Origin of the sequence: Methanoculleus sp. (assembly GCF_020696975.1) — an archaeon.
Lineage (GTDB): Archaea > Halobacteriota > Methanomicrobia > Methanomicrobiales > Methanoculleaceae > Methanoculleus.
Map to the genome: position 1 here is coordinate 109,592 of NZ_JAJGBK010000014.1, position 46,645 is coordinate 156,236.

41 protein-coding genes and 2 tRNA genes (1 of these 43 only partly in view) are annotated in these 46,645 nt (G+C 62.5%); 27 read left to right on the top strand and 16 right to left on the bottom strand.

The genetic code is table 11. From position 1 onward, the window contains the following. Together QZ650_RS03715 and QZ650_RS03720 are read right to left on the bottom strand one after the other, a co-directional pair. On the bottom strand, positions 1 to 186 hold the start of the coding sequence (locus QZ650_RS03715) for a type II/IV secretion system ATPase subunit (protein WP_292517286.1). Its footprint begins 2,199 nt before the window's first position; the window shows 186 of its 2,385 coding nt (coding positions 1–186); its start codon is at positions 184 to 186; its stop codon lies beyond the left edge, outside the window. After that, complete coding sequence (locus QZ650_RS03720; protein ID WP_292517289.1) at positions 173 to 811, bottom strand: hypothetical protein; 639 nt, start codon at positions 809 to 811, stop codon at positions 173 to 175. The genes QZ650_RS03715 and QZ650_RS03720 overlap by 14 nt, the downstream gene beginning before the upstream one ends. 357 nt (positions 812 to 1,168) lie before the next feature. On the opposite strand from QZ650_RS03720, the gene QZ650_RS03725 reads away from it, so the two are divergent. Genes QZ650_RS03725 through leuS form a run of 4 tightly spaced genes read left to right on the top strand, consistent with a single transcriptional unit; the run spans position 1,169 to position 7,071 of the window. Continuing rightward, complete coding sequence (locus QZ650_RS03725; RefSeq protein WP_292517291.1) at positions 1,169 to 1,972, top strand: A24 family peptidase C-terminal domain-containing protein; 804 nt, start codon at positions 1,169 to 1,171, stop codon at positions 1,970 to 1,972. A 6-nt stretch (positions 1,973 to 1,978) separates the two neighbouring features. Continuing rightward, positions 1,979 to 2,344 carry a phosphoribosyl-AMP cyclohydrolase gene (gene hisI / locus QZ650_RS03730; protein ID WP_292517294.1) on the top strand — a complete coding sequence of 122 codons (366 nt, stop codon included), beginning with the start codon at positions 1,979 to 1,981 and terminating at the stop codon, positions 2,342 to 2,344. Between the two features lie 23 nt (positions 2,345 to 2,367). Beyond that, a complete protein-coding gene (locus tag QZ650_RS03735; protein ID WP_292517297.1) occupies positions 2,368 to 4,254 on the top strand; it encodes a PINc/VapC family ATPase in 1,887 nt (628 codons plus the stop codon). A 54-nt stretch (positions 4,255 to 4,308) separates the two neighbouring features. Then, positions 4,309 to 7,071 carry a leucine--tRNA ligase gene (leuS, locus tag QZ650_RS03740; RefSeq protein WP_292517300.1) on the top strand — a complete coding sequence of 921 codons (2,763 nt, stop codon included), beginning with the start codon at positions 4,309 to 4,311 and terminating at the stop codon, positions 7,069 to 7,071. 494 nt (positions 7,072 to 7,565) lie between these two features. On the opposite strand, the gene QZ650_RS03745 is transcribed toward leuS, so the two are convergent. Beyond that, positions 7,566 to 7,892, bottom strand: coding sequence for a DUF5611 family protein (locus QZ650_RS03745; RefSeq protein WP_292517303.1), 327 nt, complete (start codon positions 7,890 to 7,892; stop codon positions 7,566 to 7,568). A gap of 59 nt (positions 7,893 to 7,951) precedes the next feature. On the opposite strand from QZ650_RS03745, the gene QZ650_RS03750 reads away from it, so the two are divergent. The 4 genes from QZ650_RS03750 to QZ650_RS03765 all read left to right on the top strand — a co-directional run bounded on the left by QZ650_RS03750 (position 7,952) and on the right by QZ650_RS03765 (position 9,820). Then, positions 7,952 to 8,665 (top strand): proteasome assembly chaperone family protein, encoded by a 714-nt coding sequence (locus tag QZ650_RS03750; protein WP_292517306.1) that lies wholly within the window; start codon positions 7,952 to 7,954, stop codon positions 8,663 to 8,665. A 5-nt stretch (positions 8,666 to 8,670) separates the two neighbouring features. Then, positions 8,671 to 9,060, top strand: a complete 390-nt coding sequence (locus QZ650_RS03755) for a DUF473 domain-containing protein (RefSeq protein ID WP_292517309.1) — start codon at positions 8,671 to 8,673, stop codon at positions 9,058 to 9,060. 89 nt (positions 9,061 to 9,149) lie between these two features. Continuing rightward, a tRNA-Arg gene (locus QZ650_RS03760) sits at positions 9,150 to 9,224 on the top strand. Positions 9,225 to 9,289: 65 nt separating this feature from the next. Beyond that, entirely contained in the window at positions 9,290 to 9,820 is a 531-nt protein-coding gene (locus QZ650_RS03765; protein WP_292517312.1) for a hypothetical protein, read from the top strand. Here the strand turns inward: QZ650_RS03765 and metG are convergent. Then, positions 9,795 to 11,789: a methionine--tRNA ligase gene (metG, locus tag QZ650_RS03770; protein WP_292517314.1), complete on the bottom strand. Its 1,995-nt coding sequence runs from the start codon at positions 11,787 to 11,789 to the stop codon at positions 9,795 to 9,797. The genes QZ650_RS03765 and metG overlap by 26 nt on opposite strands. Before the next feature lie 42 nt (positions 11,790 to 11,831). On the opposite strand from metG, the gene QZ650_RS03775 reads away from it, so the two are divergent. Continuing rightward, entirely contained in the window at positions 11,832 to 12,617 is a 786-nt protein-coding gene (locus QZ650_RS03775) for a hypothetical protein (RefSeq protein WP_292517319.1), read from the top strand. Here QZ650_RS03775 and QZ650_RS03780 read toward each other — a convergent pair. Next, positions 12,589 to 13,578, bottom strand: a complete 990-nt coding sequence (locus tag QZ650_RS03780; RefSeq protein WP_292517322.1) for a phosphoesterase — start codon at positions 13,576 to 13,578, stop codon at positions 12,589 to 12,591. The genes QZ650_RS03775 and QZ650_RS03780 overlap by 29 nt on opposite strands. Positions 13,579 to 13,693: 115 nt before the next feature. Between QZ650_RS03780 and QZ650_RS03785 the strand changes: the two genes are divergently transcribed. The 3 genes from QZ650_RS03785 (at position 13,694) to QZ650_RS03795 (ending at position 16,975) form a co-directional block, all read left to right on the top strand. Further along, positions 13,694 to 13,767: transfer RNA gene (locus QZ650_RS03785), tRNA-Phe, on the top strand. A 142-nt stretch (positions 13,768 to 13,909) separates the two neighbouring features. Continuing rightward, positions 13,910 to 14,563 carry a phosphoribosylanthranilate isomerase gene (locus tag QZ650_RS03790; protein WP_292517325.1) on the top strand — a complete coding sequence of 218 codons (654 nt, stop codon included), beginning with the start codon at positions 13,910 to 13,912 and terminating at the stop codon, positions 14,561 to 14,563. Positions 14,564 to 14,680: 117 nt separating this feature from the next. Next, positions 14,681 to 16,975 (top strand): PAS domain S-box protein, encoded by a 2,295-nt coding sequence (locus QZ650_RS03795; RefSeq protein WP_292517328.1) that lies wholly within the window; start codon positions 14,681 to 14,683, stop codon positions 16,973 to 16,975. Positions 16,976 to 17,114: 139 nt separating this feature from the next. On the opposite strand, the gene QZ650_RS03800 is transcribed toward QZ650_RS03795, so the two are convergent. Continuing rightward, positions 17,115 to 18,374, bottom strand: coding sequence for a ferritin-like domain-containing protein (locus tag QZ650_RS03800; RefSeq protein ID WP_292517331.1), 1,260 nt, complete (start codon positions 18,372 to 18,374; stop codon positions 17,115 to 17,117). Positions 18,375 to 18,650: 276 nt separating this feature from the next. Beyond that, positions 18,651 to 20,618, bottom strand: a complete 1,968-nt coding sequence (locus QZ650_RS03805) for a PAS domain-containing sensor histidine kinase (protein ID WP_292517334.1) — start codon at positions 20,616 to 20,618, stop codon at positions 18,651 to 18,653. Positions 20,619 to 21,154: 536 nt separating this feature from the next. Between QZ650_RS03805 and QZ650_RS03810 the strand changes: the two genes are divergently transcribed. Then, positions 21,155 to 21,631, top strand: coding sequence for an Hsp20/alpha crystallin family protein (locus tag QZ650_RS03810; protein WP_292517338.1), 477 nt, complete (start codon positions 21,155 to 21,157; stop codon positions 21,629 to 21,631). 89 nt (positions 21,632 to 21,720) lie between these two features. Here the strand turns inward: QZ650_RS03810 and QZ650_RS03815 are convergent, their stop codons facing one another. From QZ650_RS03815 to QZ650_RS03825, 3 genes are all read right to left on the bottom strand, one after another. Beyond that, a complete protein-coding gene (locus tag QZ650_RS03815; protein ID WP_292517341.1) occupies positions 21,721 to 23,046 on the bottom strand; it encodes a glycosyltransferase in 1,326 nt (441 codons plus the stop codon). 188 nt (positions 23,047 to 23,234) lie between these two features. Then, a complete protein-coding gene (locus QZ650_RS03820; protein ID WP_292517344.1) occupies positions 23,235 to 23,660 on the bottom strand; it encodes a response regulator in 426 nt (141 codons plus the stop codon). Between the two features lie 3 nt (positions 23,661 to 23,663). Then, entirely contained in the window at positions 23,664 to 25,460 is a 1,797-nt protein-coding gene (locus tag QZ650_RS03825; protein ID WP_292517347.1) for a PAS domain-containing sensor histidine kinase, read from the bottom strand. A 215-nt stretch (positions 25,461 to 25,675) separates the two neighbouring features. Here QZ650_RS03825 and QZ650_RS03830 point away from each other — a divergent pair, with 215 nt between their 5' ends. Then, on the top strand, positions 25,676 to 26,356 hold the full coding sequence (locus QZ650_RS03830) for a 2,5-diamino-6-(ribosylamino)-4(3H)-pyrimidinone 5'-phosphate reductase (protein WP_292517429.1): 681 nt from the start codon (positions 25,676 to 25,678) through the stop codon (positions 26,354 to 26,356). A gap of 49 nt (positions 26,357 to 26,405) precedes the next feature. Here QZ650_RS03830 and QZ650_RS03835 read toward each other — a convergent pair whose 3' ends face one another. Next, complete coding sequence (locus QZ650_RS03835) at positions 26,406 to 26,870, bottom strand: hypothetical protein (protein ID WP_292517350.1); 465 nt, start codon at positions 26,868 to 26,870, stop codon at positions 26,406 to 26,408. A gap of 211 nt (positions 26,871 to 27,081) precedes the next feature. On the opposite strand from QZ650_RS03835, the gene QZ650_RS03840 reads away from it, so the two are divergent. The 9 genes from QZ650_RS03840 to QZ650_RS03880 all read left to right on the top strand — a co-directional run bounded on the left by QZ650_RS03840 (position 27,082) and on the right by QZ650_RS03880 (position 37,517). Beyond that, entirely contained in the window at positions 27,082 to 28,671 is a 1,590-nt protein-coding gene (locus QZ650_RS03840; RefSeq protein WP_292517353.1) for a glutamate synthase-related protein, read from the top strand. Between the two features lie 189 nt (positions 28,672 to 28,860). Next, on the top strand, positions 28,861 to 29,994 hold the full coding sequence (locus QZ650_RS03845; RefSeq protein ID WP_292517356.1) for an NAD(P)-dependent oxidoreductase: 1,134 nt from the start codon (positions 28,861 to 28,863) through the stop codon (positions 29,992 to 29,994). Positions 29,995 to 30,048: 54 nt separating this feature from the next. Beyond that, positions 30,049 to 30,795, top strand: coding sequence for a hypothetical protein (locus QZ650_RS03850; protein ID WP_292517359.1), 747 nt, complete (start codon positions 30,049 to 30,051; stop codon positions 30,793 to 30,795). A 104-nt stretch (positions 30,796 to 30,899) separates the two neighbouring features. Then, entirely contained in the window at positions 30,900 to 32,558 is a 1,659-nt protein-coding gene (locus QZ650_RS03855; RefSeq protein ID WP_292517362.1) for a 2-oxoacid:acceptor oxidoreductase subunit alpha, read from the top strand. Continuing rightward, positions 32,555 to 33,436, top strand: coding sequence for a thiamine pyrophosphate-dependent enzyme (locus QZ650_RS03860; RefSeq protein ID WP_292517365.1), 882 nt, complete (start codon positions 32,555 to 32,557; stop codon positions 33,434 to 33,436). The genes QZ650_RS03855 and QZ650_RS03860 overlap by 4 nt, the downstream gene beginning before the upstream one ends. An 86-nt stretch (positions 33,437 to 33,522) precedes the next feature. After that, the gene (locus QZ650_RS03865; RefSeq protein ID WP_292517367.1) at positions 33,523 to 34,335 is read left to right on the top strand and encodes a glucose 1-dehydrogenase; all 813 of its coding nucleotides are present in this window, start codon (positions 33,523 to 33,525) and stop codon (positions 34,333 to 34,335) included. A gap of 258 nt (positions 34,336 to 34,593) precedes the next feature. After that, positions 34,594 to 36,150, top strand: coding sequence for an MFS transporter (locus QZ650_RS03870; protein WP_292517370.1), 1,557 nt, complete (start codon positions 34,594 to 34,596; stop codon positions 36,148 to 36,150). 137 nt (positions 36,151 to 36,287) lie between these two features. After that, positions 36,288 to 36,833, top strand: a complete 546-nt coding sequence (locus tag QZ650_RS03875) for a nitroreductase family protein (RefSeq protein ID WP_292517373.1) — start codon at positions 36,288 to 36,290, stop codon at positions 36,831 to 36,833. A gap of 66 nt (positions 36,834 to 36,899) precedes the next feature. Further along, on the top strand, positions 36,900 to 37,517 hold the full coding sequence (locus tag QZ650_RS03880) for a TMEM175 family protein (RefSeq protein ID WP_292517375.1): 618 nt from the start codon (positions 36,900 to 36,902) through the stop codon (positions 37,515 to 37,517). Here QZ650_RS03880 and QZ650_RS03885 read toward each other — a convergent pair. Then, the gene (locus QZ650_RS03885; RefSeq protein ID WP_292517378.1) at positions 37,477 to 39,414 is read right to left on the bottom strand and encodes an agmatine deiminase family protein; all 1,938 of its coding nucleotides are present in this window, start codon (positions 39,412 to 39,414) and stop codon (positions 37,477 to 37,479) included. The genes QZ650_RS03880 and QZ650_RS03885 overlap by 41 nt on opposite strands. Positions 39,415 to 39,595: 181 nt before the next feature. Between QZ650_RS03885 and QZ650_RS03890 the strand changes: the two genes are divergently transcribed. Then, a complete protein-coding gene (locus tag QZ650_RS03890; protein WP_292517381.1) occupies positions 39,596 to 40,156 on the top strand; it encodes a manganese efflux pump MntP family protein in 561 nt (186 codons plus the stop codon). 3 nt (positions 40,157 to 40,159) lie between these two features. Here the strand turns inward: QZ650_RS03890 and QZ650_RS03895 are convergent, their stop codons facing one another. Beyond that, a complete protein-coding gene (locus QZ650_RS03895; protein WP_292517384.1) occupies positions 40,160 to 41,080 on the bottom strand; it encodes a DUF362 domain-containing protein in 921 nt (306 codons plus the stop codon). 460 nt (positions 41,081 to 41,540) lie between these two features. Between QZ650_RS03895 and QZ650_RS03900 the strand changes: the two genes are divergently transcribed. After that, positions 41,541 to 41,990, top strand: coding sequence for a hypothetical protein (locus QZ650_RS03900; protein WP_366932175.1), 450 nt, complete (start codon positions 41,541 to 41,543; stop codon positions 41,988 to 41,990). Here QZ650_RS03900 and proS read toward each other — a convergent pair. The 3 genes from proS to QZ650_RS03915 are packed head-to-tail and all read right to left on the bottom strand — an operon-like array spanning position 41,984 to position 44,855. Next, positions 41,984 to 43,417 (bottom strand): proline--tRNA ligase, encoded by a 1,434-nt coding sequence (gene proS / locus QZ650_RS03905; protein ID WP_292517391.1) that lies wholly within the window; start codon positions 43,415 to 43,417, stop codon positions 41,984 to 41,986. The two genes, QZ650_RS03900 and proS, sit on opposite strands and share 7 nt — an antisense overlap. A 33-nt stretch (positions 43,418 to 43,450) precedes the next feature. Beyond that, the gene (locus tag QZ650_RS03910) at positions 43,451 to 44,017 is read right to left on the bottom strand and encodes a stage II sporulation protein M (RefSeq protein ID WP_292517394.1); all 567 of its coding nucleotides are present in this window, start codon (positions 44,015 to 44,017) and stop codon (positions 43,451 to 43,453) included. Then, entirely contained in the window at positions 44,010 to 44,855 is an 846-nt protein-coding gene (locus tag QZ650_RS03915; RefSeq protein WP_292517397.1) for a DUF63 family protein, read from the bottom strand. Before QZ650_RS03915 ends, QZ650_RS03910 begins: the two co-directional genes overlap by 8 nt. A gap of 11 nt (positions 44,856 to 44,866) precedes the next feature. Here QZ650_RS03915 and QZ650_RS03920 point away from each other — a divergent pair, with 11 nt between their 5' ends. After that, the gene (locus QZ650_RS03920) at positions 44,867 to 45,949 is read left to right on the top strand and encodes an NAD(P)-dependent glycerol-1-phosphate dehydrogenase (protein WP_292517400.1); all 1,083 of its coding nucleotides are present in this window, start codon (positions 44,867 to 44,869) and stop codon (positions 45,947 to 45,949) included. Between the two features lie 4 nt (positions 45,950 to 45,953). Beyond that, on the top strand, positions 45,954 to 46,406 hold the full coding sequence (locus QZ650_RS03925) for a UPF0179 family protein (protein WP_292517403.1): 453 nt from the start codon (positions 45,954 to 45,956) through the stop codon (positions 46,404 to 46,406). Positions 46,407 to 46,645: the final 239 nt, after the last annotated feature.

A 46,645-nucleotide genomic window follows, 5' to 3' on the forward strand; every position in this document is an offset into this window, starting at 1 on the left:
ATCGATACCCACGGCATCCAGAACCGCCTCCTGCGGCTCCTTTTTATCACCGGGTTTCGACGACGGGGGGGAACCTGACGGCTCCTCCACGGTTGCCCCGCCATCGCTCCGCGGTCTTGCGGATTGTGCAAGAAGATTCCTGACTGACGCTATAAACTCACATTCTTCATCTTCACCTGTTCTCATCCTCTGTGCCCCCAATATCAACAGACGTTTCTACCTGAGGATCATGGAATTCGATGATGCATCGCGTCCGCTCTCCGGTCCGGTCCGAGACCACGCACATGTAGCGCCCGTTCAGCAGCCGGAAGCAGACCTTCCCCGCGGAGTCCGTCACATCACTCGTGATGACAAGTTTGCCCTTCCGGATCGAGACGTGGGCCCCGGCAAGGGGCTCCCGTGCGTCGCGGACGGTCAGGCAGAGCACCCCTATCCGCTGCCGGGTAGGAGCACCGATGGTCGGGATATCGAGACGGCCGTTCTTCTTGATGTGGCTTTTTTCGAATATCCTGCACCGTGCCACCAGTGCATCAGCGATCAACGGCGCTACAAGGAAGAGGTCAAAATCTTCCCCTCCGACCAGGCGCAGGACAGCCGAGTCTCCAAAGAGTGTGCCCTTCTCGTCGACAAAGATGGCGCCGTTCGGTTCGCCCCCGGAGAGAACCAGGAAAAACGTATGCTTCTCCCCTTTGAAGACCCCCATCCCGGTCAGGGAATGAAGACTACTGTAGCGTAGCAGGTCGTCAAGAGTGAAGTGCCCCTCATACGTCGACTGTTCAAGGATCTCGCCCATAAGGTCGTTTATTTCCATGCAAATCTTCAGGTATGGTATTTCTATGCCGGAAAGGGGATTTTACCCCCCTACCACAATATACCACATCACAATACTATTATTAATACCTTGGGGTGGTCCAAACCTGATTCTGGTAGATATACTGAAGAAAGTGCCGGATCCGGGGACTGGAAACCGACAGTTTGTAGACGACGACCCTCGGAGGATCCCGGAGGGCAAAAGCCACGGCCGGAACGCGATCCGGTGATCCGCCTCGACCGGCGGGAGGGGGAGAGGAGGCCTCACGCTCCCAAAGACCGCACCGAAACGATCGAGATCCCCCGGGAAGTGATATCGCCAGAAATAAGAGATAAAAGGTGAATAGGGTACTGTCCCATGACCATTTCACTCGTGATCGCCATCCCGCTCATGGTTGCAGCGGCTGCAATAGGGATCACGCTCATATACGCGTCAGTCCTGGACGCAAGGGAGCGCCGGGTACCCCACAGGACCTGGCGGCCCGCACTCGCGATCGCGATCCCGGCAGCCATCTGGATATACGCGCTGGTCTTCCTTGCAGACTGGCATGCGGCAGCAGGCTACCTCATCCTGGTCGCGGTCTTCTGCGGATTCTTCTACCTCTTCCAGGCTGTGAACCTCTTTGGAGGAGCGGATGCGTACGCTCTCATCATCATCACCGCATGCATCCCGTTCTTCCCGTTCGACCCCTATCTCGGCACCCCGCCACTCGGGTTCTTCCCGTTCACCGTGCTCACGAACGCCGTGCTCATCAACATCGCGGCACCCATTGCAATACTCGCGAAGAATCTGCTTGAGGGGAACCGGGCTCCGCTACCCTGCCTCTTCCTCGGTTTTCCCGTCGACGGAAAGAGAATCCAGAACGAGTTCGGTTTTGTCATGGAAGATATCGAGGAAGAGGACGGCAGGCTTACCCGGCGGTTCATCGGGTTTACCGAGTCGCTTGGACGCATGGTGCGGGGAGAGCGGCGGCTATACACAAAAGATCTCAGGCTGCACCCCGAAGACTACCAGAGGGAGCTTGCACTCTACCGGAAGGCCGGCAGGGTCTGGATATCCTACGGCATTCCGTTCATTATACCGATCACGGCGGGATTCCTGACCGCACTACTCATGGGTGATATCCTCTTTGTGATCATGAAGATCCTCGTAGGAATGTGAACCGATATGGAGATACAGTTCAAGGATGGATTGGTACCTGTCATCGTGCAGGAGAGACGAACCCGTGAGGTCCTGATGCTTGCGTACGCAAACGCCGAAGCGCTGGACCTCACAAGACGCACCGGATACGCGCACTACTACAGCAGGAGCAGGCAGAAGCTCTGGAAGAAAGGAGAGGAGAGCGGGCACACCCAGCGGGTCTCGCGCATACTCGTCGACTGCGACGCGGACGCGATCCTTTATGAGGTCGAACAGTCCGGCGCAGCCTGCCATACCGGCCACGCCTCCTGTTTCTATCGAACGGTCGAAGGTGAGGAGATCGCCGGATTGGTCTTTGATCCGGAGAAGGTATACGCTAATAAGGGTGAATGACTTCATTACTATGGTGATTTTTTATGAAAATTGTACCCGATACCAGCGTCGTAATAGACGGACGCATAACATCGATGATAAAAACCGGGGAATATAAGGGCGCAACAATAATCATACCGGAAGCCGTCGTCGCCGAACTGGAGGCACAGGCAAATCAGGGACGGGAGATAGGGTTTTCCGGTCTGACCGAACTCCAGGAGCTCTTCCGGATGTCGGAGGATAAGGTTGTCGAGCTCCAGTTTGCCGGAGACCGCCCGAGCCTCGACCAGGTGAAACTCTCCAGTGGAGGCGAGATCGACGCCCTGATCCGGAACGTGGCGATCGAGCATGACGCCCGGTTCATCACGAGCGACCTCGTGCAGGCAGAAGTGGCAAAGGCGAAAGGGCTCGACGTCACGTACCTGAAGCCACAGATAGGAGATTTTTCACCGCTCTCGATCGACCAGTTCTTCGATGAGGAGACGATCGCGATCACCTTGAAAGAGCGTGCTCCGCCGGTGGCAAAGATCGGGAAACTCCGCGATATCCGCCTGGTCACCCTCCGGGATGCCCCGATGACCGAGTACGAACTCCGGTCCATGGCGCAGGAACTCCTGGAGCGGGCAAAACGCGACCCGGACGGATTCATCGAACTTGAGAAGCGGGGGATCACGGTCGCTCAGATCGGGTCGCTCCGGATCTCGATCGCCCGCCGGCCCTTCTCCGACGGGATGGAGATCACGGTGGTGCGGCCGCTCGTGGACCTCTCGCTCGACGATTACGACATGGCGCCCGAGATCAAGAAGCGGATCCTCGGGAGCCGCCGCGGCGTCCTGATTGCGGGTCCCCCGGGGTCAGGGAAGACCACGCTCGCCCAGAGCCTTGCGACGTTCCTTGCCGACCACGACTTCATCGTGAAGACGATGGAGGCGCCGCGGGACCTGCAGGTGCCCGACCACATCACCCAGTACACGGCACTGGACGGGAGCATGGTGAACACCGCCGAGGCCCTCCTGCTCGTCCGGCCCGATTATGTGGTCTTTGACGAGATCCGCAAGAGCGAGGACTTCGGCGTCTATGCCGACATGCGCCTTGCCGGGATGGGCATGGTCGGGGTGGTGCATGCCATGGAGGTGCACGACTGCCTCCGGCGGTTCTGCGACCGCGTGGACTACAGCGTCCTGCCGCAGATCATCAACACTGTCATCTACGTCGTCCAGGGCGTGATAACGAAGATCTACGACCTCGAACTGGCGGTCAAGGCGCCGGAGGGCATGCCGGGCGACACGCACATCCGCCCGGTGATCATCGTCCGCGAACACTCCCGGCGGGAGCCCGAGATCGAGATCTTCCGCTACGATGGGGAGACCCTGGTGATGCCAATCATCAAAACGAGCGTCGAGGAGCCACCTGTTGTTGCGGAGACGCCGATCAGCGAACCGGCAGCGGAGCCCGAGGAGAACGTCTCCTGGAAGGTTGCCGAGAAAGAGGTCCAGCGCGAGATCGGGCGCTACACGAGCGGCCCGGTCGAGGTCAGCATCATCAGCGATAACAAAGCCGTCGTCTACATCGACGACAAGGATGTCCCGGCGGCGATCGGGAAGGGCGGCAAGAACGTCTCGGCGATCGTGAACAAACTCGGTATCGGGATCGATATCCGGCCAAGGAGCGAACTCGAGGCAAAACGGCCCGTCGAGGAGGAGATGCACCTTGCCGGCGGCATCAAGATCCGCATCGACAAGAAGCAGCTGACGATCATCTCCCCGGAGAACAAGGGCAAGATCGTCGACGTCTTCGCCGGGAAGGAGTATCTCTTCACGGCCACGGTGAACGATGAGGGCGATATCCTCCTCGCCAAGAACAGCACGATCGCCCAGGAGATGATCAAGCGCTACAACGAGGGCGAGACGATCCGGCTGCGGCCGGTATGAGGCAGGGTAAGGAGAGAGAATCAGTATTGGAGGCATAGCGTGAGTGGATTAGATATGCAAAGCAACGAACGGGAGTGCGTCGCCCGGTGGGAGCACGCGTTCGAGGCTGATCCAGCAGAGAAGGAGAAGTATTACCTGACCGTGGCATACCCGTATCCGAGCGGGGCGATGCACGTCGGGCACGGGCGGACCTACATCGTTCCAGATGTTCTCGCCCGGTACCAGCGGATGAGGGGAAAACAGGTCCTCTTCCCGATGGCGTTCCACGTCACCGGAACCCCGGTCATCGGGATATCAAAGAGGATCGCGAACGGCGACGCAAAGACGATCGGGCTCTACCGCGACCTCTACCGGGTGCCGCAGGACACCCTGGACCGGTTCGTCAACCCGATGGAGATCGTCCGGCACTTCTCGGAGGAGTACCGGCGGGTGATGCAGAAGTGCGGGCTCTCGATCGACTGGCGGCGCCGGTTCATCACCGTCGACCCCCAGTACAGCAAGTTCATCGAGTGGCAGTACGCTCACCTGCACGAGGAGGAGCATGTCGTCAAGGGGGCCCACCCGGTCAAGTACTGTCCCCAGTGCGAGAACCCTGTCGGCGACCACGATCTGCTCGAGGGCGACAAGGCCGAGATCATCAAGTTCACCCTGGTGGTCTTCTCCTGGGGCGATGCGAAGATAGCGTGCGCAACCCTCCGGCCCGAGACGGTCTACGGGGTGACGAACCTCTGGGTGAACCCGGCCGTCACCTACGTGCGGGCGACGATCGACGGCGACGAGTGGATCCTGAGTGCGGAGGCGGCGGCGAAGCTCAGTCTGCAGGACCACGAGGTATGGGTGAAGGAGAACATCCCCGGAACGGCACTCATCGACCAGACGGTCTCCCACCCCTTCTCCGGCGAGGTCCCCGTCCTTCCGGCGACGTTCGTCGACCCGGACATGGGGACCGGGATCGTCATGAGCGTTCCGGCTCACGCGCCCTTCGATTACATCGCACTCCGCGACCTGCAGCAGCAGGGGAAGTACACGTCCATCCAGCCGGTCCCGCTCATATCCGTCGAGGGCTACGGCGAGATCCCGGCAAAGGACGCGGTCGAGCGGGCGGGCATCCGCGACCAGAACGACCCGGGGATGGAGGCGCTCACCCAGGAGATCTACAGCGCGGAGTTCTCCCGCGGAAAGGTCTTTGAGAAGTACGGCGGAAAGCCGGTCAGGGAGGCCCGGGACGACGTCGCGGCGCTGATGCTGGAACGTTACGGCTCGATCCCGATGTACGAGTTCGACAACCGCCAGGTGATCTGCCGGTGCGGTGGGCGGGTCTTTGTGAAGATCCTCCACGACCAGTGGTTCCTGGAGTACAGCGACCCGTGCTGGAAGGAGCAGGTGAAGACCCAGCTCGAGCGGATGGCGCTCGTCCCGCCCGAGGTCAGGACCGAGTTCGACCGGACGGTCGACTGGCTGAAGGACTGGGCCTGCACCCGGCGGGTGGGGCTCGGGACGAAACTGCCCTGGGACCCGACCTGGATCATCGAGCCGCTCTCCGACTCGACGATCTACATGGCCTACTACACGATCGCCCATCACCTGAAAGCCATCCCGCCGGAGAGCCTGACGCCGGATGTCTTCGAGTACATCTTCAAGGGCGAGGGGAACCCGACCACGGTCGACCGCGAGACCCTCGACAGGATCAGGAGCGAGTTCCTCTACTGGTACCCCTACGACTACCGGTTCTCGGCAAAAGACCTCATATCAAACCACCTCACGTTCCAGCTCTTCCACCACCGGGCGATCTTCCCGCAGGACCTGCAGCCGAAGGGCATGGTGGTCTTCGGGATGGGGCTCCTGAACGGGGCGAAGATGTCCTCAAGCAAGGGCAACGTCTTCCTGCTCGAGGATGCCATCGAGGAGTTCGGTGCCGATACCGTCAGGATGTTCCTTGTCGGGAGCGCCGAGCCCTGGCAGGACTTCGACTGGAGGAATGAGTTAGTCTCGTCGACGAGAAAGCAGATCGAGCGGTTCTGGAACACGGTTACGGAGACGAAGGATGCCGAGGGCGCCTATGACATCGACGCCTGGCTCGCGAGCAGGCTCCAGCGCCGCGTCGAGAGCGCCACGAGAGCGCTTGACGGGTTCCAGACCCGGCAGGCGCTGCAGGAGGCGTTCTTCGGTGTGGAGGCCGACCTGAAGTGGTACCGCCGCCGCCTGCCGGAGGGCGCAACCGGCGGGGCCGTGATGCAGGACCTCTGCCGCACCTGGGTCCGGCTGCTCGCCCCGATCGTCCCCTTCACCTGTGAATCGCTCTGGAGCGATATCGGCGGGGAGGGCATGGTCTCGTTCGCCCCCTGGCCGGAGGTGGACGAGGCCCGGATCAACCCCGAGATCGAGCTCGCCGAGGAACTCCTGGCGAGAACGGCCGAGGACATCGAGTCGATCAGGAAACTCATCCCGATGGAGCCCGCGTCCATCAGCCTCTTCGTCGCTCCGGCCTGGAAGCACGAGGCTTTCCGGATCATAGCGGCCTCGACCGACAAGACGAGGGTGATGCGCGAGATCATGCAGGACCAGGATATGCGCAAGCGCGGCCGCGAGGCGACGGACGCCGCAAAGCAGATCACGAAACTCGTCCTGAAACTCCCGCCCGACCTCGTGAAGCAGCTCGCAGGGTCGACGCTTGACGAGCAGGCGGTTCTCGAGGGCGCACGGGCGTTCCTGGAGCGTGAGTTCGGCGTCCCGGTGACGGTCCAGAATGCTGAAGAGAGCACGCACCCGAAGGCGTCGGGAGCCCTGCCCTTCAAGCCGGCGATTGTGATTGAGTAGATATCCTTCTTTTTAGCCCATTTTTGCACGTTTTTTACAGGACTCTGGCCCATTCGCGAGTCGAACTGGGGCAGGAATCTTCGATAGGGATGAAGACCTCGTGTGCAACTGAGACAACCAAATACGCCTGTAACCCCCACCCCACCCGGCCTCCGGCCTCCTCCCCCGCCCCCTAGGGGGCGGGGGCAGTGCGGGGCGATAAGCGGCGTTCCGGTAGGAACGACTGTCCACAGGACAGGAGTTTGAGAAGCCATCAGGCTTCGAGGAACGGAGCTCGAGCACCGTCAGGTGCGCAGCCCGGTAGAAAGCCGTGCACTGGTTCGTGTAATTGACGGGAGAACAGAAGAAAGGCAGACGCAAAGTGATGAACAACCACGTTAGAACGCCGGATACATCCCCTCACACCTACTCCCGTTGCACCAAAAACCGGAATGAAGAGTGCGGTTCTGCCGCCCGCAAAAACGGGCGGTGCCGGACCGAGGAGAAAGATTCGGTTATTCGCTTCCCTTCACTGCCTGCTGGGCCTTCTTCGCCCGCTCTTTCGCCGTATACCCGGTCACCTGCTGGAGGTAGTTCCTGAACCGGCGGTTGGTGTCGATGATCGTCTCGTCGTCGGCATCCTTATTCGCCTCGGTATCGACGATCAGTGTCTTGCCTCCTGCACCGCACCAGACCTCAAGGCGCCGGAGTGCTCCGTAGGTGACGGCATAATGGCCGTCCTCCGACGCTTCGGGTTCGGCCCCGAACTGGTCACGAAGACCCTGAACCATGGATTCTGCAAGTTGTTTCGTGTATCCGCGCTTGATCTGGTATTCCTGCATAATATTTTTAAGGGACACCCAGCTATGTTAAACTAATCCGAGAGTGAGTGATTGATCCCATGGACGATATAAAGGTGATATCCAGAGCGCTTGTCGGCGCCGAAAAGACAGTGCTGATCGGGTTCCCCGGCAGCGGACTCGTCGGGAGTATTGCTCTGCAGTACCTTGTCGAGCAGATGGAGTTCGAACAGATCGGGTCGATCACGAGCAAGTACTTCCCCCCGGTCGCTCTCATGACAAAAGGCGTGATCAACGCGCCCGTGCGCCTCTACGAGAAGGACCACCTCACGGCAATCGTCTCCGACGTCCCCATCCACCCGATGATCTGCTACGAGGTGGCAAACGGCATCATCAACTGGCTCACCCAGTTCGACGTTCGGGAGATCGTCACCATTGCAGGGATCATCACGAACGAGTCGGAGAAGAGAGTCTTCGGGGTCGCAACCAGCAGCCAGACGCTGCAGCGCATTGAGGATCAGACGATCATCCTTCCCATGGGGAGCATATCCGGTATCGCGGCAAGCATCCTCACGGAGTGCAAGACGCGGGGCATCCCCGGGCTCGGACTCCTCGGGGAGACGGTGAACACCCCCGATCCGCGATCCTCCGCAGCCACGATCGATGTCTTGAACAGGATCTACGGCCTCAACCTGGACATCAAACCCCTGCTCGAACAGGCGGTGGAGATCGAGGCGGCGATGTCCCAGATCGCCGAGCAGGTGCAGAAGACCGAGACTGCGCCCCGAAGAGAGCAGCTGCCGATGTACGGGTGATAACCATGAAGTATGCAGCGTTAACCGGAATATCGCCGTCGGTGATTGCCGAACTCAAGAGCGGTAAGGCACGCACCCTCGAGTTGAACAGCGCCCACAATATCATCACCCTGACCGAGACCGCCCCCGGCGAGTGCGTCTTTTTAACATCGGTCAACGAGGAAGACCTCTCACCCGGCGACCCGGGGATCATGGTCGACCTTCTTGTCCTCAACATCAGTATGAAACGGCTCGAGTTTGCCAACGCGTCCCTCGTCGAGGAGCGGGAACGGATGTCGGCCCGGATCAAGGTCCAGTTCCGCGGAACGACCATAGCCCGCGATGTAGAAGGGCGGAAGTGGGGGGACCCGACCAAGGTCGAGATCATCAGGTCGGCGTGTTACCGGGCCGGCTGATACGATCTCTTTTTTCAACGAGTACTCAAAGGCCGGAGTCTCAAAGAGTTAATAAGTCCGGACGACCAAAATGTATGGGAATACCACAGGGGTCTGTGGCTTAGCCAGGACATAGCGCCGGGCTTCTAACCCGGATGCCGGGGGTTCGAATCCCTCCAGGCCCGCTTCTTCTCTTCTCGCACCGCATCACCCATAGTTTCAAATACAGGGTGACACCCAAAGGCTGCTCGTGAAATCGGGCCCCATCTCCACCGGAACAGCGACGGCCGGTGCCATTGTTCTGGCCACGGTGCTGATGACCGTTGTAGCCGCAGCCCTCCTGGTCCCGGGAGGGCAGATGGAGATTGCGGGCGCGACACTCTCCCCCGACACTCTGGTGGAGGTTGTTGCCGGGCACAGCGGGGCGCCGGTGATACGAATACTGAGCGGCGCCGACGAGACGATCAACCTCACAGAGTGCCGGATCTACCTCATCGACCCCAGAGGAACCCTCCATGGCGTGGATACCGCAGTTCTTGAGAACACAACGCTCAGCCAGGGGCAGAGCGCTTACATCTTCCACCTCAACCGAGAGAGCAGGGCCGCGTCCGGCTACTGGATCACCGACGAGCCCGATCTCGTCTTCACAGACACCTACCACCACGAAATCCACCCGTTCTCGCCCGGCGGGCAGTGGCGGGTCGTCGTCTACGATCCGGACTCGATGAAAAACAGGATTGACCGGGCCGTCCGGATCAACGGACCCGCGTCCCGGGGCTGACCGGCCGGAGAGGAACCAGGAGGGAGGCCTCGTCGCCGGCGGCGAGGATCATCCCCCTGCTCTCGACACCGAAGATCTTTGCGGGGGCGAGATTTACGATCATCGCCACATCTTTGCCCACCAGTTCGTCGGGCTTGTAGAACTGGGCGATCCCGCTGACCACCTGGCGCTTCTCGCCGCCGAGGTCGACGACGAGCCTGTAGAGTTTCTTTGAACCCTTGATCGGCTCGGCCGAGACGACCTTTGCGATCCGGATGTCGAGATTTCCGAACTCCTCGATTGAGACGGTGGGCATCTTGGGCTCCGCGGCCTCCTTTGCTTTCTGAACCCGGGCGTTGAGGGTCGCTTCAAGGGCGGCAATCTGGTCCTTCTCGATCTTCGTAAAGAGGGGGGAGGGCTTTTTGAGCGCGCGCGCCACCACCGGCGCCGTGGCCTCAGCTACGGGATGATCCGCAATCTCGTCCTCGTAGCCGAGCATCGTCCAGGCCCGCTGCATCGCGTCAGGCATCAGGGGCTGGAAGACGAGGGTGAGGGCTTTCACGATCTGGAGGCAGTCGGCGATCACCTGCTCTGCCGCCGCCCGGTCCTCCTTGATCAGTTTCCAGGGGGCGTTGTTCTGGATGTAGGCGTTCCCAAACGACGCTAAAGCCATCATCGCGTCGACGGCGTTCTTGAAGTCGTAGTCCCGCATCCGGGCATCGACCACGGAGAGCGACCGCTCGATCTCCTCAATGATCTCCGGGCGCGGGGCAAGGTCGGGCACGCCGGAGAACTCCTTCTCGGCGAAGTACATCGTCCGATAGACGAAGTTCCCGAGTGTGCCCACGATCTCGTTGTTCACCCGCTCGGCGTAGACCTTCCAGGAGAAGTCGAGTTCCTTCGTGTGGTTGGTGTAGGAGAGGAGGTAGTAGCGGAGGTAGTCCGCCGGGAGACCCTGGTCCAGGTAGTCGTCGTTCGTCCAGACGACGTAGCCGCGGGACTTTGAGAACTTCTTCCCCTCGATCGTGACCATCCCGCTTGCGACCACCGCGTTCGGGAGGCCGTACCCCGCTCCTTTGAGGAGGGCCGGCCAGAAGATGCAGTGGTGGTAGATGATGTCCCCGCCGATGAAATGGGTAACCCCCGTCTCGTCGCCGCACCAGTAGTCCTTCCAGTCGGCTCCTGCAGCCTCGGCCCACTCCTTCGTGAAGGATATGTAGCCGATGGGCGCGTCGACCCAGACGTAGACGACGAGGTCGTCGTTCCCCGGGAATTTAACCCCCCAGTCGAGCGTCCGGGTGATGCACCAGTCGTGCAGGAGTTCTTTCACCCACCCGATGGCGTAGTTCCGGGCGGTGGACGTGCCCCGGAGGTTCGGGAGGTACTCGAGGAGGAAGTCGCGGAACGCCGAGAGCCTGAAGAAGTAGTGCTCCTGCTCCCGGTACTCCGCCTTCCCGCCGCAGACCTTGCAGACCGCGTCCCTGATCTCGCCGGGCTCAAGGTGCTGTCCGCACCCCTGGTCGCACTCGTCGCCCCGGGCAATCGCCCCGCAGTGGGGGCAGATCCCCTCCACGTAGCGGTCCGGTAGGAACCGTTCGCATTCCGGGCAGTAACTCTGGCTGACGGTCTCAGCGTAGACGTAGCCGTTCTCGATGAGCCGCTGCACAATCGAGCGGGTGGTCTCGTGGTTCATGGCGTCGTCGGTCATACCGAACCGGTCGAAGACGACATCCATCCGCCGGAACGTCTTGTAGAAGTGCTCGTGATACCGCTCCGAGAGGGCGCGGGGGGTTGAGCCCTCCTGTTCGGCGCTGATCACGATCGGCGTCCCGTGATTGTCGGAACCACAAACAAAGACGACCTCCTCCCCGGACCGGCGCATATACCGCACGTAAAAGTCCGCCGGCACGTAGGTCCGCAGGTGCCCGATATGGCAGGGACCGTTCGTGTACGGGAGCCCGCACGTTACCAGCAACGGCTTACCACTCATCCTTATCTACTCTGGTTGCGATGCTAATAAAGATACCAGCGCATGGCACGACGGATTACACTACCGGTCCGGTCCTTCGGCTCCGAGGTCGGGACGCCCACGGTCCCGGAGGTTGCAGAATGGCTGAAAGGCATGAGAGGAGCGGAGGCGGACCTCACGACCTACCGGCTCAGCCGCTCGCTCGACGCCCAGGAGGGTGTCGCGGTGCCCGCAGCCGGGGGCGTCTTCTACGGCGAGCGGTGGCGGGAAGCCTTCCTCGGGATGAAGGACGGGGTGCTCGTCGGTGAGCCGGGCGTCGACCCGGCAGTGGTCGCCGGAGACGCGCGCTTCGTCAGGACGAGGCAGAAAGACGCCTGGTTCTCTCTTCCGGCCCCCCACATGCTCCGGTTCCGGGACGGCTACATGGGAGACGCTGAGGAGTTCTCCGAGGCGATTGCGGACGGGTATGCCCGGCTTATGCGGGAGATGCGCGATCAGGGTGTGCGGGGGCATGTCCTGGTTGCGGACGAGGCGGACCCGATCGAACTCGAGATGCTCGCGGGGAGGAAGATCCTCTTCTTCCCCCGGCGTCCGGAGAGGTTCGACCTCGATCTCCTGCTCGAGTACCAGGGCGACCTCATCATCCCGGCAAAAGACCTCAACCGGGCAGGGGACCTGATGGAGCGGTTCCGTGTTAAGAGGATCACCCTCCTCGACCCGGACGCCGGGGACCTTGCGGCCACCGCTACGTTCGCCGACCCGGATATGCTCGAGGTCGGCGGCTACTGCGAGGACGGTTGCCCGGACTACTGGAAACGTCTCATCGACCGGGCTTCTGTTCCGCGATAGACTCCGCGGTCTCCGCCAGACGGCGGTAATGGCGGTTCCGCTTGAAGAGCCAGAAGAGAAAGCGGTCGAGGAGGCTGAACGGAAACGTCCCCCCGGCCGCGTGGGGATGGCCGCCGCCAGAGAACTCCCGGGCGATGAGGTGGCTGATCGGGGGGACGGACCGGATGGAGATGCGGCCGTTTTCGGAGACGATCACCTCGATATCGGTGCCGAGTTCTTCGCGGATGGCGTGAGCGGTCTCGCTCGGGTAGCCGTAGAGGGGGGCGAATGCTATCCGGTATCGGCCATCGGCTATGATGGTGGTCCGCCGGAGGCTCTTTTTGATATCCCGCTCCATCTCCCGGATGATCCGCTCATACTCGCCCTCCACCTTCGCATCGACGATCGTCCCCTGGACGAGGTTGTCGCGGACGTACTCCCGAAAGCCCTTCTGCATCACCACCTGGCCGAGCATCTTCGACCGGGGGTCCTGGTGCTTCCAGAGGTCGTAGTCGCAGACGACCCGTGCGATCTCCGCGGCCACCGGATCACCGTCGGCAAGGTCGCGGGCGACGATCCCGGTCGCACAGGTGGCGACGTCGATGTGGAGGAGGCTTGTCTTCGCATCAACGGCCCGGATCTCCTCGTCCTTCCAGCGATGGTGGTCGCGCCACTCGATCCGCCACCCGTTCGACCGCGCCTTCGCGAGCCGCTGCTCGACGCCCTGTTGGTAGCCGATATCCGATATGCTGAGAAGGTCGCCCCGCCCCGGAGAGCCGGCAACGGCGTCAAGAAGGGAGAGGAACTTGCCGACCGGAGACCAGACGGTGAAGACGTCCCCATACTTCCTCCGGTGGATGGCGTCGCTCCCGACGGCGTCGAGGTCGTTGTGGGTGAGGTGTACGACGGTCTCCGTCCGCCCGGAGAGTGCCTGCATAAGGTTCGCGCCCCGGGTATCCGGTTTCTTATCGCTCCGGTCCATTGTCCAATAGTATCTGCACAGGACGAGATAAAAAGGCGGTTCAGGGCCCCTGCCGTCCTGCCGCCAGGCGAACATAGGATTTATTAGGGACGACAGACAACATTGTAAGGCAGAAGCCCCTGTAGCTCAGACTGGGAGAGCGCCAGACTGAAGATCTGGTTGTCCCCGGTTCAAATCCGGGCGGGGGCACTTCAAGCAACTTTCCTGATGAATTCCTTTGCAGCATGCGGCACGAGCACCTGCGCATACGGCCGATCGTTCTCACAATCTGCCGTCGCGGCCTTTGAGCCCCTGAAAAGACCCTATCTGCCATAACAACAGAGAACATCTGATGCGTATAAAGTTCTGTGGAACCGCCAGTCCTGCCGATATGCAGGCTGCAATCGATGCAGGTTGCGACGCGGTCGGGTTCATCATGGGCGTGACCCACAAGAGCAGCGATGTCGTAACGCCGCCGAAAGCCGCAAGGATGATACGCGAACTCCCGCCGTTCATCGAACCGGTCGCCGTCACCCACCTGCAGGAGACAGAAGACCTCATCAGGCTGGTGAGGGACTCGCACTGCACGACGTTGCAGATCCAGAACACCGTCGAGCCATCCGCGATAGACGTCATCCGCGACGCTCTTTCATATATCAGGATCGTGAAAGCCGTTCACGTGATGGATGAGTCGGCCATCGAGACGGCAAAGCGCTACGAACCCTATGCCGACGCGCTCATCCTCGATACCAGGACGAAGGAGAAGATCGGGGGAACCGGGATCCCGCACGACTGGAACATCAGCGCAAAGATTGTGGCGAACACGGCAATTCCCGTGATACTCGCAGGGGGACTCAGGCCGGAGAACGTCGCGGAGGCCATACGGAAGGTCCGCCCATACGGCGTCGATGTGCATACCGGCGTCAAGAAAGACGGTGTTCGCGATCGCGGGATGACCCTGGCGTTTGCCCGCGAGGCAAGAGGTGCTCTGCCGGGACCGGAGTAATCTGACCGCGCCGGGTCGGGCGGCCGGTTGTGCCGGAACCCATCCTGCCTACCTTTATCTGCGCATGCATCAGACCTACCCCTTGATACCGGAGAGACGCGGGAGACCGATCGCACCATGCACGCAACGACACCTTCGATGCTGACCGTCCCGGAGGCCGCCCATGACGGCTCCGACGAAGCCCTGCTCCTGCTCGATGCCGACAGAAGGGTCGTGCTGGTCAACCGGGCATTTCGCCGTCTCCTCTCGCTGCCTGACGACCGGGACCTCTCAGGGGCGGACGGGATGGCGCTCGTCCGCACCCATATCACACAGCATATCGCCGATCAGGAAGCAGCCGGGACGTTGCTTGCGGCGCTCCGGGCAGGAACGGCGCTCTCGAATCTTGAATGCCCGATCGCCCCCGGCCGGCGGATGGCGTGCTCGATCAGGGTCCCGGATGGTGGGATGGTGGCACTTCTGATCAGCGACATCACGGCGAGGGAGGAGAGCGAGGAGAAGCACCGTCGCCTTGAGCAGGAACTTGCTCACTACCGGGAACTCTTCGACCTCGCCCCCGACGGTTACTTCGTCTGCGACACCGGAGGGGTGATCCTCGACGTAAACAGGGCGGGAGCACGCCTTCTCGGCAGGGAGAGGGAGAGCCTGATCGGGACACCCGGCCAGTCTTACATCGTCCCGGGCTACAGGGAGGTCTGCCGGGACCTCATCGCACGCCTCGATCGCGGTGCCTCCGGTTCCCTGCAGGGGATCGAGGTATGGGTGCAGCCGGCGGCCGGGGAGCCCATCCCCGTCTCCCTCTCGGCCACGGCCGTCCGGGACGAATCAGGAAGTCTTACCGGGGTCCGGTGGCTCGCCCGGGACATCACCCGGAGAATTCAGGTGGACGCGGAGCGGGAGCGGCTGCTCGCCGAGAACCAGTCGCTCGCCGCCGACCTTGCAAAAGAGCGCGACATCCTCCGGACGGTCATGGAGCACACCGACGTCCACCTCGCCTATCTTGACACGGAGTTTCGGTTCGTTCGCGTGAACACGGCCTACGCGAAGGGGTCGGGGCACGCGAAGGAGGAACTTACGGGGCGAAGACACTTCGATCTCTTCCCGAACCCGGAGAACCAGGCGATCTTTGAGCGGGTGCGGGATACCGGAGAAGCGTTCAGAATTTACGCAAAGCCGTTTGTATACGAGAAGCAGCCTGAACGCGGGATGACCTACTGGGACTGGAGCCTCGTCCCGGTGAAGGGTGCAACCGGAGACGTTCAGGGGATGATCCTCTCGCTTGCCGACGTTACGGAGCGGATACGCGCAGAGGAGGCAGTCCGCACCCGGAACAAGAGGCTTGCCGTCCTGAACGCGGTCATCACGGCGTCGGCATCCGCGTTCACCCTGGACGAACTGCTGAATAACGCACTCGATGCGGTCCTCGATAACCTCTGGTTCGACGTCGGGCTGGTCTACATGCTGGAGGGGGAAGAGCATGGGCAGGCCGTCGCCCGGTGCCACCGGAAGGTCTCCGGGTTCACCCTGATGCATAACCAGACCCTCGACGCCCGCAACCGGCCTTACAACCGGGTCTTCATCGCCGGCCGGCCCTGGTTCGTCGAGGGGGCGGAGGATGCCGAGAGCCGGGACCTGGACATACTCGCGGACTTCGGCGTCGCCTCCCTCGCCTTCATCCCGCTCGTCGCCGAGTCCTCCGTCGTCGGGGCGCTCGTGCTCGGGAGCACCGGAAGACAGGATATCCCGAAGGAGATCCGGCGGAGCCTTGAGGCGGTCGGCCGGGGGATCGGGGTCGGGGTTCTCCGGGGGATGCTGTACTCCCGGCTCGATGCAGCGAACCGGGAGGCGAACCTCTACCTCGATATACTCACCCACGACATCCGGAACGCCGATAATGTCGCGAACATCTACGCCGACCTCCTCAACGAGATGCTTACCGGGCAGGAGCGCGAGCACCTGCAGAAACTCCGGGCGAGCATCAGAAAGAGTATCGAGATCACGACGAACGTCGCGATGATCCGAAAGATTCGCGAGAGCAGGACGGAGCTTGTCCCGGTCGATCTCGACAATGTGATCCGAAGAGAGATCGCCCACTTCCCTGACGCCCGCATCACCTACGAGGGGCTGCCGGTGGAGGTCTGCGCCGACGGCCTCCTGCCCGAGGTCTTCACGAACCTCATCGGCAACAGCGTCAGGTACGGCGGGCCGGATGTCGAGATCACCATAACCGTCGAGGACGCCGGAGAAGAGGGAATGATCCTGGTTACCGTCGCCGATACCGGCCCAGGGATCCCCGATTTCGCGAAGGAGGCGATATTCTCCCGGTTCGGGCAAGAAGGGCGGGGAGGCGCCCGCGGCCTCGGGCTCTCGATCTGCCGGATGCTGCTTGCCCGCTACGGCGGGAAGATCTGAGTCGATGACCGGGTGGCGGGCGCCACGGATGCGGGGGCGGCGTTCCGGTTCACCCTCCGGAGGGCCGGCGGCGAGCCGGGTGAAGAGATGGTGTAGGGCGCCGCCGGTCCTCGCACCCTGCGGTCGTTAAAAAAAGTATTCACCGGGCCGGCACCGCTGCCATGCCCTTCTCCACCCGCCGGGCCATCTCCTGCTTGACCCTCCGGATGTTCTCCGCCTGGTCGCGCTCTGTAAGGTTCGGGCCCGCTTTGGAGACGATCTCCTCGCTCGGGACACCCTTTGCGTTCATGACGCGCTGGTAGCCGAAACTCGCCCAGTCGTCGGGGAGATCGCGCATCCGCATGTACTCCATATTGTTCGGCGCAAGGTCGAGCTGGTTGTCGAGGACGCTGTTGACGTAGTCCTTGTTCTCTTCAAAGACGACCAGGGGCCCGATGGCGTCGGCCTTCATGACGTCCCGGATCTCGCGGCCCTCGACCTGCTTCATGAGCCGGGCGCACTCGTTGAAGTGCGCGATCTCCATCTTCATGAAACTCTCCCAGATGCCCCTGATCCTCGGATCGTTCTCCTGCTGTGCAAAGGAATAGTAGAGGTAAGCCTCGTTGAGTTCCGTCATCGCCATCTTCTCAAGCATCGTCTCGTTCGGGTCGCCGAGAAGCCCGTACTGCGTGACGTGCTGCTCCTCGATCTCCGCGATCTCGGCATACAGTTGCCGTGCGATCTCGTCGGGGTACATGAACCCGTGTGCCCGGTAGTAGAGCATCGTCTGCTGCTCGCCTGCGGTGATCGTGATGTAGTTCATCTTCGTCTTGATGTCGGCCGTCTCCTTGTCGTAGTGCTTGCGCATCGAGTCGAAGGGGTGGCGATGCTCGATGCTCGTCGGCCGGCCGGGTTTCACCTCGGTCCTGCCCTGGACGATCATCTCGGAGTCGCCGCCCTCGATGTAGTCGTAGAGGCAGCTGTAGCGGTAGAGGTGGTCGAAGTCTTCAAGCAGCGCAAAGTCCAGCGTCTGCTTCACGTAGGGGTCCGGCTCGTTCTGCGCCAGGTTCGCGGTGAGGTCGACCGCTACCTGCTCGTAGCCGAGGGTGGTCTCGATGACCGACTGGTCCGCCGGGTTGAGCCAGTTGACCGCCACCTGCTGCTGGGAGTCGATCCGCCGCATCAGGGCCATCGACTTCTTCACCCCGGGGTCCGGGTGCATCCGCTCGATCGCGTGCGACATCAGGACGGCGTTGTTCTCGATCCCGTTCATGAGGATGATCCGGGTCCGCGTGTAGGCGTCGACCGTCTTCTTATCGTACGGGGCCGGGGTCATATCCTTCCAGTTCAGGGGCTGCTCCTCGAGCGGCATGCCCTCCATATCAAACGGTTTAAACTGGGCCATTTCATCTTCCTCCATATCCCCCGCTAACTCGTCGGTACGGGTATCTCCGGCAGTATGGCGGCACAGGCGGTGAACCTCCCGGGCTCACCCCGCACCCCGGAGATCCAGGGGTTCCCCACCATACCGGCCGCACCACAAAAACCTAACGGCCGGAAGGATAAGACAGGAAAACCGGGTTTCCGTGTCTGCTTCGGCAATAGTGCCCACGATCCCAATGGATTATCCAGCACAGGACTGTCCCGAAGCGCCGGGAGACCACAAAGTGTATGCTACCAGAGTGCAGCTGAAGGATTATGCAGGGCGGTCGTCGCCGACGGGGGCGCCGAACCGGTAGGCCCCCTCGGGCACCGCGATCTCAAACCGTGCACCCCGGCCCTCTTCGCCCGTCTCGGTGACGGTTATCCCGGTTATCGAGAGGATCTCCCGTATCAGGAAGAGCCCGAACCCCGTGTTCTTCCCGAATCCTCTCCGGAATATCAACTCCTTCTCGCCGCCGGGGATCCCGATGCCGTCGTCCTGGACGGTGATGATCCCGGTCGTGCCCTCGACCCGGAACGAGACCTGGATCTCGTTCACCCGCCCGCCATGCCGGACCGCGTTCTCGAAGAGGTTGGCAAAGGCCATCTCGACCATCGGATCGGCATAGATCTCGAGCCTCCCCGTCTCGACCCGGAGGTCGAGGGCGTTCAGGCCGGGGAGGTCCGCCGCCGCCCGCACCACGGTATCGATCCGCCACCATCGTGGAGCCTTCGTCCCCATATCCTCGTAGTCCCGGGCGAACGCAATCTGACGCTGGATCATCTCCATCGTCATCGCAATCCGGCGCAGATACTCCTGCGCCTTCGGGTCGGGCGGTATAAAGTCCTTCAGGAACTCCAGGTAGCCCGCAGCCCCGGTGACCTGGTTGAGGATGTCATGATGGGTGAGGCCGGAGAGGAGGCGGAGTTTTCGGTTCGCCTGCTGCAGGGCGGCCTCAGCACGTTTCCGTTCGGTGACATCCCGCAGGGTGACGAAGAGGACCGCGTGTCCGCGCACGTTCAGTGCCGTTACGAAGACGTCGGCGTCGATCAGGTCTCCATCCCCTCTTCGGAACCGCCAGGAACACGACTGCGGCGTCCCGAATGCTGCCTCGAGAGTCTCCTGCACCGCATCGGCAAAGGACCGGCCATCGGGCTGGTGCACGGAGGAGAGATCCGCCAGCGCCTGCCCGACGATCCCCTCCCGGGGGCGGCCCAGCATCATGGACGCCCGTTCATTGCAGTCCATGACCCTCCCGGCCACCGCGAGGAGAATCCCGTCCGAAGACCCTTCAAAGAGCATCCGGTACTTCTCCTCGCTCTCGCGGAGCTCCGTCTCCACCCTCTGCCGCTGCAGGGCGATGGATGTCTGGTGGATGAACGTGGAGACCCGTTTCGACCGTCTGAGCGTCATCCCCGGGGGAAGGAGGATGTGCGCCGACCCAAAGAGTTCTCCCTCCCACCAGAACCCGATGCCGTAGATCTTTCCGCCAGAATACAGCGCCTCAATCCTCAAAATAAGGTCGGGCGGCAACTCCCTGTGCGACGCCTCCGTCGTGCCGCGCGGGATCTCGGCAAGGCTGCCGGAGATCTTCGAGGGCGCCCGGAAGGTAAGAGCCTCGGGTCGCCGGGCCCGGATATCGTCAACCACCGCCAGGAACGATTCCGGTCCCCCGGCAGCACGGATGGTCAGGGTCCCGGCATCCGCATCGATCGAACTGACGGTGTTTCCCGAGCCCGGGAAGAGTTCGACGAGACGGTCGCTGATGTAGCGGTAGATATCGGTCTTTGCCGACATCCTGACATAATCGGTCGCTGTATTGGAGAGGAACTCAAGCGTCTTCACGTACTGCCGGTCGTGCTCTTCTGCCTGCTTCTGCCCGGTGATGTCGATGATAACGCCCCGGACACCCACGGTCTCCCCCCCGCGGGAGATAAGGCTCGAATAGATCATCGCCGGGAACGTGCTGCCGTCTTTGCGGAGCGCTGTATACTCGGCCGCATAACCTCGCGGCCGGGGCCCGGTATGCAGGATGGCCTGGATCCCGTTCCATGCACGGTCCCGCTCGTCGGGCGCGACCGTCGCAAGGACGTTCACTCCGGCCTCCATCTCCTCCGGCGTATACCCAAACGTCTCAAAAGCGCTCTGGTTGGCAAACGTAAACCTTCCGAAGAGATCGAACTCGAAGACCGGCTGCGGGAGCAGGTCCACGAGTTCGCGGAACCGCTGCTCGTCCTCCATCAAGACCGCCCTGCTGCCGTGGTTACGGTTGCCAGACAGGAGAGAGGGCCGGGACACCCCCGCGGAGAGCGCGGCGGGATGGCGGGGAGAGACAAGAAGAGAGAACTCGCGCCCGGGATGATAGGATATCCTATCCCGATGACGGTAACACCACAGAGAACTGCATGGCGACGGGTGTGGTCTCTGATAACGGGATCCAGGATTGTGTGCCTCGTCAGAAGTATATTCTCCCAATTATATTTATAAATATTCCTTCCCAGAATACCCAGTTCTCGCAATAAATTCGATTATCCAGGGGTTCTCAGGGTTGCACGGAGGATTGCCGTCAGCCGGGCAATCGCCCGGGCATACCGGGTTTGGGCCGAGAGCAGACGCCCCCTCCTCCCTCGCAGCAACCAGACCGGGGGAGAGGCGGACTGGCCGGCTCCCCGGGGGGGTACCTCCCCGGTACGAAAGGTTAAGTGTGCCTGCTCAAGAGAGGGGCCCGGATGGTGACCGGCCATCCGATGGCTACCAGACTGCAGGAGGCGAGGACCGTGACAGAGAAACCAGACGACTCTCCCGGCTCCGCAAGGAGGAGCACGAACGAGAGAATGAACGACCGGGAAACCAGGGATGCACCGGGCGGCAGGCTGCCGGCTCTCTCCCGGGAAGGCAGCCGTGACTTCCGTGGCCTCACTACAGACTTCCGGGTCGATATCCTCGACCACAAGACCGAGGTGATCGTTGTTGCAGAACTGCCCGGCGCCGAGGAGGACGCAATCAGGATCAACCTGCTCAACCCGCAGACCCTGCGGATAACGGCAAGGCGGGCCGGGCCGGCCGAGGAAGGACCCACCGGCTACTACATCCGCGAGCGCGGGAACGGCATCATGAGCCGGCTGATACGCCTTCCCGCGAGCGTAACCGACGAAGCCGCGGGGACCAGTTTCAAGAACGGCGTCCTCGAGGTGCGCTTACAGAAGATGAGGAAGCCGCCCGGACGTGAGGGGAAAGAGATCCCCATAGATTGACGGGAGTTGAATCGAGCTCCCGATCCCACATCCGGGCCGCGTAACCCCCGGCCTGACGGCCCGGACCGGATTCAAGGGAGGAGCACGCATCAGTACCAGGCCGCACACCCGGCCAACCGGGTCGTCACCACCTGCGGGTGGTAGCAGATGACGCTGTCCCGGGCGGTGATCCTGCCGTTCTTCACCTGATCGACGACGGTGAGATGGTCCAGTACGCCCCGGGGAAGGAGGTAATACTCCCGCACGAACTCCTTCCCCCGTGCTCCCATCTCCGCGGCCTTATCCGGGTGCCGGAGGAGGTGAAGGATCCGATCGGCGGTCTCCTGGATCGTCGATACCAGGTAACCGTTCCAGCCGTCGCGGATCTGGAGTGGTATGCCGCCGACGTTCCCGGCGACGACGGGCTTTCCCTTCCAGAGCCCTTCGGTCACCGTCAGCCCGAACCCCTCTTTTATGGACTTCTGGACGATCACGTCCGACGCCCGCTGGAGCGCGTTGATCTCGCGATGGCTGTCCGGCGGGAGGTCAAGGATATGGATATCGGGGTCGTCCTCGGCCGTCTCGCGGACCTCGCGCAGGACGATGTAACATTCCGGGTCGTCGCACGCCCGGCCGCCGACGAGGACGAGCTGGCAGGGAGTCTTCTGGCGGACCTTCTTGAACGCCTGGATGACGCCGACAGGGTCCTTGAAGACATCGTAGCGGGAGACCTGGGTGACGATGGGTTTCGCCGGGTCGATACCGTACTTCGCAAGGGTGGCGTCGATCTCGGCAGCGGGGAGGTCGCGGTTCTTCTCGGACAGAGGGTCGATGAACGGCGGGATGATGAAACTCGGCACGCTCCAGAGGGGGAGGTAGAGGAAACTGGAGAATATGCTTGCGTGGTACTTCTCGACCAGCCGCCGTAAGATGTTGCCGATGCTCCCCACGGTCCCGGTGGGGACCGTCTCCAGCTGGACATGGCATCGCCAGAGCAGCCTCTTTCGCTCGAGTTCCCGGGCCGTCAGGAACTCGACGAGGCCGAGCGGCTGGGGGTCGTGGACGGTCACGACATCGGCATCATCCTCGATCAGCCCTTCATTCTGCCGCTGGGCCTCCCAGTAGGTCTCGACCATCGCCGGCGAGAACCCGTTCCGTCCCTGGAGGAAGTTATGGAGCGTCTTCGTGACGTCGAAGAACGCCGGTTCGGCCTCCATGATGCTCCATACCGTCTCAATGCCGAGAGCGTTCAAGAAAGGGACGTAGGATATCAGGATCTCAGCGACGCCGCCGCCGTAACGGGTCGAGTTGATCTCCTGCAGCCGGATGCCCGAGAGGCGATCGGCAAGTTCCTCTATCGCCGAAAATTGCTCCTGCCCCACGATCTGCCGGTACTCCTTGAGAGACGGGCATCCGGGGAGATCCGTGACGATCATCGGAGAATCACTCTCCGGTAATACACCCCCGGCCGATAAAATGCCTTTCGGTGGGGGCGGGCGGACCGCAGGGGGAGGAAGCCGATGCGGCTTCGTCACCGTACCGGCCGGTGCCCTCCCGTCACACACCTGCCCGGGGTTACCTGCCCCGGAGACGGGATGCCGGCGGGGATACAGTCGAGAAGAGGTTAGCCGCTCCGGATCTGCGGTGTGCAGTGAGCGTCGTCGTCCGTGCGAGAAGAGGCATCCGGGGGAAGCGCTCTCTCCAGGGCCGTCTTCAACTCGGCAAGCGAGATGGGCTTCTCAAGGACACCGACAATATCGTCCGCGTACCGTGAATACTCCTCGGGCCAGACATGTTTCGCGGTAAAGAGCAGGACCGGGATATCCTTGAGTTCTTCATTCCGCTTCAGTTCTTCCAGGAACTGCCACCCGTCGATAGGAGACATCATCACGTCAAGGATGATGAGCGCAGGCTTCTCCTTCTTGAGCATCCGCAGGGCATCCCAACCGTTGTGAACCAGAAGCGGTTCGCGGTTGATCTTCTTGAGCAGAAGCTCCATTACTTCCAGCGTTGGCAGGTCGTCGTCGACGACCATAATCGCATTTCCCACTGTTCATACCTCCCTTGGTATTCTGATGGTGAAGGTGCTCCCCTCGCCCACCACACTTGTCACCGTTATCTCCCCTCCGTGCAACTGGACATATTTATTCGCGATCGCAAGCCCCAGGCCCGTTTTCCCGGATTTGCGGTTCTGCTGTTCGATGCCTCCGGTGTAGAACGGCCTAAAGATCGATCCGATGATATCCCCGGGGATACCGATGCCATTATCGCACACCATTATATAATGGTTGTTATTTGATTCCGCATAGCGGATCCATACTTTCTTAGGCAGCTCATTATACTTAACCGCATTCGATACCAGGCTCTCGACCGCCAGGCAAAGCCGAACGGGATCTCCCCAGATATGGGCATTCACCGGGATCTCGTTCTCGATCTCTGCCTCCCGGCCGTATCCGCCGTCCGTGATGATGCCATCGACGAACGGGCGGAGTGGTACGTCCTGAATGGCAAGCTCGACGTGGTCCATCGTGACCAGGCTCAACTCGACCATCCTCTCGACCACCGCCTGCTCCTGCTTCGCGCACTCGATGCAGGTCCTGAGGCACCTCTCGGTCTCGGCCGTCAGGCCATAACATTCGGGATCGTCGGCGATCATGCAGAGGTAGCCGATGAGCGGCTGAAGCGGCGTGCGCAGTTCGTGGGAGAGGGTGGCGACGAGCCCTTTCCACTGGTCGACCTCCCAGGCCATCTGCCTGCAGGCAAGCCGTTGCCGCCGCATCTCGGTGTTGTCCCGCGCCGATCCGACAACACCGATCAGGGCCCCGTCCGCACCGGCATACGGGGCGAGTGTGACGGAGTAAGTATGGCAAACGCCCCCGATCTCGATGTCGAGATCGTACCGGGCATTCTTGCGTTCACGAACCACGCTATGGACCCGTTCCATATGCTGCACAGCAAGGTCGGCGGGCAGGAGAGCATCCACGCCCCGCCCGACGAGGTCGTCGGGAGAGACATGATGTTCGGAGGCACGCAGCCAGGAGAAGTGGAGGATACGCCCTTGTGGATCCTGCATGAAGAAGATGTCGTTTGACTGGTGGATGAGTTCCGTCAGGCGCCCGTTCGACCGGACGAGGTCTTCACGCTCGTTCTGGAGCATGCCGGCATCCGCAATCGTGCACTCGAAGAGGTTCTCGGGGACCAGCTTCCGGCAGGAGATGAAGACCGGGCGGACATCCCCGTTCCGTGCCCGGAGGGTCATCCCCATACTCCCGATATAGCCTTCCCGCTCCATCTCCTCGGTAAACCGGACTTTATAGGTCACATCTGCCCAGAAGAACTCTACCGGGACGCCGATGAGTTCCTGGGGGGCATAACCGAGTATATCGGCGCACCGTCTGCTGACGCAGAGTAACTGGAGGGTCTTTGGGTCGCAGAGAAACTTTGCATCGTGGGAGTTCTCGACAAGTTGCCTGTATCGGGAGAAGGCCAGGCGGGAGTCATGGGAGAAGAGCGTTGTGGCCCCAAAGACCCAGAAGAAGATCATCGAGTGCAGCCCCGTCATCACCGGGTCGATGATGAAGCCGAGGGTCGACTGGAATACCCGGATGAACACGAACCCCAGAACCAGCAATACCGTCACCGGAAGCGCCTGCCGGGGGAACCAGAGAGCGGCAAAGAGGATAGGGATGCAATAGATCAGGGGGCAAACAGGGTGAGCGTTAGCCGGTTCTACCGCTGTCAGCATGAATGATATCAACGAGAATGATACCAATACGATCATCTTGACGATATCGGTTCCGGTGAAGAGATCTTTCCGGAAAAGGCCTGCAAGACACCGGTTTAAGGGCATGGAAGGTACAGAGAGTATTCTGAAATAAGCATATATACTATTCGGAATGCTTCAAGATAGGTAAATATAATTTACTCAAATGAAAAATATCCCCCGGCCTTTGGAAGATAAATGCGGAATATTTCCGGCCCAAAAAGAGGGAGGCAAGGGCCAGGACGGATCCTGCACCGGACCAGGGGAGAGCATATATGAAGATCGTCGTGCAACCCTACAATATGCGCCCGTTTGTCTTCATCAACATCGCCATGAGCGCTGACGGGAAGATCTCAACGAAGGAGCGGCGGCAGGTGAGAATCTCAGGAAACGAGGACTTCTCACGGGTCGACCGGATCAAGGCGGAGAGCGATGCCATCATGGTCGGCATCGGCACCGTGCTCGCGGATAATCCCTCACTCACCGTCAAGTCCCCGGAACTCCGGGCCGGACGGATATCGGCCGGGAAGGACGAGCACCCCATCCGCGTCGTGGTGGATAGTCTGGGACGGATCCCGCTTGATGCCGATATTCTCCACAAAGGGACCGGAAGGCGTATCATCGCCGTCTCACGCGAGGCACCCCATAAGCAGGTGGAAGAACTCGGGCAATATGCCACCGTCGTCGTCGCCGGCGACGAGACCGTCGATCTTTGCACCCTGCTTGAGGAGCTGTACCGGCAGGGCGTCCGGCGCCTGATGGTCGAGGGAGGCGGAACCCTGGTCTGGGGACTGTTTGCGCAGGGGCTCGTCGACGAACTCCAGACGTTCGTCGGCAACATCGTCATCGGCGGGAAGGACGCACCCACCCCTGCCGACGGCACCGGCTTTCTCCGGGAGGAGGATTTTATGCACCTGCGCCTGATCGAGACCGTCCAGCTCGATGACGGCCTCCTGATACGGTGGAGCGTCGAGAAGAGGTAGAAGAAGATAGCGGCCGGCTGATCGCGTCTAAGAAAATGGGTTGTGGGAGTTACGGGACTTCGACGATCCTGTCTACAACCTTGAAGGTTCCCCCTATGATGAGGGAGGCAGTTATCTCGACCCGGTTCTCTCCTTTTGCATTCTGAATGATCAGCTCGTCGCCGGTGGTCGGCTGCAGGCTGTCGGTGATGACCTCCCCGGTCGACTTGGTCACGCGCACGTCAAGACTCTTTACGAAGTCCCTGCCCGTGCCACCGCGGAAGGCGATATACAGGTCATTCGTGACCCGCGAGGGGAATCCACCCGTGATCTGGAACTCAATCTCCTTTCCCGGCGGCATCGTCTGCGTCGGGCCGGGCGTCAGTGATACTGACGATCCGGGACCGGGCGTTGCCGTTACGGCCGGAGTCTCTGTCGGGGACGGCCCGACATCGCTGCTGGTGCCTGTACAGGCTGCGCTGAGCGAAAACGCGAGCAGGAGAACCGTCAGAGCGGATAGCAACCTGAAGTTCATAAACCAATCATACACACCATCGTATTTCATCCTTTCGCCATGTTCGCGGCTTATCCCGGGACGCACAGCACAAATAATCGATCTCGCTGCCGGACGGGGGCGGACAGCGTGACGGTACCCGGCCACTGGATGACGTCGCAGATCGGTCCGGCCAATAGAAAGTTTTATATTTGTAGGAAGGAACCTTCTATCCACAAACACAGGTGCAACAATGAACCTACGAAGACCGAATGCCAGCGACGCAACCGGGACGAGCAACCGCTCCCGGGACGTCGTCCCCATGTCCGGCATCTGCAGCCGGTGCGTCGACGGCTGCAAGGGATCCTGCGAGATCTGGCTCTCTTCCTTCCGGGGCAGGGAAGTCCTCTATCCCGGCCCCTACGGTGAGATCACTGCCGGTGCGGACAAGAACTATCCGGTCGACTTCTCGCACCTGAACATCCAGGGTTATGCGAGGGGCGCAAAGGGACTGCCGGAGGGTGTCGAAGCGGACCCGGACACCGCGTTGTTCCCTGACGTCGATACCAGGACGGAGTATGGATGGGGCATCAAGGTCCCGATGCGGGTCCCCATCTTCACCGGGGCGCTCGGATCAACCGAGAGCGCCCGGGCAAACTGGGAGCACTTCGCCATCGGCGCCGCCTTATCGGGGATCACCCTCGTCTGCGGAGAGAACGTCTGCGGCGTCGACCCCGGGCTGGAACTCGGCCACGACGGCAAGGTCAGCAGGTCGCCTGAGATGGATCGCCGTATCGAGACTTACCGGCAGTTCCACGACAGGTACGGCGAACTCCTGGTGCAGATGAACGTGGAGGACACACGGCTCGGGACCGCCGAGTACGTCTCGTCGAAGCACAACCTGGAGACGATCGAGTTGAAGTGGGGCCAGGGTGCAAAGTGCATCGGCGGCGAGATCAAGGTCGGCAGCCTCGGCCAGGCGAACCAGTTGAAAGATCGCGGCTACATCGTCCTCCCGGACCCGGACAGTCACGAGGTGCAGGCGGCATTCCGCGACGGCGCCCTGAAGGAGTTTGAGCGGCACTCCCGTCTCGGCTTCGTCACCCGGGAAGGGTTCCTTGAGGAGGTCGACCGGCTGCGCGATATCGGGTTCAAACGGGTCACTCTCAAGACCGGCGCCTACTCGGCCGTCGAACTTGCGATGGCGATCCGGTACGGGGCTGAGGCGAAGATTGACCTCCTCACCATCGACGGGGCGCCCGGCGGCACCGGGATGAGCCCCTGGCCGATGATGAACGAGTGGGGCATCCCGACCTTCTACATCGAGTCCCTCGCCTACCAGTTCGCCGGGCGGCTCCGGGAACGGGGCATCCGGGTCCCGGACATCGCCATCGCCGGCGGGTTTGCGGACGAGGCAAACGTCTTCAAGGCGCTTGCCATGGGGAGCCCCTACGTCAGGGCCGTCTGCATGGGCCGGGCTCTCATGATCCCCGGGATGGTCGGGAAGAACATCGCAAAATGGCTCGAAGCAGGCGAACTCCCCAAGACCGTCTCGAAGTACGGCCGGACCAGGGAGGAGATCTTCGTCTGCTACGAGCAGCTCAAGGAGAGGTACCCCGACCGGATCGACGAGATCCCGCTCGGAGCGGTGGGGGTCTACACCTATGCCCAGAAGTTCAGGACCGGGCTGCAGCAGATCATGGCCGGAACCCGGAACTTCAGCCTCAAGACAGTCGCCCGGAGCGACCTGATGGCCCTGACCGAGGAGGCGGAAGCGGTCTCTGGTATCCCGTACGTCATGCGGGCCTACCGCGACGCTGCCGAGGCGATCCTCGACTCGTGATCCCCAAAGCAGCAGTACCGGCGGACGACGGCCCTCCCCGACGGCTGCACGCCGCGTCCCGAGCGCTGGACCGGGCGCGGAAAACAGCGCGGGAAGGCGGAAATATTTCCAGCCACCACTTTTTTAAAATTATCTGAGAATCGCGATAATATTTAATGTGAAGAGCGCGTCAGGTGTGCCTGATATATCATGCACATGGATACCAGTCCGACCCTCCTCATCACCGGGGGGGCAGGATTCATCGGGTCGCACCTCGCAACGGAGTTGCTCCAGCACGGCTACCATGTCCGGATCCTCGACAACCTGACACCGCAGGTGCATGGTCCGGAACGGCAGCGGCCCGACCATCTCGATCAACGGGGCGAATTCTTCATCGGAGACATACGGGATTCGCAGCAGTTGCGGGAGGCTCTCGATGGAGTCGATGCCGTCATCCACCTGGCGGCGGTCGTCGGAGAGCGGCCGAGCATGTACCGGATCGAGAAGTACATGAGCGTCAACACCGCCGGCACGGCCACCCTCCTCGAGGCCTTGCTCGATCACCCCGTCAAGCGGCTCATCGTCGCCTCAAGCTGCGCCGTCTACGGCGAAGGGCTGTACTGCTCGTACAACGGCACCGTCTACCCGAAGATCCGGCGCTCCCGGGGAGAGACGGCAAAGGGGAACTGGGAACCCCGGAGCCCCGAAGGGGAGGTGATCTATCCGCTCCCCACGCCGGAGACGAAGGAAGCGTCCCCGCTCTCGATCTACGCCATCTCCAAGTACGACCAGGAGGAGATGTGCAGGATGATCGGCGAGGCGTACGGCATCCGGACGACGATCCTCCGGCTTTTCAACGTCTACGGCCCGCACCAGGGATACGCGAGCCCGTATTCCGGCATGCTGGCCGAGTACGCATCCCGCCTGCTCCAGGATCTTCCCGTCCGCCTCTTTGAGGACGGCTACCAGCAGCGTGACTTCGTGAGCGTCTACGATGCGGCGCGTGCCTTCCGTCTGGCCCTTGAGTCGCCCGGGGCTGCGGGAGGGACGTTCAACATCGGGAGCGGCCGCCCCTACACGTTCCGGACCGTCGCCGATCTTCTTGCGACCATCACCCGGCGCCAGCACCTTGCGCCCGAGGCCACAGGGATCAGCCGGATCGGGGACATCCGCCACTGCGTTGCGGATATCAGCCGGGCCCGGGAGGTCCTCGGCTACGAACCGCAGGTCCCCCTCGAGGCGGGCCTGCTCGACCTGGTCGCCTGGGTTGAAGGGGAGATCGGAGGACGGCCGAAGGCCGCCTCACCCCTCAGGGTGCCGGCATCATCGGGTCTCCGGGTTTAAGGCCGCCCGGAGCCCAACCTTTATTCTTCCGGCCATGCGTATCATTCTTAAATCATGCCTCTCAGCCTGCGCACCTGGGAAGTACGGCTCGGGATCATCCTGGTTGCTTCGTCGGCGGCCATCTACGCCGTAAAGGACCTCCTGCTTGGTGACCCCGCGAACACCTACCAGTATATCTTCAATGCTCTCGGGTTTCTGCCGATCAACGTCCTTCTCGTCACCCTCATCCTGAACCAGCTCCTGAGCGTCCGGGCAAAGCGGGAGAGGCTGGAGAAGATGAACATGGTCATCGGGGCCTTCTTCTCGGAGACAGGGTCCGGGCTCCTCACCTTCCTCTCGGACCGCGACCCGGATCTCGGGAAAGTCCGGCAGGAACTCGTCGTGACGGAGGCCTGGACACCGGAGAGGTTCTCACGCGTGCGCGAACGCCTCCGGCACCACCGCTATGCCGTCGCCGTCGATAGCGCGGACCTGCAGGAACTCTGCCGCTACCTTACCAAACGGCGGGGATTCCTCCTGCGGCTGCTCGAGAACCCCGTCCTCCTGGAGCACGAGTCCTTCACCGACCTCCTCCGGGCGGTCTTCCACCTGACCGAGGAACTCGAACGGCGAAACGACTTCCCCGCGCTCCCAAAGACCGACATCGCTCATCTCACCGCGGACGTCGAGCGGGTATACGGCCGGCTCGTGGGGGAGTGGCTCGGCTACATGGAGTACCTCCAGAAGAACTACCCCTACCTCTTCTCGCTTGCGGTGCGCTCGAATCCCTTTGATGAGACGGCGTCGCCGATTGTGCGGTGAACGACTGCCGCGGTCAGGGGAGGAAGGCCTTCAAACCCCCGGGCTTCCCCTCCCCGCGGCACAATCTATATACCCGCAACCGCGCTACGGCACGGCTGATCACCATGGGCGAATACTCAGTACTCATCGGCGGCAAGGCCGGGGAGGGGATCAACACGGCAGGCCTCTCCATCGCCGCCCTCTTCTCCCGCCTCGGCTACCGCACCTACATGTACTTCGACTATCCCTCGCTCATCCGGGGCGGGCACAACTTCGCGATCATCCGGGCTTCGGAGAGGGCGATCGGCGCCCACCGCACCCCGGTCGACGTCCTCCTTGCCTTCGACCAGAACAGCATCGAGAACCACCGCCAGAGGATCCACGACGGCACGACGGTCATCTACGACTCCTCGCAGGCAGTGAGAGGAGAGGGTTCCGGCCTCCACCTCGATACGATCCTCAAAGAGGAGAAGGCGCCCCGGATCGTCGGGAACTCCGCAATGCTCGGGGCGCTCGCACGGACGGCGGGCATCGGCCGGGATGTCCTCGAGGACGTCCTCCGGGCAACCGTCCCCGCAAAGCACCTGGAGGCAAACCTCCGGGTCGCCGGCCGGGGTTACGACGCCGTGGAGAACGTCTTCACCGTCGAGCCGCTCGACACTCCGGCACTCCCGGTCCTGACGGGAAACGAGATCACCGGGCTCGGGCTCGTCCACGGCGGGCTTGAGTCTTACGTCGCCTACCCGATGACCCCGACATCAAACCTCCTCCACTACCTCGCGGAGCGCGCCGAAGACCTTGCGATCAAGGTCCTCCACCCGGAAAACGAGATCGGCGTCATCCTGATGGCCCTCGGCCTCGCCTACGCCGGCGAGAAGGCGGCGGTCGGGACATCCGGCGGCGGGTTCTGCCTGATGACCGAGGGGCTCTCCCTTGCCGGGATGTCGGAGATCCCCGTGACGATCGTGATGGGGCAACGGCCCGGCCCGAGCACAGGTCTGCCGACCTACACCGCCCAGACCGACCTCCACTTCGTCCTGAACGCAGGCCAGGGGGAGTTCCCCCGGCTCGTCGTCGCCCCCGGCGACCTCGACGAGGCCTACGCCTGGTCGGCGACCGCCCTGATGCTCTCCTGGAAGTACCAGGTGCCCTCGATCATCCTGACCGACAAGACGCTCGCGGAAGGCGCCTTCTCCTTTGATATCGATGCCGTCGCCCCGCATCCCGACCGGGAGCCCCTGCTCTGGGACGGGAGCGGGGAGTATCGCCGGTATGCCCTGACCGAGGGCGGCGTATCGCCGCTCGCCTTCCCGGGGAGGGAAGGTGCCGTCGTCAAGGTGAACAGTTACGTCCACGACGAGGCCGGGATCACCACGGAAGCGGTCGACGAGACGAAGAGGCTGCGCGAGAAGATGCTCCGGAAGGACGAGAGCCTCTCGGCGGAACTCAGCACCTACCCGGTCGTGAGGACCTACGGCGCACGGGATGCCGGGAGGACGATCGTCTGCTGGGGATCGGAGAAGTGGGCGTGCATCGAGGCCGCGGAGGTGTTCGGGGCCCGGGTCGTCCAGCCGCTCGTGCTTGCGCCGTTCCCTGCCCGCACGTGGAAGGAGGCGATGATCGGGGCGGGGAAGGTCGCCTGCGTCGAGAACAACGCCACGGGCCAGCTCGCCCGCCTTCTCCGGCAGCAGGGGTTCGACCCGGGACGGCCGGTCCTGAAGTATGACGGGCGGCCGTTTGCAGTCGACGAACTGGAGGCACGGCTCGGGGAGGTCTTCGCATGAGCCCGGAACAGCCCGCCAGGACGGCAGGAGATCTCATCACCCGGGCCCAGAACACCTGGTGCCCCGGGTGCGGCAACTTCTCGATAGAGCACATGATGAAGTCGGCCATCGCCGAACTCTCGGAGGAGGAGGGGATACCCATCGAGAACTTCGTCCTCCTCGGCGGGATCGGGTGCCACGGTAAACTGGTCGATTACTTGAACGTCAACAGTTTCTACGGCATCCACGGCCGTTCGATCCCGGCGGCCACCGGGATACGCCTGGCAAATCCCGACGTAAAGGTCATCTGCCACGTCGGGGACGGGGATATCTACGCCGAGGGGCTCGACCACCTCATCTTCGCGGCCAAACGGAACAGCGACATCACGGTTGTCGTCCATGATAACCGGGTCTACGGTCTGACGACGGGGCAGTACACACCGACGTCGCCCACCGGCTTTAAGGGCCGGTCCACCCCCGGCGGGATCACGGAGCACCCCATAAACCCGCTCGAGGTGATGCTCGCCGCCGGGGCCACCCATATCGGACGGGGCTACACAAAGAAGGTCCGGCACCTAAAAGACCTCTTCAAGGAGGCAATCATGCACCGGGGGTTCTCGTTCATCGACGTCCTCCAGATCTGCGCGACCTACTTCAACCTGACCGACTACTACAACGAGCACGCCTACGAGATGGGGGAGGGCGAGGTCGAGACGGGGAGGTTCGAGAGCGCTTTAGAGAAGATCCGGGAGTGGGACTACGACCGGGAGGCGCCGATCGCGCTCGGGACGTTCTACTCGGTGAAAAAACCGATCTACGAGGAGCATTTCCAGTCGCTCACCGCCGGGAAGCCGGACAGGAGGGCGTTCGTCCAAAAAGTGCTTCAAGAACGGCGGTGAAGTCCCGGCCGAGATCTTCATAACCCTCCCCGACCACAGGGGCCCCGGACGGGCAGGGTGCCCGGACCACCAGGAGGCGAGACGAGATGAGACGATTGGAAGGGAAGAACGTCCTTATTACCGGCGGCTCGACCGGCATCGGCCGGGCAACGGCGATCCGGTTCGCGAACGAAGGCGCGAACGTCGCCATCAACTACCATGCAAGCGAGACGGAGGCGGAGATCACGCTTGAGGAGGCCCAGAAGACGTGCAGCCTCATCCGCGAGAAGGGGTGCGGGGAGATGCTGGTCCAGGGTGACGTCGCGAACGAAGGGGATGTCAAACGCATCTTTGCAGAGGTCCTCAAGGCATGGGGGCGGCTTGATATCCTGATCAACAACGCAGGCATCCAGGCCGCGAGCCCAACCCACGAGATGGCCATGGACGCCTACGACCGGGTCCTCGCGGTGAACCTCCGGGGCGCGTTCCTCTGCGCCCGCGAGGCGGTGCGGCACTTCCTCGACCGCGGGGGCGGGGGCGTGATCCTCAACAACACATCGATCCATGAGACCATCCCAAAACCGCAGTACGCCCCTTACGCCGCGAGCAAGGCAGGACTCGGATCCCTCGGGAGGACGCTCGCGCTCGAGTACGCCGGACAGGGCATCCGGGTCAACACGGTCGCTCCGGGCGCGATCGCGACCCCGATAAACCAGGAGTGGATGGACGATCCCGAGAAGGAGGCGCTCGTCGCCGGGCACATCCCGATGGGCCGTCCGGGGGAGCCGAAGGAGATCGCCGCTGTCTTTGCCTTTCTCGCTTCCGACGAGGCCGCGTATATCACCGGGCAGACGATATACGTGGACGGCGGGTTGACGCTCTATGCCGACTTCAGGACGCCGTGGTCATCGGGGAGTTGAAGAGCCGGAGAAGGCTTCGAAGGGAGATCTGCCGGGGAATAGTCCGGGCTGCTCCCGGATGCCTGCCTGGAGACCGTACGTGTCACCCGGACCACTTAAACAGATTAATATAATTCTATTTTTATACAATAACCGCCTGAAAAACAGGGCGCCCGGGACAGGGCCTGCTATGGAAGTTCCAGCACAGAGACACCCTCCCTGCCGCCGGGCGATCCTTCGAGGTGAACGGCTCCGTGAGCACCGGGAATGGACTAACAGATGGTCTTTGAGACGAAAGAGAGCCTGACGGATGAAGAGATCCGTCACGGCTTAAAACTCGTCATCCGGGACGGCCTTGCCACCCAGGCAATGGTGACGCTGACCGGCGGCATCTTCCTCGTAGCCTTCGCCCTGCAGCTCGGAGCATCGAACACCGTCATCGGCCTGCTTGCCGCCATCCCGCCACTCGCAGAACTCCTGCAGATACCCTCCATCTACATCGTCGACCGGGTCCGCAAACGAAGGCTGGTGGTCGTCGCGGCATCGCTCGGCGCGCGCCTCTGCTGGATACCCATCATCCTGATACCCTTCTTCCTCTCGCCGGAGCAGGGGGTGTTCGTGCTCATCACGTCAATCGCCCTCTACGCGTCGTTCTCGGCGGTCTCCCACTGCGGCTGGAACTCCTGGATGCGTGACCTGATACCGCAGGACCGGCTCGGGGCCTTCTTCTCCCGTCGCCTCACCCTCTCCACGGTGATTGCGCTCGTCATCAGTCTTGTCGCCGGATTCTTCATCGATTCGTGGGAGATCGTCTTCCCGGACCTCGCGGCCTACGGCTACTCCGTCCTCTTCCTCCTCGGGCTCATCGCCGGGCTTTTCGGTATCACGCTCCTCGTTCGCACGCCCGAACCCCGGATGGTTGTCGAAGACGAGGAGGAAGGGCTGTTCGCCGTGATCAGAAAGCCTTTTGCAGACCTCAACTTCAGAAACCTCATCATCTTCCTGGCCTCGTGGAACTTCGCCGTCAACCTCGCCTCACCGTTCTTCACGGTCTACATGCTGCAGAGGATCGGCCTCGATGTCTCGATCGTCGTCGCCCTCGGTGTTCTCAGCCAGGTCATGAACATCGTCTTCTACCGGTCGTGGGGCAGCGTCGCCGACCGGTTCTCCAACAAGTCGGTCCTCGCCGTGAGCGGCCCGCTGTTTATGCTCGCGATCTTCGCGTGGATGTTCGTCACCCTCCCCGACGTCTACGTCCTGACCTACCCGCTCCTCATCGCCATCCACATCCTGATGGGGGTCTCGCTTGCGGGCGTCTCGCTTGCTTCGGGAAACATCGGCCTGAAGATGGCCCCGAAAGGCCAGGCAACCAGTTATCTTGCATCAAGCACCTTCGCAAACTCGGTCGCCGCCGGCGTCGCCCCGATTCTTGGCGGGCTCTTCGTGGACTTCTTTGCCGAGCGGGAGCTCATATGGACCCTGCTCTGGAGAGACCCGGTGCGGGAACTCGTCTTTGTCACCCTCGACCTCCAGCAGTGGGAGTTCTTCTTCCTCTTCGCCTTCATCCTCGGCCTGTACTCCCTTCACCGCCTGACAGGGGTGCAGGAGGAGGGGGAGGCAAAAGAGCAGCAGGTCGTCGACGAACTTCTCGCGGGGGTCCGGCGGGATATGCGGAACTTCTCCCCGGCGGGAGGTCTGCGGGACCTTGTCAAGTTCCCCTTCTCGTCGATCAGGAATCGCCGGGAGAAACGCCGCCGGGAACCACTGGAAGAAGAAGAGGAAGAAGAAGCGGTTCGGGAGGAGGATGCTCCGGCACCTCCATCTCGGCGCCCATAGCCCCGCCCCGGTGAAGAAGAGCATGGCCGGAATGGGTTACGTCTTCATAGAGGCCGGGGGGAGGCGATGGGTCTCGCCACCATCACGGGACGCTTGAGGAGCGATCGCATGCAGAGCCGTGAAGGTGTTCGAGGGGAATGATTGAAGTCACGAACCGTCTACAGGGTGGCACCATGGATGCCCTCGAAGCCATCCTGACCCGGCGGAGCGTGCGGGAGTACACCGACCACCCGGTCGACCGGGAGACGGTGGACCGGCTCCTCGCCGCCGCGATGCAGGCCCCGTTTGCCGGGAGTGAGCCGCCCTGGCACTTCGTCGTCATCGACGACCCGGAGGTCCTCGCCCGCATCCCGGCGGTCAGCCCCTACGCGGAGATCCGTCAACCCGCGCCGCTCGCAGTCCTCGTATGTGCAGACTTAAGCCTCCCGGAGAGGCCCGAATTTACAGTTCAGGGATGTGCCGCGGCGACGGAGAACCTCCTCCTCGCCGCCCACGCCCTCGGACTCGGTGCGGTCTGGACCGCCGTCTACCCGGAGGCCGACCGGATGCTCGGGTTCACAAACCTCTTCTCGCTTCCGGACGGCGTCGTTCCCTTCGCCCTCGTCACCGTCGGCCGCCCGGCCGCACGCCCTGCCCCGGTTGACCGCTACCGCAAGGACCGGGTCCACCGAAACGCCTGGTGACGCCTCCCTTCGCGGAGGCAGATCCTCATCCCTTATCAGACCGCCCTTCCAAACCCACTATCTATCATGGATCAGAGTGGCGCCGCCCCGGGGGGACAGAACGCTTTTCCAAAGAACAGGATGGAGGCACTCACCGACGGCATATTCGCCTTCGCCATGACCCTCCTCGTCATCAGCCTCGACATCCCTGCAGGCGCCCACGACCTCTCGAACGCCGCTATCCTGGCGATGCTCGCCGATTATCTCCCCGATTTCTACCATTACTTCCTCGCCTTCTTCATCCTCGCCTCCTTCTGGATAGCCCATCACGCCCAGGTCGACCGGCTCCGGCATATCGATCGCCGCGTCCTCTGGATCAACATCGCAACGCTCATGTTCGTTGCGCTGGTCCCGTTCTCCGTCTCCCTCATCGGCGACTACCCGGACGAGACCTTCGCGGCAGTATTCTTCGAGTTGAACCTTCTCTTGATCGGCCTCATATTTGCCGCGCAGTGGTGGTACGCCGCGCACAACTCCCGGCTCGTCCACCCCGGAACCGATGTGCGGCGGGCAAATCGGCGGGTGATGGTGGTCCCCGCCGTCTCGGTCATCGCGATCCTGCTTGCCCTCGCCGGCTGGACATGGAGCACCGCGACCTACGCGCTCATCCCTCTCGTGATGCTCTTTCTGCCCCCGAGCAGGTGAGGGGCGGCAGGACCGCCGGCTGCTGCTGGCTGATGCAGTGGATCGCGCCAAAGCCCGCGACCATCGCCGTGCAGTCGATCCCGATGACCTCCCGGTCCGGGAAGAACCCCTGGATCCGTGTTATGGCGACCTCGTCGTTCGGGTGCCCGAAGACCGGCACCAGCACGACGGAGTTCCCGATATAAAAGTTCGCGTAACTCGCCGGCAGCCGTTTTGCGCCGCCGGCCCTTCCCGGCATGGGGAGCGGGACGACCCGGAGAGGGTTGCCGTCCTGGTCGGTCGACGACCGGAGGATCGCAAGGTTCTCCTGCAGGACGGCGTAATTCTCGTCGTCCTCGTCCTCCTCGACAGCACAGAGGACAGTCCGCTCGTCCACGAACCGGGCGATGTCGTCGATGTGGCCGTCGGTATCGTCGCCGGCGATGCCCTGTTTGAGCCATATGACGTGCGAAGCGCCGAGGTAGGCCTCCAGGTACGCCTCGATGTCGTCCCGGGAGAGGTGCGGGTTCCGGTTCGGGTTTAAGAGGCAGGCCTCCGTCGTGATCACCGTGCCGCACCCGTTCACCTCGATCGAACCGCCCTCGAGGACGATGCCGGGGGTGAAGACGGGGAGGTCCAGCCCCTGGTTCATGACGAGCGGGATCCGTGTATCCTCCATGAGTTCCGGGTACTTCTCCCCCCAGGCGTTGAACGTCCAGTGCACCATCGCAAGGTCCCCGGCCTTAGGGTTGACCACGAACGTCGGTCCGTAGTCCCGGAACCAGACGTCGGCGTAATCGGCAGTATGGAACCTGACATCACCCGTATCGACTCCCTCCTCCTCGAGCATCGCCTCGATGCGGGTGCGCATCTTCTTGCCGGTGACCAGGAGGTTGACGGTCTCGGAGCCGCGGAGGGCCGCGATGATATCGACGTAGGCACGCTCCACGCCCGCAAGGTTGGCGAACGTCTCCCGGTCATGGGGCCAGGAGAGCCAGACGGCATCATGCGGCTCCCACTCCGCCGGCATGCGGTAGCCGGACCCCGCGGGGGTTCTTCCCGGCGGGAGCCTCCGGGTGAGCGGCCTGTAGGTCTCCGGCCGCCGGTTCCGGAAGAACCCCCAGCCCTCCCGGACGGCCTCGTTCTTCGCGAGGTCGACCTCCACGACGAGCACCTCTTCGTCGGTCTCGCTCGCCCGGGCGAGAACGTTCCCGAAGGCGTCCGCGACAAACGAGCTCCCGAAGAACCGGATATCCCTCTCACTGCCCACCCGGTTCACGGCCGCGACATGGACGCTGTTTGCTATCGCGTGGGCCCGCTGGACCGTCTCCCACGCCTCGCGCCAGTCGCCCTCGGGAGGGTCCTCCCCGGCAATCCTGCCGATGGCAGTCGGGTAGAAGATGATCTCTGCGCCCTGGAGGGCAACCGCCCTCGCGGCCTCCGGGAACCACTGGTCGTAACAGATGAGCACGGCGATCCGGCCGTACCGGGTATCGTAGACCCGGTAGCGGTTTCCGGGCTGGAAGTAGGCCTTCTCGTAGAAGAGCGGGTCGTAGGGGATATGCACCTTCCGGTAGGCGGGGAGGAGGAGCTGCCCGTCGGCATCGATCACCACCGCCGTGTTGTAGTAATCGCCCGATTCGGTCCGTTCGTAGACCGGCACGACGACCACCACGCCGTGCTCCCGGGCAAGCGCCGAGAATGCCCCGGTCGAGGGGCCGGGCACGGTCTCGGCGTAACCGGCGGCGTCCGTATCCTCGTACTGCGGGAAGTAGGGGACCCGGTGGAGTTCCTGCAGGCAGAGGATCCGGGCGCCTTTCGCGATCGCTGCTCTTGCCATATCGAGGGTATGAGCCAGGTTGCGGTCGGGGTCCTCGCCGACCGCCGTCTGGATGAGGCCGATCGTGTGCGTGCTCATCTGTATCATCTCTCCGTATCGGTAGGGCACTAAGGCGTCTTATAGCATCCGTCGGACACCGGCCGCGCCCCGGCGCATCCCCATTCGCGTGAGGCCGGACCACGATCCCCACAACCGGCCCGGACGGAATCGCCGGGGCCATACTGTTATCCCGCGCCCCACCGGATAATTACGGATAAGCATGGAGTTCGCGACAACCCTCCTCATCGCCGTCGGGCTCGCGATGGATGCGTTCGCCGTCTCGATCAGCGGGGGCGCCACCGTGCGGGACGACCGGATACGGTGGGCCATCGCCATCGGAGCGCTTTTTGGCGGGTTCCAGGCACTGATGCCGGTGCTCGGCTGGCTCGGCGGGGTGAGCCTCACATCGTTCATCGGGGCATACGCCCCCTGGATCGCCTTCGTGCTGCTTGCCCTGATCGGCGGGAAGATGATCGTCGAGGCGGTGCGGGAGGAGGGCGAGAGCGTCCGGTTCGCCGCCGGGAGCATCGCGACGCTCCTCATCCTCGGCGTCGCGACAAGCATCGACGCCCTCGCCGTCGGCGTCACGTTTGCCGTCCTGGATACCCCGATCCTCTGGCCCGCGGTCACGATCGGGATCGTAACCTTTGCCCTCTCCGCCGCCGGCGTCCTCATCGGGAGTTCCTGCGGCAGGGTCTTCGGGAGGAAGGTCGAGATCCTCGGCGGGTTAATCCTTGTCGGGATTGGTCTGCGGATCCTGGTTGACCACCTCTTCTTCTGACGCTCAGGCGGCTTCGTCCAGGATCCGCCGCATGTCAAGGACGAGTTCTTTGCTCTCGGAGTCGAGCGCGACGAGACGCAGGTCCTCCGCCGACCGGACGCCGACGCCGAGTTCTGCTGCGCGGGCGATCGTCTCCATCGCAAAGATCCGGTTTTGCATCACCTCCGGGCTCGTGTCGTAAAGCCGGAGCAGGGCAATCCCGGCAGCATCAAGCGCGACACGGTCGGTGCTCGCGAGGATGACGTTTGGCGCGATGAGGCTGCCCCGCTCAGGCCCCCCGGTCGAGAACCCCTCCGTTGCATCCATAATAGCCATGTCGCACGGGCAGAACCGGTTGATCTCCGCGATCATCCTGCGCTGGTGCGGCGACGAGTGCAGTTCCGCCATGTAGTTGTAACCGTCGTTCGGGTCCCGCTCTGCCACGGCTCCCACCAGGTTCTTCAGGGAGAGGGAGACATGCCCCCCGAACCGGTGGGTCTTCAAACAGCAGGTCTGGACCACCGCATCCGCCTCAAAAAACACCCGTGCGACCAGAAACCCACGCTCCCAGTGGAGACCGGCAGGCGGGACTGCCTCCCACCCCTCCGGCGGGAGGTCGTCAAGCACCACCACCTCGGCCCCCGCCCGGGCCGCGAGATCGGCTGCCCCCCGGTTCTTCAGCACGGCACGGGTCTCCCCCATCCCGCTCCGCTCCCCGAGGCGGATCGACCGGGCACCCGCATCGCGGATCCGCCCGAGGACCGCCTCCAGCGTATCGGGATGGGTCGTCGCCGGGAACGGGTCGTCACTGTTGAAGTTCGCCTTGACCGCAACGGTCTTCCCGTCAAGCGAGGGGAAGCCGACCTCGTGCCAGAGGGTCTTGAGGGCGTGATCGCGATCCGACGCATCGATGATGTAGACCTGGGATGCCGCTGGAGATGCCATGCGCGCAGAATATCCCGCCAACCTATAAAAATATGCGGCGCGCGGCCCGGATCCCAGGATACCGGGTGATATCCGCGATTACGATCCCGCAGGGGAGTGAATGGGGTCCCCAATCCGTGCCGATTGCTCTCTCCCGGGAAGGGAGGGGAGGAGGCGGGGGATCTCGCACAGGAGACTGCCCCCGGCCCGTTTACCCCCCGGAGAGCCGCGTTCACCGTATCCCGGGACGATTCCCGCTCTCGACCCCGCCGGGTCCGGGTCTTCCCGTGCACCCGGGCGGGCGGGATCCAGAGACCGGATTCGACACGTATAAGAGCACCACGAGCGCAATACGTAGTAAACCTCAGGCAATCGCAGAGACCGCGCATTCAGCGCGGAATGCTTCCAAAAGGCACAAAGCAGGGCCGCGTGTCTCTGAAAGAGTAAAAAGAATGAGGCCAGTTTAACCATGACTTCCAGAATGCACACACCCCACACCACCTGTCCCAGCTGCCACGAAGAGGTCTTCCTGGATGAACTTGTGGGTGGGCGCTGCCCCCTCTGCGGGTATTCCCTCGACGAAGACGACGGAACCTGCAGCGAGTATGAGGAGACCCTCGAGCGCTCCGACCTTGGGTGGATGATCTTTCAATTATTTGTCTTCAAGCGGTTCTGCAGCAGGGGAGCAAGCCCGTTCCAGGTCATGCAGGTCCTCTCCCGGTACGAGGAACTCGCCCAGTGCAACCCTGCCGACGCGGAGAAGATGCAGTTCACTCTGGAAGTTCCGATGGGTCGTCTGGAGCGGCTGCTCCCGAAGCGGTGCGCAAAATGCGGTAAGATATTCTTTTCCGGCGGAAAAGCGGTGATCTCGGGAGACCTCTCGGCTCCCGAACACCCAAAAACGTATATCTGCCCGTCCTGCAATCAGTAGGTCCGGGCAACCAGGGTGGACGTGCCTTTGCCGCCACAGGCGACGCACGGACCGTCCGAGACGGCAATCAGGTCCGACCGGATGTCGGATCCGAGGATGCTCGCATCCACCGCCGCCTCAATCTTTTCTGCGCACTCCTGCGACCCGCACCAGTGAACGACCGCAACTCCGGCCTTCACCGCATCGGCGGTCTCTTCAAGGGTCGCCGCAACGGTGATCCGGTCGGCCATCGCCTGCCGTGCCGCCACTGAGAGTTCCTCCCCGAACTCTGCAAGTATGGAGAAGATTCCTTCAACGACGCCACGCCGGTCGAGCTGGATCTTCTTGCCGCTCCGGGTGACGGCGACGACCGTGTTCGCGTCAATATCCCGCGGCCCGATCTCGACACGGAGCGGGACTCCGCGCATCTCCCAGTGGTAGTACTTCGCGCCCGGGCGCATATCCCGGTCGTCCAGCCTCACGGCGAATCCGGCGTTCTGGAGATCCTCCTTGAGCGCCGAGGCCGCCGTGAGCACCTCGTCGCGCCGCTTCCCGACGATGATCGGGACGATGACGACCTCTACCGGGGCGACCTCCGGCGGGAGGACGAGCCCTTTGTCGTCGCCGTGGACGCTGATCACGGCGGCAATCGACCGCTCGGAGATCCCGTAACAGGTCTGGTAGGCATACTGCCGCTCTCCGTTCGCGTCCTCGTAGGTGATATCGTAGGTGCGGGAGAAGTGGTCGCCGAGCATATGCACCGTCCCGATCTGGAGCGTCTTCCCATCCGGCATGATCGTATCGACCGCGATGGTATAGTCGGCCCCCGGGAACTTGTCCCAGCCCGGACGGCGGGACAGGATCACCGGCACCCGGAGACTGTCGTAGAACTCCTTGTAGAGGCCGAGCGCGACCTCGACCTGCGCCGCCGCCTCCTCCCACGTCGCATGGACAGTGTGCGCCTCCTTAAACGACGTGATCTCCCGGAGACGGATGAGCGGGCGGGTATGCTTCGTCTCGTAGCGGAACGTATTGACGATCTGGTAGAGTTTCAAAGGCAGGTCCGTGTGGGACCGGATCCAGAGGGAATACATCGGGTAGATGGCGGTCTCGCTCGTGGGCCGGAGGGCGAGCGGCACGTCGAGTTCGCTCGTCCCGCCGTGGGTGACCCAGTAGACCTCGTCCTCGAACCCCTTGATGTGCTCGGCCTCCTTCATGAACTCGGTCTTCGGGATCAGGAGAGGGAACATCGTCTCATCATGGTCACGGTCCATCAGGTCCCGGAGTATGCCGTATGCACGCTTCCGGATGCCGAATCCATGGGGGTACCAGACGTAGAGTCCCTTGACCGGGTAGCGGACATCCATGATCTCGGCTCGCCAGAGAACCTCGTTATACCACTCGGAAAAATTGTCTTTCCGGGGAAGTGCGCCTGTATCTTCTTCCATCCGTCTCGTACCTCAAAAACTATGACTGCGTCTCTAAGCGATCATACTTAGGATTGCCGGCGTAATAAATGCCTCCACGACCGCCGCAATCGCAAGGAGCGGGACGACGACCCGGAGAAAGAGGCGGGCCAGAGGCACTGCCCGGGCGGCGGCATCCCCGGTGCCCTGCCACTCGGCGATGAGTTCCTGCCCGAGGAGGAGCCCGAGACCCCCCGCGATGAGGAAGGCGGGGATCTCGAAGATGCCGTGCGGCACGAGGGCCGCCGCGATGAACGCGAGACCCTGCTCCTGGCGCACGAACTCCGTCACCGCACCGATCAGGAGCCCGTTGACCGAGAGGACCAGCACGGTGACCACCCCAAGCGAGGCTCCCCCGAGGAAGAGGAGAAGGCAGGCGGAGAGGTTGTTCAAGAAGAGTTTTCCGGCAAGGACCGCCGGGGAGTCGGAGAGGATCTGGCCCGCCACCTGCCCGGCAAAGAGGGCCATGATCTCTTCACCGGCTGCCGGGTCGCGGGTTACGGCAACGACCCCGAGGCCGATCGAGACGGCAAAGAAGACCGTCGCGAGGATCGTGGCGCGGACGGGTGAGGTCTCAGACATAGAGCACCATCCGCCCAAGGTCCCGTATCCCCGGCGCCATGCCGACGACGATCATGGCAAGCAGGATGAGATGCCAGAGATCGGGGTTTCCCTCCCGACGGTATATCTCAAGGACGTATATCGCGGGGATGATCACCGCGATCTTGAGGAGGAACATCGAGAACGCGGTTCCGGTCGCCTCGATCAGGCTCGAACCCACGACATGCTGCTCCACGTAGTGGATGGGGTGAATATCGATCCCGTAACTTGTGGCGCTCGCATCCAGCATGTGGCCGAAGATGAGGAGTTTGTAGAGGATGTTTGAGGCGTAGTCCCACTTCAGCACGTAAACAAGGAACGCCCAGAGGGCAAGCGACGTGACGGAGGCAAGCACCAGGATGGTGACGAGCACATCGAGCGCAATCCTCGTCTCGGTAAGGCCGAACCAGACAAGCGCCGCACCGGCGGCAAGGCAGGCGACGACCCCCGCCCCTCCGTAGAGGTAGCTGTAGCGGGCAACCAGCCCGGCGTTCTCGGCGAGTTTTCCGGCAAAGAGAGCAACCACCGCGACTGCAAAGATCACAAAGAAGATCAGGGGCGTGATCAGGAGAAAGCGGAGATCGGAGGTGATCATACCGGTATCCTCGACGACACGGAGGAGCCCGCCGAGGACGACGAAGGGCAGGGTCGCAAGGATAAGTTCGGTGTCGATAGCGATCTTATACCGCCTGAATCCCCGGTAGACAAGATAAACGGCTGCAATAAGGATCAGGGCGTAGGTCAATGTATCGACGAGCGTGTATGCTTCGCCGTAACGGATGGGATCTATGTAATATTTGTAGATGAACTCCCTAATCATTACTGATCTAAATGAGCGCAGACCGGATAAACCTACTCAGAACCAAGGTTTTCGATAAGTCCAAATGGATGCAGCTCCCCCGGGACGTCGTTATCGGCCACGACGTCATCGAGCAGATCCCGGCTGTCTGCGAGGACCTTGCTCTCGGGGACTCTGTGCTCATTATACTGGGTGACCGGACACGGGACGTTGCCGGCAGGAGGGTCGAGACGCTTCTCTCCGGGTCCTTCGATGTCGCTACGTTCACCGCCGGCGGCAATGACCCTCTTGACACGATCAAGGAGGCCGAGGAGGCGGCGGCAAAGGTCGGGTTCGTCATCGGCGTCGGCGGGGGCCGGGTGATCGATACGGCAAAGATCGCCTCCTACAACACCGACCGCCACTTCATCAGTGTCCCCACCGCCGCATCGCACGACGGCATTGCCTCATCGCGGGCCTCGGTCCCGACCGCCGAGGGGAACGTATCCCTCGCCGCCGAACCGCCGATCGCGGTCGTCGCCGATACCGCCATCATTGCATCGGCACCCCACCGGCTGCTTGCGTCCGGGTGCGCAGACATCATGGCAAACTGCACCGCGGTCCTTGACTGGGAACTCTCCCACCGTCTGCGGGGTGAACCGCTCTCGGAGTACGCTCTGACGCTCTCCCGGATGACCGCGGAGATCCTCTTTAATAACACCGACCTCATCAAACCCCATTCCGAGGAGAGCGCCTGGATTGTGACGAAAGCGCTGGTCTCCTCGGGCGTCGCGATGAGCATTGCGGGGTCGTCCCGGCCCGGCAGCGGCGGGGAACACAAGTTCGCCCACGCGCTGGAAAGGCTTGCGCCAGGAAAGGGGCTCCACGGCGAGAAGTGCGGGATCGGGGCGATCATCACGATGTACCTCCACGGCGGCGACTGGGAGGGGATCCGCGACTCCCTAAAGAAGATCGGGGCACCGACCACCCCGGCCGAGATCGGGATCGACGACGAGACGGCTGTTGCGGCGCTGCTCGCCGCACGGACGATCCGGCCGGAACGGTTCACAATACTGGATATGGGGCTGACAGAGGAGTCGGCGCAGGACCTCGTGAAGATGCTCTACCGGGAGTGAGAGAATGGCAAAAGAGAAGACAAAAGTGACGCTCATCGGCTCCGCGCTCGCGAGGCAGGGGCTTGAGTTTGTCTACGAGGGGAGCACGTGTCCGGAGTGCGAGGGCTGCAAGGTGCGCAAGGTCTGCCATAACCTGCAGTCCGGGAAGAGATACAGGGTTGTCGGGATCCGTTCAAACACCCGGCACGACTGTCCGGTCCACCACGAGGCGGCAGTCGCGGTCGATGTGGCGGAAGCTCCCGTTGTCGCGCTCATCAGCGCGGATATGGCGATCGCGAACTCGAAGGTGAGTTACGAGTTCTCCTGCTCACGTGCCGGCTGCCGGAGTTACCTGCTCTGCCACCCCGACGGCGTCATCGAAGGGGCGAAGTACGTCGTCGGGGAGGTCCTCGGCAACGCCCCCGACATCTGCGAGCGGGGCCGGCCCCTGAAACTGGTGGAACTGCGGCCGGTCTGACGCTCTTTGCGAGACCTCGCCCGTACCAGCTCGGGTATTTTCCTCAACCCCCCATCCAGATCGCGGCGGATGCTCCGCCACGGTGGTGATGGGAGTTGCAGAGGAATTTACGAAAAGATGCCCATCTTCGGCAACCCCCACTCCGCCCGCGCCTTCGGCGCTCCTCCCCCGCCCCCTCCCGGGGGCAGGGGCAGTGCGTGGCGATAGCCGGAGGAAAGCCGTGCTCTCGGAAACGAGCC

Coding starts and splice junctions, on each gene's coding strand:
- QZ650_RS03720 (WP_292517289.1), bottom strand. CDS start 811: ATGGAAATAAACGACCTTATGGGCGAGATCCTTGAACAGTCGACGTAT.
- QZ650_RS03815 (WP_292517341.1), bottom strand. CDS start 23,046: ATGATCGTCACGGATCTCCCCGGATGCCCGTCTCTCAAGGAGTACCGG.
- QZ650_RS03885 (WP_292517378.1), bottom strand. CDS start 39,414: ATGAGCACGCACACGATCGGCCTCATCCAGACGGCGGTCGGCGAGGAC.
- QZ650_RS03755 (WP_292517309.1), top strand. CDS start 8,671: ATGAAGTATGCAGCGTTAACCGGAATATCGCCGTCGGTGATTGCCGAA.
- leuS (WP_292517300.1), top strand. CDS start 4,309: ATGCAAAGCAACGAACGGGAGTGCGTCGCCCGGTGGGAGCACGCGTTC.
- QZ650_RS03890 (WP_292517381.1), top strand. CDS start 39,596: ATGGAGTTCGCGACAACCCTCCTCATCGCCGTCGGGCTCGCGATGGAT.
- QZ650_RS03860 (WP_292517365.1), top strand. CDS start 32,555: ATGAGCCCGGAACAGCCCGCCAGGACGGCAGGAGATCTCATCACCCGG.
- QZ650_RS03725 (WP_292517291.1), top strand. CDS start 1,169: ATGACCATTTCACTCGTGATCGCCATCCCGCTCATGGTTGCAGCGGCT.
- QZ650_RS03835 (WP_292517350.1), bottom strand. CDS start 26,870: ATGAACTTCAGGTTGCTATCCGCTCTGACGGTTCTCCTGCTCGCGTTT.
- QZ650_RS03795 (WP_292517328.1), top strand. CDS start 14,681: ATGCACGCAACGACACCTTCGATGCTGACCGTCCCGGAGGCCGCCCAT.
- QZ650_RS03865 (WP_292517367.1), top strand. CDS start 33,523: ATGAGACGATTGGAAGGGAAGAACGTCCTTATTACCGGCGGCTCGACC.
- QZ650_RS03870 (WP_292517370.1), top strand. CDS start 34,594: ATGGTCTTTGAGACGAAAGAGAGCCTGACGGATGAAGAGATCCGTCAC.
- QZ650_RS03915 (WP_292517397.1), bottom strand. CDS start 44,855: ATGATTAGGGAGTTCATCTACAAATATTACATAGATCCCATCCGTTAC.
- QZ650_RS03875 (WP_292517373.1), top strand. CDS start 36,288: ATGATTGAAGTCACGAACCGTCTACAGGGTGGCACCATGGATGCCCTC.
- hisI (WP_292517294.1), top strand. CDS start 1,979: ATGGAGATACAGTTCAAGGATGGATTGGTACCTGTCATCGTGCAGGAG.
- metG (WP_292517314.1), bottom strand. CDS start 11,789: ATGAGTGGTAAGCCGTTGCTGGTAACGTGCGGGCTCCCGTACACGAAC.
- QZ650_RS03920 (WP_292517400.1), top strand. CDS start 44,867: ATGAGCGCAGACCGGATAAACCTACTCAGAACCAAGGTTTTCGATAAG.
- QZ650_RS03780 (WP_292517322.1), bottom strand. CDS start 13,578: ATGGACCGGAGCGATAAGAAACCGGATACCCGGGGCGCGAACCTTATG.
- QZ650_RS03910 (WP_292517394.1), bottom strand. CDS start 44,017: ATGTCTGAGACCTCACCCGTCCGCGCCACGATCCTCGCGACGGTCTTC.
- QZ650_RS03840 (WP_292517353.1), top strand. CDS start 27,082: ATGAACCTACGAAGACCGAATGCCAGCGACGCAACCGGGACGAGCAAC.
- QZ650_RS03850 (WP_292517359.1), top strand. CDS start 30,049: ATGCCTCTCAGCCTGCGCACCTGGGAAGTACGGCTCGGGATCATCCTG.
- QZ650_RS03800 (WP_292517331.1), bottom strand. CDS start 18,374: ATGGAGGAAGATGAAATGGCCCAGTTTAAACCGTTTGATATGGAGGGC.
- QZ650_RS03895 (WP_292517384.1), bottom strand. CDS start 41,080: ATGGCATCTCCAGCGGCATCCCAGGTCTACATCATCGATGCGTCGGAT.
- QZ650_RS03845 (WP_292517356.1), top strand. CDS start 28,861: ATGCACATGGATACCAGTCCGACCCTCCTCATCACCGGGGGGGCAGGA.
- QZ650_RS03790 (WP_292517325.1), top strand. CDS start 13,910: ATGCGTATAAAGTTCTGTGGAACCGCCAGTCCTGCCGATATGCAGGCT.
- QZ650_RS03830 (WP_292517429.1), top strand. CDS start 25,676: ATGCGCCCGTTTGTCTTCATCAACATCGCCATGAGCGCTGACGGGAAG.
- QZ650_RS03735 (WP_292517297.1), top strand. CDS start 2,368: ATGAAAATTGTACCCGATACCAGCGTCGTAATAGACGGACGCATAACA.
- QZ650_RS03900 (WP_366932175.1), top strand. CDS start 41,541: ATGCACACACCCCACACCACCTGTCCCAGCTGCCACGAAGAGGTCTTC.
- QZ650_RS03775 (WP_292517319.1), top strand. CDS start 11,832: ATGGCACGACGGATTACACTACCGGTCCGGTCCTTCGGCTCCGAGGTC.
- QZ650_RS03745 (WP_292517303.1), bottom strand. CDS start 7,892: ATGCAGGAATACCAGATCAAGCGCGGATACACGAAACAACTTGCAGAA.
- QZ650_RS03925 (WP_292517403.1), top strand. CDS start 45,954: ATGGCAAAAGAGAAGACAAAAGTGACGCTCATCGGCTCCGCGCTCGCG.
- QZ650_RS03880 (WP_292517375.1), top strand. CDS start 36,900: ATGGATCAGAGTGGCGCCGCCCCGGGGGGACAGAACGCTTTTCCAAAG.
- QZ650_RS03750 (WP_292517306.1), top strand. CDS start 7,952: ATGGACGATATAAAGGTGATATCCAGAGCGCTTGTCGGCGCCGAAAAG.
- QZ650_RS03805 (WP_292517334.1), bottom strand. CDS start 20,618: ATGGAGGACGAGCAGCGGTTCCGCGAACTCGTGGACCTGCTCCCGCAG.
- QZ650_RS03855 (WP_292517362.1), top strand. CDS start 30,900: ATGGGCGAATACTCAGTACTCATCGGCGGCAAGGCCGGGGAGGGGATC.
- proS (WP_292517391.1), bottom strand. CDS start 43,417: ATGGAAGAAGATACAGGCGCACTTCCCCGGAAAGACAATTTTTCCGAG.
- QZ650_RS03825 (WP_292517347.1), bottom strand. CDS start 25,460: ATGCCCTTAAACCGGTGTCTTGCAGGCCTTTTCCGGAAAGATCTCTTC.